This is a genomic window from Arthrobacter oryzae (assembly GCF_030812315.1).
Taxonomy (GTDB): Bacteria; Actinomycetota; Actinomycetes; order Actinomycetales; family Micrococcaceae; genus Arthrobacter; species Arthrobacter oryzae_B.
This window is the reverse complement of sequence record NZ_JAUSSM010000001.1, coordinates 1-56,810: the sequence shown is the minus strand read 5'-3', so window position 1 is coordinate 56,810 and position 56,810 is coordinate 1. Positions and strand designations below refer to the sequence as shown.

The following is a 56,810-nucleotide window of genomic DNA, read 5'->3' as shown; positions in this document are numbered from 1 at the left end:
GCTCAACTGGGTGGGCAACACCATCAGCGGCCCGCAGGACATCCAGTCGGCGGCCACCGGCCAGACCGACTTCGGCGGCGCGTTCGCCGGAGCGGTGGTCAAACTTGTGGAAGCCGGCGCACCGGTGAAGGCCGTCATCAACTACTACGGCGAGGACGAGAAGACGTTCAACGGCTTCTACGTCAAGGAAGACAGCCCCATCCGCACCGCCCGGGACTTCATCGGCAAGAAGATCGCCGTGAACACCCTGGGCGCCCACGCGGACGCCGTCATCAACACTTACCTGCAGAAAAACGGCCTGAGCGCCGAGGAAATCAAGCAGGTCCAGCTGGTGGTGGTCCCGCCCAACGACACCGAGGAAGCCATCCGCCGCGGCCAGGTGGATGCCGGTTCGCTGGGCAGCATCCTGCAGGACAAGGCAATCGCCAACGGCGGCCTGCGCTCGGTGTTCAGCGACGCCGAACTCTTCGGCACGTTCGCCGGCGGACCGTACGTGCTGCGCACCGACTTCATCGCCAAGAACCCCAACACCACCCGGACGTTCACCACGGGCGTGGCGAAGGCCATCGAGTGGGAGCGGACCACGCCGCGCGAGGAAGTGATCGCCCGCTTCACCAAGATCCTGCAGGAACGCGGGCGCAACGAGAACCCGGCTGCCCTGCAGTACTGGAAGAGCGTGGGCGTTCCGGCCAAGGGCGAGATCAATGATGAGGACTTCACCCGCTGGGGCAAGTGGCTCAAGGACACTGGCATCGTCAAGGGCGAACTGGATCCGAAGAAGCTCTACACCAACGAGTTCAACGAGCTGGTGACCGGATGAGCGCCGCCGCCCCGGGAAAGACACTCCTCCCCCGCCGCACCGTGCTGGCCTCCGCCTTCGGGGCAGCAACGGTTATTGTCCTCACTGCCACAGGCTGCGGCGGGATTGCCGCCGGCGCGGGTACGGCCGGAAACACCGCCGGCGAGGAAGTGAAGACCGTGCGCTACCAGGGCTCGCCCAACAACGTGTCCCTGCCCGAACTCGCCCAGGATCTTGGCTTCCTCGGGGACGTCACCCTCGAATGGGTCAGCAACACCACCAGCGGCCCGCAGAGCATCCAGTCCGTGGCCACCAGCCAGACGGACATCGGCAGTGCCTTCACCGGCGCCGTGATCAAGCTGATCGAGGCGGGCGCGCCCGTTCAGGCCGTCATCAGTTCCTACGGCGAGGACGACAAGACCTTCACCGGCTACTACGTGCTGGAAGGGAGCCCCATCCGCACCGCCCGGGACCTGATCGGCAAGAAGATCGCCGTCAACACGCTGGGAGCCCACCACGAAGCTGTCATCTCGACCTTCCTGAAGAACAGCGGCCTCTCGCCGGAGGAGATCAAGCAGGTCCAGCTGGTGGTGGTGCCGCCGAACGAAACCGAACAGGCGCTGCGCAAGAAGCAGGTGGACGCCGGGACCCTTGGCGGAGTGCTCCAGGACCGCGCGCTCGCGGAAGGCGGCGTCCGGGCACTGTTCACCGACGTCGGCGTCATCGGCGGCCCGTTCGACGCCGGCCAGTACGTCATCCGCAAGGACTTCCTGGCCGCCAACCCGGAAACGAGCCGGAAGCTCGTGACCGGCATCGCCAAGGCCATCGAGTGGGAACGCAGCACGCCCCGCGAAGAGGTCATCGCGAAGTTTGAAGAGATCATCGCCAAACGAGGACGCAACGAATCCAGCGAAGCCCTCAAGTACTGGAAGAGCGTGGGAATCGCGTCGCCGGGCGGCCGGATCAAGGACACGGACTTCACCCGTTGGAGTGAATACCTCACGTCGGCCGGAATCATTGACGGAGCCCTGGACCTGCCCAAGCTCTACACGAACGAGTTCAACGGACTGGCCACCGGTACCGAAACGGCTTCCGGCACAGCCAACCCCGGCACCTCCACCAGCAACACGAAAGGACAACCATGACGCCGAAAATCAGCCTCCGGAACGTCACCAAGGAATTCGCGGTGCGCCAAGGCAAAGGCACCCGGAACCAGGCCGGCCCGTCCGTTCTGACGGCCCTGGATGACCTCAGCCTGGACGTCGCCGCCGGTGAGTTCCTCACCCTCGTGGGACCCAGCGGCTCCGGCAAGACCACGCTGCTGGACCTGCTGGCCGGCCTCTCCCGCCCCAGTTCGGGAAGCGTCCTGGTGGACGGCAAGGAAGTGACCGGTCCCGGCCAGGACCGCGCCGTCGTCTTCCAGCAGTACGCGCTCTTCCCCTGGCGGACGGCGTCGGCCAACGTCTCCGTCGGGCTGGAAAACTCCGGCCTTTCACGGAAGGAACGGGCAGCCAAGGCCAGCGAATTCCTGGACCTGGTGGGGCTGGCGGGGTTCGAGGACCGCTATCCGCACGAACTGTCCGGCGGTATGAAGCAACGCGTGGCCATCGCCAGAAGCCTCGCCTATGAGCCGGACATCCTGCTGATGGACGAACCGTTTGCCGCCCTGGACGCGCAGACCCGCGAGCAGCTCCAGGACGAGCTGCTGCGGATCTGGAAGGCCACGGGCAAGACCATCGTCTTCATTACGCACGGAATCGACGAGGCCGTGTATCTGGGCCAGCATGTGGCCGTGCTCAGCGCCCGCCCGGGCCGGCTGAAGGAAATCGTGGACATCAACATCCCGGACCGCGACGGCGAGGACGATGTGCGATCCCATCCGGCGTTCGTGGAGCACCGGCACGAGGTCTGGTCCCTCCTGCACGATGAGGTCCGGCTCGCCCAGGGCTCCGGGCACCGCAAGATCCTCCCCGATGGCACCGCCCCCGACGAACAACCCAAGGAAAGGAGCGCTGCCTGATGAGCGCTGTGTTGACCCGACCGCCAGAGGCGGCTGCCGCCGTCGAACCTTCCCCGCAGACCGGCTCCGGTCCGGAAAGCGGACAGCGTCCGACGCCGGCGGGCAGGTTCGCTGCCCTTGCCGGACTCGCCGGGCGGGCCGGCTGGAAATCCCTCGCCGTACTGCTGTTCCTTGCGCTGTGGGAACTCGGCCCGACGTACCTGGCCAGCCCGTCCACCCGGGTATTCCTGCCGCCGCTGCACGAAGTCATTGCGGCCGGCGTGAAGCTGCTGGAAACCGGGCAGCTGCAGAACCACCTGCAGGCAAGCCTCACGCGCTCCGTCTCCGGGTTCAGCATCGCCGTGGTGTCCGCCGTGGTGCTGGGACTGCTGATCGCCTGGTACGGCTGGCTGAGCTCGTTCCTGAACCCGCTGCTGGAGCTGTTCCGCAATACGGCCACGCTGGCCCTGCTGCCGGTCTTCACGCTGCTCCTGGGCATCGGCGAGGAATCGAAGATTACCATCGTGGCCTACGCGGCGTTTTTCCCGGTGCTGCTGAACACCATCGCCGGTGTCCGGACTGTGGATCCGCTGCTGATCCGCGCCGCACGGTCGCTGGGGCTGAACAGTTTCCGGCTCTTCCAGAAGGTCATCCTGCCCTCGGCTGTCCCGACGATTTTCACGGGCATCCGGATGGCCGGCACCTCCTCCATCCTGGTGCTGATCGCCGCCGAAATGGTGGGCGCCAAAGCCGGGCTCGGTTACCTGATCGTCAATTCGCAGATGAGCTTCCTCATCCCGGACATGTACGCCGGCATCCTCACCGTTTCCGTCCTGGGGCTGGCCGTCAACGTCCTGCTCGTGGCCCTGGAGCGGCACTTCTCCCGCTGGCGCACCGCCGTCGGCGCCGGCAACTGACCCCTTCACCAGCACCACAACCTATCCGCACCATCAACCAGTAAGGAAAAAGCAATGACCACGATCACCGAGACCAAGCTTGAATTCGCCAAACTGGGATCCCGCATCGGGGCTGAAATCCGCGGCCTGGACCTCAGCGGGGACCTCTCCGCGGACACCGTGGCCCGGATCCGTGAGGCCCTGAACGAGCACAAGGCCCTGGTGTTCCGCGAGGCGAACATCCGCACGGACGAGGAGCAGGTGAAGTTCGCCAGCCACTTCGGTCCGCTCACGAAGGCGCACCCCACCGTGGCCTCCGTTGAGGGCGAAGAGAACGTCCTGCCGGTGGACAGCGAGAACGGCTCCGCCAACAACTGGCACACGGACGTAACGTTCGTGGTGAACCCGCCGCAGGCATCCACGCTGCGCAGCATCGACCTGCCAGCCTACGGCGGGGAAACCCTGATCGCATCCTCGGCCGGCGCCTACCGGGACCTGCCCGATGAACTGCGGAACTTCGCGGACACCCTGTGGGCCATCCACACCAACGACTACGACTACTCGGTGCCCAAGAACCTGGAACACCAGAACGCGGAGGAGCGCCGCAAGGAGTTCACCCGGCTGAAGTTCGAAACGGCCCATCCGGTGGTCCGGGTGCACCCGTTGACCGGCGAGCGCGGATTGTTCATTGGGGGCTTCGCGCAGCGGCTGCGGATCGTCGGGCTGTCCAACACCGAGTCGAAGGACATCATCCGGCTGCTGCAGGCATACGTCACCCGCCCGGAGAACGTGGTGCGGGTGAACTGGGAGCCGAACCAGGTGGTCCTGTTCGACAACCGCATCACCCAGCACTATGCCCCGGACAACTACGACGGCCAGCCGCGCAAGCTCAACCGGGTGACCATTGCCGGCGACATTCCGGTGGGCGTGGACGGCAAGCAGAGCCAGGCCCTGAAGGGCGACTCCACCACGTACTCGGTGGTGGCGCCGCTGTAGGTTGCGCGTGGCAGGGATGGGCCGCTGAACCCGGCCGCCAACCCAACTAGGTCGCAGTTAATGTCGTTTTGAGCGCTCATAACGACATCTACTGCGACCTAGTTGGGTTAAGCGGGGCATCTGGGCGGGTCCCCCCGCTTAGGGGATGTTGCTCCCCCGGGCCGTGACCCAGAGCCGGTACCACTCGGCCCGGGACATGGCAGCGGCAACCCGGGCGGCTCCGGCGCAGGCCCGGATCCGGTCCGGGTTGGCCGAACCGATCACCGGAGCGATCCCTGCCGGGTGCCGCATGAGCCACCCGAGGAGGATCGCCTCCCTGGTGGTTCCCATGGCCTTCGCCATGTCGGCGACGAGCGCCGTCGTGGCTGCCTCTGCCGGCGTCGGGCTTTCCGGCGGGGGGCCGGTGTAGTGGCCCCGGGCCAGCGCCCCGTAGGCCTGCAGGGTGATCCCCTGCCGGCCACAGAACTCGAGCGTGCCGTGCGGGAAGCTGTGGTCCAGCGCCTCGGCATGGTTGACCAGCACCGTGCTTTCCAGCCAGGCCCGTTTCAGCAGGCTCATTTCCAGCTGGTTGGCTACCACGGGCGTTTCCAGGTGGTCCTGCAGCACCTCGATCTGCTGGGCGGACATGTTGGACACACCGACCTGCCGCACTTTGCCTTCCTGCATCAGCTGCCCGACGGCGGACGCCACCTCGGCGGGGTCCGCCAGCGGGTCGGGGCGGTGCAGCATGAGGACGTCCACGTACTCGGTCCTCAGCCGTTTCAGGCTGCCGTTGACCCGTTCGAGGATGCCGTCCCGGCTCAGGTCGTAGTGCGTCTCGAGCCCCTGCTCGTTGAGCCGGATGCCGCACTTGGTCTGGAGCCGGATCCGTTCACGCAGCCCCGGTGTAATCGCGAGGACCTCACCGAATACGGCCTCCGACTTGCCGCCGCGGTAAATGTCGGCGTGGTCGAACAACGTGATGCCGGAATCCAGCGCGGCGTTGATGGCGGCGTCGGCCTGGCCCACATGCTCGGATGCGTAGGGTTCAGCGGACCAGCTGCCGCCGAGCCCCATACAGCCATAGATCAGTTCCTGAGTACGGTTCAGTTCCTGTCCGGACGGGCTTGCAGCTTGTTTAGTCATGTCGTCACTCTTTCATTTGATCCCGCCAAGGCCCAGCAGCAAAAAGCCACGGTGGCGGTGCCCTGCCAGGGCACCGCCACCGGGACGGGTTTCATGGTGAGCTGGCGGATGCTGCTCGGCGCGGACCTAGCGCAGCCACACCGTGGTGTTGCCGGGCAGTTTGCCGGCTTCCAGCGGGCCGCTGCTGAGCAGGACCTCACCGGCCGGGAGCTCCACGGACTCCGCACCGAAGTTGGTCACGGACTGCCAGCCGCCGTGGCGGCTGAAGTGCAGCACCTGGGCGTTGCCCGTTTCCACCCATTCCAGCTCTTCTGCTGTCTGCAGCTCGCGGCGCAGCTTCAGGGCCTTGCGGTAGAGCTCCAGGGTGGAGCCTTCCACGCCGTCCTGGGCGTCCACGGCGTAGCGGCTGAACCATTCCGGCTGGGGCAGGTGGGCCTCGCCGGCACCGAAGCCGAATGACGTTCCTTCAGCGGCCCAGGGCAGCGGCACGCGGCAGCCGTCGCGGCCGATCTCGACGCCCTTGTTGCGGAAGAAGGACGGGTCCTGGCGTTCGGCGTCGGGAATGTCGCCGACTTCCTGCAGGCCGAGTTCCTCGCCCTGGTACAGGTAGGCCGAGCCCGGGAGGGCCAGCATCAGCAGGCTGGCCGCACGGGCGCGGCGGAGGCCCAGCTCAGTGTCGAGTTCCCCGGCCGGGGCGCCGGCCAGCAGCCAGCCCTTGCCGTCCTGGCCCTTGGCGTGGACTCCGCCGCCCTTCGGCAGGCCGTACCGGGTGGCGTGCCGGACGACGTCGTGGTTTGAGAAGACCCAGGTGGAGGATGCCCCGGTTGCCGTCGCTTCGGCGAGGTTCCGGGTGATGATCTCCTGGAACTCCTCGGCATCAAAGTCGGCCTGCAGCAGGTCGAAGTTGAAGGCCTGGCCCAGGCCCTGCGGGCTGGCGTAGCGGGCGCGGCGGGTGGCGTGCACCCAGGCTTCGGCGACGGCGGTGCGCGGCGGGTTGTACTCGTTGAACACCTCACGCCATTCGGCGTAGATCTCGTGGACTTCGTCGCGGTCCCAGAACGGGTGCGAGCCGTCGGGGAAACCGTCGGTGCCGGTATTGGCCTCGGTGAGTTCAACCTTGGAGAGCAGCGGCTCGGTAAGGTCCTTGGTCAGGGCGTGCGCCACGTCCACCCGGAAGCCGTCCACGCCGCGGTCCGACCAGAAGCGAAGGGTCTTCAGGAAGTCGTCGCGGATCTCGCGGTTGGACCAGTTCAGGTCCGGCTGCTCCTTGGCGAAGATGTGCATGTACCACTGGCCGGGGGTGCCGTCCGGTTCGGTGATGCGCTCCCAGGCGGGACCGCCGAAGACTGAGTCCCAGTCCGACGGCGGCAGCTCGCCGTTCTTGCCCAGGCCGTCACGGAAGATGTAGCGCTCGCGCGCAGCGGAGCCCTTCGGTGCGGCGAGGGCCTCCTGGAACCATTCGTGCCGGTCGGAGGAGTGGTTCGGGACGATGTCCGCAATGAGCTTGATGCCGGCTTCGTGGAGCGCGGCGGACATCTCGGCGAAGTCCTCCAGGGTGCCCAGCTTGGGATCGACGTTGCGGTAATCGTCGACGTCGTACCCGCCGTCCGCGAGCGCGGACGGGTAGAACGGGCTCAGCCAGACGGCGTCGATCCCCAGTTCCTTCAGGTACGGCACCTTGGCCGTGATGCCCTTGATGTCGCCCAGGCCGTCACCGTTCGAATCCGAGAAGCTGCGCGGATAGATCTGGTACACGGAGGCCTGGCGCCACCAGTTTGGATCGGCTGCGAGGTTTGAATCGGACAGGGTTGCCAGAGTGGCGGTGGTGGACAAAGGAGATTCCTTTTCTTGGGTTCGTTGTTTTGGTAAGGGGAAAATGGGGGGCGCCCGGATGGTCAGCGCCCGTTTCACCGGCTATTGCAGCGGTTATTTCACTGGTTACTTCACTGCACCGCGCATGACTCCGGACAGTACCCAGCGTTGCGCCAGGATGTAAACCACCAGCGTGGGTGCCATGGCCATCAGGTACGACGCGAAGGCCAGGCTGTAGTTGGTGTTGAATTCACCCTGGAAGAGCATCTGCACCACAGGGAGGGTCTGCAGGGCAGGGTCCGCGATCATCATCTGCGGCAGCAGGAAATCATTCCAGGAGCCAAGGAAGGCGAAGATCCCTACCGTGGCGTTCATCGGGGCCAGCAGCGGGAAAATGATCTTGCGGAACACCTGCCACGTGGTGGCCCCGTCCATGCGTGCCGATTCCTCCAGTTCCACGGGTATGGAGCGGACGAAGGCTATGTACAGCAGCGTGTTGAACGAGATTCCGCCGAGCACGTGCAGGAACACGACCCCGGCCGGGTTGTCCAGGCCAAGGAGCGCCGTCTGCTTGATGAGCGGCAGGATGATCACCGGGAAGGGAATGAACATCGCCGAGAGCAGGTACACGAACGAGCCCCGGAAGAACCTGTGGTTCCAGTTCCGGGCGATGGCGTAGGCCACCAGTGAACTGCAGGCCAGGGAACCGAGGACGCTCAGCACCGTAACAAAGGCGGTGGACATGAAGGCCCGCGGGAAGTTGGTGGCCACGTAGGCGGCGGCGAAGTTTTCCCAGTTCATCGGGTTCGGCCAGGCGAGGCCCGTGCCGGTTCCGATCTGGTCCGGGGACTTGAGCGCCATGGCCACGGTGAAGTAGAGCGGCAGCAGGATGGTCAGCGAAGCGGCCAGCATCAGCCCGGTGAGCCACCAGTTGACCTTGAAGCCCTCGCGGTTGGACTTGCGGTTCCTGGGAGTGCCGGACGTGATGCGGGTGGGCGCTGCGGCTCCGGTGATGGGCTCGGGATGTGTGGAAACGGTCATTAGAGTGAAACCCCCCGGCGCTGGATGAGGCGCAGCTGGATGACGGAGATCAGCAGGGTGATCAGGAAGTAGATGACGGCGTTCGCCATTTGGTAGGAGTAGTCGCCGCCCGTGAAGCCGGAGAAGATGCGCATGGCCACGGACTGCGTCGCCATGCCGGGACCCCCGCCGGTGAGGCCCACGATGATCTCGTAGGTCCCCAGGAAGCCCTTGAACCCGAGGATCACATTGATCACGAGGTAGCCAAGGATCAGCGGCAGCGTCAGGCTGAGGAACTGGCGGAAACTGCCGGCGCCGTCCAGGTCCGCTGCTTCGTAGACCTCGGAGGGCACACTCTGCAGTCCCGCCAGGTAGATGATGGTGGCGCCGGGCGCCGCCTGCCAGACAGTGACCACCACGATGGCGATCCAGGCCAGGTTCTCATTGGCAAGAATGCTGGTGGCGAGCGGGGTCATTCCGTACCGCTCCGCCAGCACCGGAAGCGTGTTGGAGAAAAGGTAGTTGAACACGAAGGAGACGATGAGCGCGGACAACACCATGGGGATGAAAAAGACGGTGCGGATGCCGGTGCGCCATTTGATCTTGGCGTTGAGGCCCAAGGCAATGGCGAGTGCCACGACGTTGACCACCACCGTGGTGGTCAGGGCGAAAACGAAGGTGAAAATGTAGGACTGCAGGACCGCCGGGTCCTTGAAGATGTTGACGTAGTTCATCAGGCCGATGAACTTCCAGTCGCCGTATCCGGCGTAATTCGTGAGGCTGAAGAAGACGCCCACGAGTGCCGGCAGCGTGATGAAGAAGGCGAACAGTCCCAGTACGGGCACCACCATCCAGTAGTACGTGGGGTCGATCTTGCTCTTGGACCGGAACGCTCCGGTGCCTGGGGAAGCTGATGTCGGGGTCTTGCCTTCTGCGGGACGGGCTGTCTGGGCCACCCGGGAAGTTATAGTCATGTGAACTCCTGGAGTCGGGGTGGGATCAGACTGCGGTGCGCTCGGCAACGCGGCGCCATTCGTCGTCGAGCGCTGAAAGGAACTGCTCGCCGTTCTTGCCGTACACGAAGGACTGGATGTAGTTGTTCAGGGGCACCGAGGGCGGGAAGTACGTCGCCGCGCCCTGGTAGTAGCGCGCTTCCTTGACCGACTCGCCCAGCCCGCTGATCTGCGGGTTGCTGACGGCCGGAGCGTCCTTGAGGGGTGAGAAGGCTGCGTTCTTTTCGTTGAACGTGTTCACCACCGACGGCTCCAGCAGATAGTTGACGAACCGCTGCGCAGCAGCCATGTTTGGAGTGTTGCGCGTGATGGAGAGCGCCATGTCCACGTTCACGCGGGCTTTGGTTTCCTCGGGGTTGTCAGTGACCGGCAGCGGGAAGCTCCCGAGCCTGATGTTCTTGTTGGCTGAAACAAGCTGGGACAGGGCCCACGGGCCCTGCAGGTACATGGCCGCCTGACCTTTGGCGAACGCCGCGTTGCCGTCCGCGTAGTTCTTGCTGGCGGCGCCGTTCTGGGAGTAGGAGGCGAGCTGCAGCATCTTGGGCAGCGCCGGGCCGAAGTTGTTGGAGAACGACTCGGCCGCGTCCCTGCTGATACGGGCGCCCTTGGCATTGATCCTGGTGAAGAAATCCGCAACGTCCAGCGAGCCGCCGGAAACGTAGTCGAACATGCCCTGGGAGAGGGTCCACGTGTCCTTGTACGTTCCGTAGATCGGTGCAATGCCTGCGGCCTTGAACGTTTCGCAGGCCCCGACGAACCCGCCCCACGTGGTGGGGACAGAGACGCCCTGGGCTTCGAAGATATCGCGGTTGTAGATGACCCCGGCCGCGGCCAGCGAGAACGGCAGCGCACTGACCTCGTTGCCGTTGTACTGGCCCCAGGAGCTGATGAGCTCCTGGATCTTAGGGTCGATGCTGGCGGCCACGGGCAGGTCCGAAAGGTCGGCGAAGATGCCTTTACGGACGAAATCGGCGGTGGCCTGCGCGAAGCCGCGGGTCACGACATCCGGCGGATCGTTCCGGACCAGCCTGGGGACGAAGTTGCCCTCGTTGAAGTCCTGGACCACACGGATGTCCGGGTTCAGCGCCTCGAAGTCCTTGATGACCTGGTTGAAGTAGGCCACCACCTCGGGCTTGTTCTGCATGAAGAGCAGGGTGGTGACGCCGTTCTGCGGGCTGGACGGCGACGCGCAGCCCGTCAGGGGAATCATGGCTGCCGCCCCGGCCAGGCCGGCGGCCCGGAGCAGGGAACGCCTGCTGAGCAGTGATGCGGGCACAGCGGCGTTCACAGGGCAGGGGCTGACGTGCGGGAGTGGAGGGGCTGTTGCCGGGGTCCGGGCGGGCAGTGCTTCAGGATGCGGTTCACAGTTGCTCCTTTGCAAAAGGGTGAGTGAAGGGCTGGAAGTAAACCCAGTGGTCGGCGGCCGTCCGGTCCACATGGGCAAGTTTATATGGAATCTAAATTTAGTTCCTCAAGTATTATGTGGTGCAAAGCACAGAGAGGTCAACACCATGTCTGAAGTGACTGCGGCAACGCCCCAACTGCTACGGCGCGTGAGCGCTGGAGCAGTGCTGGAATTCATGCGTGCCTCGCAGGCGGTGACGGTCACGGAAGTCATGGAAGCCACCGGACTCACCCGGGCCACCGCCATTTCCGTGTGCGAGGACCTCATGCAGCGCGGCTGGATCACGGAGTTGGAGAATCAGCGGGCCTTTGGCGGCTACCAGAAAGGCCGGCCGGCGCGCCGGTTCGAGCTCAACGAGCGCGCAGGTTACGTCCTGGGCATGGACGTGGGCATCTCCAAGGCGACGGTGGTGGTGTCCGATCTCCGCGGCAAAGCCCTGGGCCGGTCCAGCCAGCCGTTCGCCGGTGCGGAAATTTCCGCGGAAGAACGGATCGCCGTCATTGACCGGACCGCCATGATGGCCCTGCACGGCGTGGGGGCCTCCCCGGACTCCGTGCTCGCCGTCTGCGCCGGCATCGCGGCACCGGTGGATCGCAACGGCGACGTGCTGGTAACCCAGCACTTCTGGGGACTGTTCGACGTCGGCCTGAAGGCGGCGCTGCTGGACCGGCGGGGGTGGACGGTGCTGCTGGAAAACGACGCCAACCTCGCCGCCCTGGGCGACCGATGGCGCGGGGCGGCCGCCGGCGTGGACGACGTCGTGGTCATCCTGGCCAGTGAACGCCTGGGTTCGGGAGTGATCGACGGCGGGCGGCTGCTGCACGGCCGCGGGGGCGGTGCCGGAGAGCTTGCGTTCCTGGACATGCTTGAAGGCGTGGGCGACACGTTCGGCATCGCGTCCCTGGCAAGGGGGTGGGCCGCCGACGCCCTTGCCGGGAAGGCGAAAACCTCGCTCCGTGAGCACTCCGGCGCAGGCGTCGAAGCGGAGCATGTTTTTGCCGCCGCCGCCGCCGGCGATGCCGTTGCCCTGAAAATCCTCGACCGGCTGGCCGATAGGATGGCCAGGGTCATCGGGGCCGTGGCCACCATGATCAACCCCGAGCTGGTGGTCATCGGAGGAGCGGTGGCAAACTCGGCAGGCGTGCTCCTTGAACCGATCGCCAGGCGGCTGACAGAGTTCACGGCCACTCCCCCGACGGTGGCGGTTTCTCCCTTGGGCGACTCAATCGTGACCGTGGGTGCCGTGCGGTGCGCCCTGGACTATGTCGAGAAAAACACCCTTGACCTGGAGCTCGCGGCCCCTGCCTAGGCATCTTCGGGAGTAGCGCGAACGGACACTTGAGGCCCGAGAATCCTGGGCCTCAGGTGTCCGTTCGCGCTGATCTACTCCGGCATGATCATGGTGCGCAGGTCCAGCTGGCGGAGCACGCGGTCCGCGACTTCCGGGTCCATGTCCGGTTCGTTCCGGGCCGCCACCACTTCCTGGCGGGCGGCATCGAGCGCAATGGTCTGCACGGCGATGGCCAGCTCGCGGCCGCGCTTGCGTTTCTCCCCCACGCTTTCGTTCCGGAGGCTTCCGTCCAGGAGCTCGGCGTGCAGCCTCGTCATCTTCTCCTTGACCAGTGCCACCTTCTCCGGCGGCAGCTCCTTCATGAGGTCATGGTCCTTCAGGGCGGCGACGGCGGCCTGCTGCGCGCGCTTGGCCAGCACCCGGGCGGCGTCGCGTTCCTCCGAACCGTCACCGGTGGCCTTGAGGACCTTCATCAGCCAGGGAAGCGTCAGGCCGGGCAGCACCAGGGTGGCCATCAGCACGGCGCAGGCGATGACCAGCAGCTGGTCACGCGCCGGGAAAGGTGTGCCGTCCGCCAAGGTCAGCGGCAGGGCCAGTGCAAGGGCCAGTGTGGCGAGGCCGCGCATGCCGCACCAGGTGAGGATCAGGACCTCCTTGGCCGAGGTGGGCTGCAGCAGGTTGCTGTTCTTTCGCGCCGAGGCCGCCAAAAGGCCAAGCCATAGGAACCGGACGACGAGCACGATGACGCACACCACCACTGCGGTCCCGATCATCCCGAAGATTTCGGTGCCTTCGTCGTGGATGACGTGGCGGATTTCCAGTCCCACCAGCCCGAAGGCCAGCCCGGTCACCAGGAGCTCCACAACGTCCCAGAAGGCCGTGCGCGTGACCCTTTCGGCGGCATCCTGGGGCCGGGAGTGGCGCTGCATCTCCAGCGCGGTGACGACGACGGCGATCACGCCGGAGGCGTGCACCTCTTCGGCGAGGATGTAGGCCGCGAAGGGCACCACGAGGGTGACGGCGCTGCGCGCCACCATGGACGCCACGAGCCGCGTGATCAGCGCCGTGATCCAGCCCATCGCTACGCCGACCAGCACTGCGACCGCGGCCCCTACCAGGAACTTGAGGACGACGTCGGGCCCAATCCGGCTGCCGGACACCGCGGCGGCAACGGCGGCCTGGAAGATGACGATGGCGGCCGCGTCGTTGAAGAGGCCCTCGCTTTGCAGGACGGTGATGAGCCGGCGGGGCATGTGGACCCGGCCGGCCACGGATTCCACGGCCACCGGGTCCGGCGGGGCCACCATGGCTCCCAGGGCGATGGCGGCAGGGATCCCGATTCCCGGGATCATGAGCCATGCCGCCCCGGCCACAGCAGCCGTGGACACGATCACCAGGGCCACCGCCAGCATCATCAGGGTGCGCCAGCGGACCCTGAACACGGCCCACGAGCTGCGCTGGGCCGTCGCGAACAGGAGCGGCGGAAGGAAGATGGGCAGGATCAGCTCGGGCGAGATGTCCATTTCCGGGAACCCGGGGATGAAGGTCAGCGACGCCGCCAGGATCAGCATGAGCACCGGATAGGGCAGCCGGAGCCGGTCCCCCAGACCCACGGCCACCACAGTGGCAAGCAGGAGTCCGACAATGAGTGCCAGCTGGTCCATGTGCTCACTTTCCCCGAAGTGGAGGCGCCGGCGGGGATGCGCAGGCGCCTCCTCCACGATATCGGGTGCGGGCGGGTGTTACTCCCGCTTAGGGGCGGGCTCCAGGGCCGCGGCGACAGGCAGGGTGCCGTCCCGGAATTCGATGGTGCGGCCGGCAGTTTCCGGCAACCCGAGGACGGCAGCCGTCACGAGTGCCACGTTGGCGCGTGAAGTGGCGGTGCCTGCAGAGGTGTCGGCCGGGTCGACGTCAATCAGCCCGTTGCCCGGCCCGTCTGTCAGGGACCCGGGGCCCAGGATGGTCCAGGCCAGATCCGTTCCGCGCAGGTACTGGTCCGCGGCGGCCTTCGCCTCGGCGTAGGCGTGGAAGCTGTTGTCCGCGGGGACTCCGTGGTCCGGTCCTGCACCGAAGTAGGACACCATGACGTAGCGTCCGACGCCGGCCTCCGCCGCCGCGTCCATTGACCGGATGGCGGCATCCCGGTCCACCGCATAGGTGCGGTCGGGGTTGCCGCCGCCGGCACCGGCGGACCACACCACGGCGTCATGGCCACGGAGGACGCCGGCGAGTTCCGCCGTCGTCGACTTTTCAACGTCAAGGACCGACGGCGTGGCGCCTGTCGCCGCGACGTCCTGCGTATGGTCCGGGTTGCGGAAGAAGGACGTGACGTCCTCACCGTCCGCTGCGAGGATTCTGGACAGTTCCAAAGCCACTTTGCCGTGGCCGCCGATGATTGCGATGCGCGTCATTGACCCATTCTGTCGCAACGGCCCAGTGCCCGCACTGTCACTCGCAATAGGCTTAATCAAGCAGATCCTCCCACCCGGAGCGGGTGGGAGGATCTGGTGCCCGCAGGCCCGGGGATCGGGCTACGAGTAGGTCAGGCTGAGCAGCAGAGCCTTCAGCTGGGCGTATTGTTCGCTGGCCATCCAGGCTTTCGCGGCATCAGGGGTGGCGAAGACGGGTTGCTTTTCGAAGTCGAACACAACGTAGGCAGACATGACGCCGTTCGGTAAGGGAATCTGGTTGGTTCCGGACTGGGTCTGCCCCGGAAGGAACTCACGGGCGAGCCGGACGTCCATGAAGTAGTAGAGGGAGGAACTGTCCGCGGGCTTCGCGGGTTCCGGCATCCCGGGATAGGAGACAGGGAGGACCTGGTCTGAGGCGAAGCCAAACTCGGCGGGGATCCCCGAGGCGTCGGTGATCCCGGGCACGGGCGCATGGTCAAGGACGGTACGCTTGACGCTGCCCGCGGCCCCGTCGCCATACATCCCGCTGAGGACCCGCGCCACCTCGGAGCCGGAACCGTCAAGCACCACCGCGTACACGGAGCCGGCCTTAGCCTCCTCGGTCAGGTAAGGTCCCTGCTCCGTCCGGACACTCCAACCGTCAGGGTAGGCAAAGGAAATGTGCCCGTCGGGGAAGACGAACGTCTGGCGGGGTGCCGCCTGGGGCGGCGTCCCCGTCGGCGAAGGCTCGCCGTGAGGCGGTACGGTCGTGGTGTTCTCCGCAGGCGGCGGCACCACCGACGCGGGCGGCGTCGGCATTTCCGATGCACTCGGCGCTGGTGTTTCCGATGCAGTGACGGTGCCCGCCGGCCCGGGCGCGGAAGTCAGCGGACCAAGGTTGGTGGCTGCGAGGACACCCACGGTGACAGCTGCCGCGGCCAAGGTGACCACACCGGCCAACCGGGCCCGCCGCAGCCTGCGTTCCGCGAGGGAAGTTTCACCCGCAGGGAGGCGATCGCTGAACGCGGCCGGTTCGGACAGGATGCGGCGAAGCGCCTCTTCGCCATCGGGTGCAGACGGATCCTTGTGCAACGGATCCGCCGCGGAAATAGTGTTCTTGATCGGATCCATCTCAGGCACCCATCCTCTGTGTCATCTTTTCGGCGCCCGCAGGCATCTGTTTCCGGAACGCGGCCCGCGCCCGGTGCAGCCGGACTTTGGCCGCCGACTCGCTGCACTCCAACACGCCGGCTATTTCCGGCGTGTCCAGCCCGTCCCAGTAGGCCAACTGGAGAATGTCCCGGTCTTTCTCCCGCAACGCGGCCATGGCATCATGCACGGCGACGATTTCGGATCCATGCCCGCCGGCCAGCACAGCGGCGGCGCGCAGTTTCTCCTGCAGCGCCTGCTGACGGTCACGGCTCCGGTACGCATTCCCAATCAGGTTCCGGGCCACGGTGAGGAGCCATGCGATATCCGTCCGTGGTTCATCTGCCCACTTCTGCCACGCCACCCGGAAGACGTCCGCAGCGATTTCCTCGGCCACTTCCGGGGATTCCACCCTTCGGCGGACGAACCTGAAAACGCCTGCGTAGCTGTCTTTGTGTATGGCGATGAACGCCAATTCACGCTCGGAAAGCACGGTTCCCCCTGATGTAGTGTCCTGAGCCGCCTGTCATCTGTATTGTTTCCGGCACGCACCCAAGGGTTACAGAATTTTCTCGGCTAATGCCTGCCGGTCCGATCCTAGGAAGACCGACCGTGGCCAACCGCACGCTCGACGAAGTACTGCTGCGCAAGGGTCCAGAGGTTGGTGGTGGTCCAGTAGATGAGGACGCCGATGGGGAACACGATTCCGCCGGCGCCGAAGATGACCGGCAGGACGTAGAGGATCGCTTTCTGTTGGCGCATGAATGGAGTAGCCATGGCCTCGTCGGACATGGTCCGAGCCATGATCAGCTTCTGGGTGATGAACTGCGCTGCCGTCATCGCGAGGATCATCACGATCGAGAGGATCCAGACCGCCACCACGTTGCCGCCCGGGGGCGTGCCGTGGAGCACGGACGCGGAGAGCGGGGCGGCGAAGATGCTGGACTGATCGAACTGCACCACCTGCTCATGGCTCATGGCACCGATGCCTTCGTCCTGGCGGGCCGCGGTGCTGATACCCGAGAGCACCTGGAACAGGGCAAGGAAGAACGGCACCTGGATGAGCATGGGCAGGCAGGCCGAGAACGGGTTGGTGCCGTGCTTCTTGTACATGGCCATCTGTTCCTGCGCCATGGCCTGGCGGGAGAGCTGGTCGGTCTTGCCGCGGTATTTTTCCTGGAGCTTTTTCAGGTCCGGCTGGAGCAGCCGCATGCGGCGCTGGGCGTCAAGCTGCTTCAGGAACACTGGGATCAGGGCGGCACGGATGACCAGCACCAGTCCAACGATGGAAAGCGTCCATGTCCAGCCGTCGGCCGCCGGCAGCCCACTGGCGCTCAACCCCTCATGGAAGCCCACCATGATGATGGAAACCAGCCACTGGAACGGAAGCATGATTGTTTCAAAGTCCACCGAGATCCCCATCCGCTTGGTGCTGCAAAGCTACGGCGAAACAGGCCGGTTGTCACGGTCCGGGCTGCGGGGACACCCCAACGGCTGCAAAACAAAAGAACCCCCGGAATCTTTAGGATTCCGGGGGTTCTGCCTGGTAGCGGTGGGGAGGCTCGATCTCCCGACCTCACGATTATGAGTCGTGCGCTCTAACCAACTGAGCTACACCGCCACGAATGAGAAAAACCTGCATCAAGCCGGTCAAAACCGCCTTGACACAGGCCCTCATTCAGAGCCCCCCACCGGAATCGATCCGGTGACCTCGTTCTTACCAAGAACGCGCTCTACCACTGAGCTAGGGGGGCAACGAGTAAATACTCTACCGGAAGATTCCGCTCCCAACAAATCGGCGGCAGAGCCGGCCCGCGAAGCGGGAAAATCCGCCGAAAAGCCCGGAAATCCGGGCCTGAGGCAGCCGCCCGGGGTCCCCGCGGCGGTCTCCGGAGCGCCGATGTGACGAAGCGAACACCGAGGCCGGATTAAGACAAGAACGGGCCGGCTGATTGCCGGCCCGTTCTTAGTGCATGGTGTTGCTAGTCGTTACCACTTGCCCTTGCGGTTGAAGTCCCGCTGTCCGCCTTCGTTGCCGTGGCGGGGCTTGCGTGAGCCGTCACCGTGGCCGCCGAAGCGGGAGTCACTGGCCTGGCCGCGGGTGGCGCCGCTGTCGGCACCAACACTGCGCTCCGAACGGTCGCTGTACGAACGGCCGCCGCGGTCAGCAGAGGAACGCTCGCCGTCACTCTTGCGGAATTCCTTCTTGAACCCGCCGTTGCCCTTGAAGTTGCCGCCACGGTCGCCGCCGGAGTAACCGCCGCGGTCGCCGCCACGGTTGCCCTGGTAGCCGCCACGCTCGCCGCCGCCACCGGACGGCTTGCGGCCGTTATCCAGCTCGAGGTGGATCAGCTCGCCGCCGATCCGGGTGCGGGACAGGGCGCGCAGCTGCTCGGGGCTGAGGTCCGCCGGAAGCTCCACGAGGGAGTGATCCGAGCGGATGTCGATGCCGCCGATCTGGGCCGAGGAAATGCCGCCCTCGTTGGCAATGGCGCCAACGATGGAACCCGGCATGACGCGCTGGCGGCGTCCGACGGCGATCCGGTAGGTGGCGTTGCCCTCGGTGAGCGTGCGGGTCGGGCCGCGTGATCCGAAGCCGTCCTTGGCGCGTTCGCGCTTCTGGAACTCGGGGGCAGCAGGCAGTTCCTTGACCAGGAGCGGCTGTCCGCCCTGCGCCATAACGGCCAGTGCGGCAGCGATCTCTGCAGCCGGAACGTTGTGCTCTTCCTCGTAGGACGCGATCAGGTCGCGGAACGCTGCTACGTCTTCGGACTCGAGGGTCTCCGTGATGCGCTCGGCGAACTTGCCCAGGCGCAGCGTGTTGACGGTCTCGGCCGTGGGCAGGTGCATCTGCTCCACCGGCTGGCGGGTTGCCTTTTCGATGGAACGCAGCAGGTACTTTTCCCGCGGGGTCATGAACAGCACGGCGTCGCCGCTGCGGCCTGCACGGCCGGTGCGGCCGATGCGGTGGACGTAGGACTCGGTGTCGTGCGGGATGTCGTAGTTGATCACGTGGCTGATGCGCTCAACGTCAAGGCCGCGGGCCGCGACGTCGGTGGCCACCAGGATGTCGATGCGGCCTTCCTTCAGCGCGTCGACAGTCCGCTCGCGCTGCTGCTGCGGGATGTCGCCGTTGATGGCGGCAGCCTGGAAGCCGCGTGACCTCAGCTTGTCAGCCAGGTCCTCGGTGGCCATCTTGGTGCGCACGAAGGCGATGACGCCGTCGAATTCTTCAACCTCGAGGATGCGGGTCAGGGCGTCGAGCTTGTGCGGGCCCATGACCTGCAGGTACCGCTGACGGGTGTTGGCGCCGGTGGTGGTCTTGGACTTCACCGAGATCTCGGCCGGGTTGTTCAGGTACTGCTTGGACATGCGGCGGATCTGGCTCGGCATGGTGGCCGAGAACAGTGCCACCTGGCGGTCCGACGGGGTCTGCTGGAAGATCTGCTCCACGTCCTCGGCGAAGCCCATGCGCAGCATTTCGTCGGCCTCGTCCAGCACCAGGTACTGGAGTTCGGACAGGTCCAGGGAACCCTTGGAGATGTGGTCGATCACACGGCCGGGAGTACCGACAACGACCTGGGCACCTCGGCGCAGGCCGGCGAGCTGGGGGCCGTAGGCGGAGCCGCCGTAAACGGGGAGGACCGTGAAGTCATCGATGTGCTTGGCGTACGAGGTGAAGGCCTCGGCAACCTGGAGCGCGAGCTCGCGGGTCGGGGCCAGGACCAGTGCCTGGGTCTTGCGGGACGGGCCGTTGAGGTCGTGGAGCTCGGCCAGGCGGGACAGTGCCGGTACTGCGAATGCTGCAGTCTTACCGGTGCCGGTCTGGGCGAGGCCCACGACGTCGCGGCCTTCAAGCAGCAGCGGGATGGTTGCTGCCTGGATGGGGGAAGGCTTCTCGTAGCCGACATCCTGCAAGGCTGCAAGGACGCGGGGATCGATGCCGAGGTCCACGAAGCGGATGCCTTCGGCTTCAGTGTCAGCTTCGCCGCTGGCCGGGTCAGCCTTGGGGGCTTCTTCAACCTTGGGGGCTTCTTCAGCCTTGGGAGCTTCTTCAGCCTTGGGAGCCTCTTCAGCCTTGGGAGCCTCTTCAGCCTTCGGGGCTTCTTCGGCGGCAGGCGCTTCAGCGGCTGCGGAGGCTTCGGTGAAAACGGGGGCAGCGCCGGCTACAGGAGTAGCGTTTTCGGCGGCGGTCTCGACGGTTACGGCTTCGGCGGTGGCGTCGTTGTGATTTTCGGGCATAGGGGAGTTTTCCTCATCCATAGGGGGCCAGGCGGCACAACCCGAGGTGAGCGGAGCCGCAGTACATGTGCCGTTTGGACGCCGGGCAGACATTGACCGGCCGGTCACGTAGAAGTCCGGCGCTTTCGCAATCCCGTGGCAGGACTTCCCGCTGCATCTCTTGGCTGCTATCCCAGCAGTCTGTACAGCGTTTTCTTTAGCCGGCTCTCCCTATGAAAATGCCCGCATCGCTTGTGCGGGCCCCAACACTTGCCAGTCCTGCCTCAAAAATTGGGCAGGAATAAGGGATTTCCGGAGTGGGGGATATTTCAAGTGTAAGGCATGGTTCCGCGTTGCACTAACCCGCCGGCCGCCCGGGGGCGGTGACGTTGCGCACATGTGCTGAACACGGGGATGCACAAGGTGGCATCCTCGGGGGCACAAGGGTGTCACGGCCCGTCCCAAACCGGTGGAACTAGACGCCGAGGCGCCGCTGGATTTTCTCGAATTCGTCGTGGAACTCCGGCTGCAGGCGGATCTCGCCGTCCGCGTCTGCATCCCGCAGCGCTTCCATATCTTCGACGGTGCCTTCGCTGAACCACTTGCCGACGGTCACGCCGTGGGTGGGAACGAACAGCCGGTGGATATGGTCGCCGGCACGGATGGTCCCGGTCCTGATGACGCGAAGGTACGTGCCCACCCGGCCTGCTTCGGTGAAACGCTTGACCCACTGGGACTCGTCCATGCGGCGCTGGAACGTGGCACAGGGAACACGGGGGGACGTGACCTCGACTTCGACATCAAGGCCGATCTTCCACCGTTCGCCGATCACCGCGGTGGTGGTGCCGATGCCGGCGACGCGCAGGTTCTCGCCGAAAATCCCGGGCGGCAGTTCGCGCTGCAGTTCACCCACCCAGTAGTCGGCGTCGTCCTGTGAATAGGCGTACAGCGCCTGGTCCACCCCGCCGTGGTGGATGCGGCTGGCCTGGATGTCCCCGTGGAGTCCGAGCTTGTGAACCTTGACCGGGCCGTCGACGGCACGTTTGTCGATGGCCGTGACGCCCACGCTTCCCTCATCGCTAAGAAGCTGGTGTACCCGGCAGACGGCAAGCACAGATGCGGTGTCCATGGCACCAGTGTAGGCGGGCAGGGCAATGACCGCTTCACGGATCGAAGCGATAGCCCATGCCTGCCTCCGTGTGCAGGTGGCGCGGGTTGGCCGGGTCCTGCTCCAGTTTGCGCCGTAGCTGGGCCAGGTAGACGCGAAGGTACTGGGTCTCCTTCGCGTACGCCTGCCCCCAGACCTGGGTGAGGAGCTGCTGCTGGCTGACCAGCTTTCCCGCATTGCGGACCAGCAGTTCGAGGATGTTCCATTCCGTGGGGGTGAGGCGGATTTCCTTTCCGTCCCGGACCACCTTGCGGGCGGCGAGGTCCACCACGAAGTCCGCGGTTTCCACCGTGGGCGCATCGCGCTGCGCGGGCGAGCGCCGGGACGCCGCCCGCAGCCTCGCCAGGAGTTCGTCGAGTCCGAACGGCTTGGTCACGTAGTCGTCCGCCCCGGCGTCGAGGGCGTCCACCTTGTCCTCCGAGGCGTGGCGGGCGGACAGCACGATAATGGGCACGGAGCTCCAGCCCCGGATCCCCCGGATCACGTCAACTCCGTCCATATCCGGCAGCCCGAGGTCCAGCACCACGATGTCCACGGGATGCTGGGCGGCCAGCTTCAGTCCGTCCGCTCCGAAGCCTGCAGTGATTGCCTGGTAGCCGTGCGCGCGGAGGTTGATCTGCATGGCACGGGCCAGCTGTGCCTCATCTTCGATGATCAGCACCAGTGTCACGGCAGCGGACCCTCCCACAGCGGCAAGGTGACCACCATGGTCAGCCCGCCGCCCGGCGTCGGCTCCGCTGCCAGGGTTCCTCCCATGGCTTCGGTGAAGCCGTTGGCCACAGCAAGGCCAAGCCCGATCCCTACGTTGCGGCCCGCGTCCGTGCGCTGGGAATCGTTGAGCCGCTGGAACGGCCGGAACATGTCCAGCACAGCCGCCGGGGCCACACCCGCCCCCTGGTCCACCACGCGGAATTCGCTCGCGGGCCGGCCCGCGAGCGCGATCCCCTCCCCCGCGCGCGCCGTCAGCACCACATCGGCATCCGGCGCGTATTTGAGTGCGTTCTCCACCAGGTTGGCCACCACGCGCTCCAGCATCCCGGCGTCGGCCTCCACCCGGGGAAGGTTGGGCGGCAGTTCCACCCGGATCCGCCCCGCGGGCAATCCCCTTAGCGCCTCCGGCAGCACGTCCGCCCACCCCAGTCCGCCCAGGAGCGGGTTGACGGAGTCAGCCGTGATCCGGGACATGTCCAGGAGGTTGCCGATCAGGTGGTCCAGGCGGTCGGCTGAATCCTCGATGGTGGCGAGCAGTTCCCGTTCATCCTCCGGGGAAAACCGCACATCCTCCTGGCGGAGGCTGCTGACCGCCAGCTTGATCCCGGCCAGCGGTGTACGCAGGTCGTGGCTGACGGCCCTCAGGATGGACGTGCGCATCTTGTTGCCCTCGGAGAGACGCTGGTTGTCCTGCATGCTCGCCACCAGTTGCCGGCGTTCCAGGATGGCCACCAGGAATGCGCCGAAGGCGGCCAGCATCCGCTGATGCTGGCCGGAAAAGGGCTGGCCGGCCGGCGGCCCGCCGTTGATCAGCAGCGTGTAGCGGGAATCGACGACGGCGGTGTGGTCGGCGGCCGCATGGGTCACCGGCGGGCTGGTCCCGGCACTGGCAACCACGGCCCACTCCGTATTGCTGCCCTGCCCGCGCCCCGGGCGGCTGCCCGTGGAGGACCCCGTTCCGGGCGGGCCGGCCGCGGCGGCCGGGCCGCTTCCGGCCAGCAGGGTGACGGCGTCCACGGCCAGCCGGCCGCGGACCTTCTCAAGGAACGTCTCCAGGCTGCCGTCGGAACTGAGGATCCGCAGGGAAAGCTCGCTCAGTGCGGTGGCTTCGGCCCCGGACCTCGCGGCTTCCTCAGCCCGGCGGGTCGCCAGGCCGACCGCGAGGGCAACGCTGCAGGCGACCGCCAGGAACACCAGAAGAGTGAACAACGTGGAGGGATCGGCGATGGACAGCGAGCCCACGGGATCCGCGGAGAAATAATTGAGGAGCGTTGTGCCCAGGACAGCTGCCACGACAGCGGGCCACAGTCCCCCGATGGCAGCCACTGCCACGGCCACGGCCAGATGCAGCAGCATGATGATGCTGAAATTCCGGTACCCCGCCAGCGTTACGAGGACTTCCACGGCAGGGGGCAGGAGCACGGCGAGGACCATGCCGAAGACGAAGCGGCTCCGCCCAATACCCTGAAGCGCCGAGTGTGCCGTCCCGTAACCGGCGGGGCCGGAGCGCGGGGCGCTGGAACGGGCGGGTTCAACTGCAGCCATGGCTCCATCTTGGCATGGGCAGTTCTCCCCCGTTTTCCGTTACCAGGACCTCCCTTCAGGCACTAGGCTGACTTCAGGATTTACACAACTGTGCCTTGCCATGCCCGTTGCACGCGCATGGCCATGCACATGGCCACGCGGCATTGGGGCGCGTGGCAGGTCACAGATTCAGCATGGACAACCAAGGGGGACCCATGGAGCCGCAGGACCCGAATAAGGATCCTTCAAAGGATCCAAAGAAGGATCCGAAGAACACCCGTTCCGGACCGCAGGGACCGGACGGCGGGTCAGCGGCGCCCGGCGGGCCGGGTACGTCCGGGCCGGATGCGTCCGAGCCCGGCTGGATGACCTCCCCCGAAGATTTCACGCCGCAGCCGCACGATCCTGCCAGCGGCCAACTGCCGCCGTGGCAGGTCCCGAAACCGGAGCTCCGTCCGGACTTGCTTGGCGGTTCAGCAGCGCCAGGCGCACAACCCGAAGCTGGAAGAAAAGCCGGACGGCGCCAGAAGGGCGCGGCAGCTGGACCCGGTCAAGGACCGGGCCCGGTCCCAGCGCCTGGAACCGGTCCGGGTCCGGTGATCGACCCCTTCGAACGCGAACGCGAACGGGAGGCAGCGGCACGCAAGAAGCGCTCGCAGCGCCGTACCGTCGTCGTCGGACTCGGCGTTACTGCCCTGCTGGCGGGCACCATCACCGCCATCGTGGCCAGCAACGAAGCGGAGGCCGACTACGCGCAGGTCTGCTTCAACGACGAAACCGGCGAGCGCGTGGAAGACACCCAGTGCGACAACAGCAGCAGTGCCGGGCGGAGCTCAGCCATCTATGCCTGGTACTTCTACTCGCGCGGCGCCAGCGTCCCGGCCGTCGGGCAGAACCGCTCGCAATACACCGGCTTCACCAAGACCGTCCCGCAGGGGGCCAAAACGTCCAAAGGCTACAGCACCAAGGGCGGAACGGTCAGCAGGGGCGGCTTCGGCAGCAGCTCCAAGGGTGGAAGCACAGGTGGCTAGGGCGTGAGGCGACTGCAGGCAACCCCCAGGCCCGACTGGAAGCAGAAGATCGAGGAACAGGGGCTGGTCTTTTCCACCACCACCATGCCGGACGGCAAGAAGATCGAGTACTGGAACGAATCGGCGTACTACGAATTCACCATGGATGAGGTGGAAACCCTCGAGAAGACCGCCGAGGACATGCATTTGATGTGCCTTGAAGCGGCCAAATACCTCGCTACCGGGGCCATGGGCAACATCGGAATCGGGCCGCAGGCGCTTGAACTCGCCGCGGAATCGCTGCAGGCCGGCGACATGGACATCTACGGCCGCTTCGACTTCGTGTACGACGGCCGGGGCGGCCCCGCGAAGATGCTCGAGTACAACGCGGACACCCCCACCGGCCTGATCGAGGCGTCCGTGGCACAGTGGTTCTGGCTGCAGGATGTGTTCCCGGAGAAGGACCAGTGGAACGGCATCCACGAAGCCCTCATCCGGCAGTGGAAGAAGCTGCAGTACCGCACCGGCATGAGCACCCTGCACATTGCGCACTCGGAAGCGGAGCAGTCCGGCGAGGACTGGATGACCGCCGCCTACATGCGCGACGTCGCAGGCCAGGGCGGCTGGACCACCATCGGCATCAATATGTCGGACATCGGCTGGGACCCCAACCTGAACCGCTTTGTGGACCTGGACAACTTCATGATCAGCACCATCTTCAAGCTGTATCCGTGGGAACTGATGATGAAGGAGCCGTTCGGCCAGCGCCTGCTGCAGCGTGCCCACAACCCGCGCTGGGTGGAGCCGGCTTGGAAGATGCTCCTGTCCAACAAGGCGCTGCTGGCGGCACTGTGGCACCTCTACCCGGACCACCCGAACCTGCTCCCGGCGTATCTCCACGAGCCCGGCCCCCTGAAGGAATGGGTGGCCAAGCCGCTGCACGGCCGTGAAGGGGACAACATCAAGATCCATGCCGCCGGCATCAATATGGAGCAGCCGGGCGGCTACGGGCGCGAAGGCTGGTGCTACCAGCAATTCCATTCCCTGCCCGATTTCGACGGCAACCATCCCGTCCTGGGCCTGTGGGTGGTGGACGGCGAGTCCGTTGGCTGCGGCATCCGCGAGTCCGACGGCCCCATCACCGATTACTTCTGCCGGTTCGTCCCCAACACCATCGACTCTCCGGCGCCTCCTTCAGTCCAGGCCGCCTCGGCCTCCTCCAGCAAAGCAGGGATCGCACTATGACCACAGGGACGCCGACGGCGGAAGTTCCATCCAAGGGGCTGCACGCCGGCATCCTGGACCTCGGCGACTCCGTCATGCTGGGGCTGGCCTCCACCGCACCCGTCTATTCGCTGGCGGCCACGCTGGGCCTGATTGTCGCGGTCAACGGCAACTACACGCCGCTGATCCTGCTTCTTGGTTTCGTGCCGGTGCTCTTCATCGCCTACGCCTTCCGGGAACTGAACAGCGCGATGCCGGACTGCGGTACCACCTTCATCTGGGCCCGCCGGGCGTTCGGTCCCTGGGCCGGCTGGCTGGGCGGCTGGGGCGTTGCCCTGGCCGGCATTGTGGTCCTCGCCAACCTGGCGCAGGTGGCCGGGCAATACCTGTGGCTGCTGATCGGTGACGGTTCACTGGCCGAAAACGACCTGGTGGTGACGGCCACGGGCGTGGTGTTCATCGTCTTTATGACCCTGGTGAACTACCGCGGCATCCGGCTGGGCGAGCACGTCCAGCGCGTCCTGACGTACGTGCAGTATGTCTCGCTGGGCATATTCGCCCTTGCCATCATCTTCCGGATCGCGGGCGGCGCCCCCGAGGGGCAGGCCTTCGACATCGAGTGGTTCAACCCGGCCGGGGCCTTCGCTGATCCGGGCGCGGTGGTGCACGGGGCGCTGCTCGCACTCTTCATCTACTGGGGCTGGGACACCTGCCTGGCCGTGAATGAGGAAACCGAGAACCCTGCCAAGACCCCCGGCCGCGGCGCCGTCATCTCCGCCTTCGTGCTGGTGGCCATTTACGTCTCCGTGGCCCTGCTGGTGATGATGTATGCCACCGTGGGCACGGACGGGATCGGGCTGGGCAACGCCGAGAACCAGGATGACGTCTTCCTGGCCATGAAGGACGTGGTGCTGGGGCCTTGGGGCTGGCTGATCGTCGTGGCAGTGCTGGCTTCGGTGCTGTCCTCGACCCAGACCACCATCCTTCCCACCGCCCGCGGCACGCTGTCCATGGGCGTGCACGGTGCACTGCCGGCCAAGTTCGGCGAGGTCCACGAGCGCAACCAGACGCCGGGGTTCTCCACGCAGGTGATGGGAGCCGCCGCCGTCGTGTACTACGTGGCCATGAGCTTCCTGAGCCAGAACCTGCTCTCCGACTCCATCAGCGCGATCAGCCTGTTCATCGCGTTCTACTACGCGCTGACCGGTTTCGCGTGCTTCTGGTTCTTCCGCGGCACCCTGCGCGATTCCGCCCGCAACCTCTGGTTCCGGGGCATACTGCCGCTGCTCGGCGCGCTGATGCTGACCGCAGCGTTCTTCATTTCCGCCGTGCAGATGTGGGACCCGGCCTATGGCGACACGGAAATCTTTGGTGTGGGCGGCGCGTTCGTCAGCGGCGTGGTCCTGCTGGCGCTGGGCGTGGTGCTGGCCGCGGTGTGCCGTTTCGCCCCCGCCACGCGGGGCTACTTCCTGGCACAGCGGCCGGTGCCGAGCAACCGGTAGGGGCAACCCGTAGGATGCTCCAATGAGCAACGCTGCTGACGTTCCCGCCGTTTCGGACCCCTCCGACGTCTTGGCACTGGATGCCCTGCTGACCCCTGCGGAGCTTGCGGTCCGGGAACGGATCCGCGACTTCACGGAGCAACGGATCAAGCCGGACATCGCCCGCTGGTATGACGACGCCGTGTTTCCGCTCGACCTGGCCCCCGAACTCGGCGAACTGGGCGTCCTCGGAATGCATCTGGAGGGCTACGGCTGCCCGGGCCGCTCCGCCGTCGAATACGGCCTTGCCGCGATGGAACTGGAGGCCGGGGACTCCGGAATCCGCACCTTCGTATCGGTCCAGGGATCCCTGGCCATGACCGCTATCCACCGGTGGGGGTCCGAGGACCAGAAGCAGGAGTGGCTCCCCCGGATGGCCGCCGGAGAGGTGATCGGCTGCTTCGCCCTAACCGAACCCACCGCGGGATCCGACCCGTCCTCGATGACGACTGTGGCCCGCCGCGACGGGTCCGGGGACGACGCCGCCTGGGTGCTGGACGGCGCCAAGCGCTGGATCGGACTCGCGTCCGTTGCGGGGGTCATGGTGGTGTGGGCCATGACCGACGACGGCGTGCGCGGCTTCCTGGTGCCGGCTGGCACGCCCGGGGTCACGGCGACGCCGATCGGCCGCAAGCTTTCGATGCGCGCCTCGATCCAGTGCGATGTGGCGTTCGACGGCGTGAGGCTGGGACCCGAGGCGCTGCTGCCGGGTGCCCGTGGACTGCGCGGCCCCTTCACCTGCCTCAACGAGGCGCGGTACGGGATTGTCTGGGGTGCCATGGGTGCCGCCCGCGATTCCTATGAAGTCGCCCTGAAGTACGCACAGGAGCGGCTCCAGTTCGGCAGGCCGCTGGCCGGATACCAGCTCACCCAGGAGAAGCTGGTGAACATGCTCCTGGAGGTCCAGAAGGGCACCATGCTCGCCCTTCACCTGGGCCGGCTCAAGGACGCAGGTACCCTGCAGCCCGAGCAGATCTCCCTCGGCAAGCTGAACAACGTCCGTGAGGCCCTGGCCATCGCGCGGGAGGCCCGATCCATCCTGGGCGGCAACGGCATCACCCTGGATTACTCGCCGCTGCGGCACGCCGCCAACCTCGAGTCGGTACGCACGTACGAGGGCACCGACGAGGTCCACACCCTGATCCTGGGCCAGCACATCACCGGCATCGGCGCGTTCCGGTAACCCCTCCCAACTAGCTCGCAGTTAACGTCGTCAAAAGCGCTTTTGACGACGTTAACTGCGAGCTAGTTGGGCTGGGACCCGGGTGCGGGGAGCTAGGCCGAGAAGCCGCCGTCGGCCTTGATCAGTTGACCGGACACCCAGCGGCCCTCGGGCGAGAGCAGGAACGCCACCGTCCCCGCCACGTCCGCGGGGGTTCCGAGCCGTCCGCCGGGCTGGCGGCGGGCGAGTTCCAGACGCAGTTCCTCGTCCATCCAGCCGGTATCCACGGGTCCGGGATTGAGCACATTCGCCGTGATGCCGAGCGGGCCCAGCTCCCTTGCCGCGGCAATGACCGTCCGGTCCAGCGCTCCCTTGGACGCACCGTACGGCAGGTTGAACGCTGTATGGTCGCTGGTCAGCGCAACGATCGCGCCGCCGTCGTGCGCCGTCTGCCTGGCAAAGGCCGCGATGAGCTGCCAGCTGGCCCGGGTGTTCACGGCGAAATGCCGCTCCCAGCTCGCCAGCGTGGTGTCCAGGACACCGGAGTCCACGGACTCCGCGTGGCTGAGCACCAGGCCCTGCAGCGCCCCGACCTGTTCTGCCACGTCGGCCATGAGCCGGTCCACGGCCAGCGGGTCCTCCAGATTCGCCGGCAGGGCAACGACGCGGGCGCCGGTTGCTTCCAGCTCGGCCAGGAGGCGTTCGACGTCGTCCGGCTGGACTCCCCAGGGCATCCGGGAGTCGTAGTCCTGCCAGTACGTCAGCACCAGGTCCCAGCCGTCCGCTGCCAGGCGGCGGGTAACGCCGGCACCGATTCCCGCCAGGCGGCCGACGCCGGTCACCAGTGCCGTCCGGCTCATCCGGGCACCTCAGCCAGCGAGTTCCGCCGGAGCACCACGAGCCAGCAGGCCAGGATGGCCACCGCGCAGAACACTCCGGCGCTTGAGGCCATGAGCCAGGGCTCGGGCGTCTGGAAGTCCAGGTTCTCCGCTCCCAGGGCCTCGCCGATGCTCTTGGGGGAAAAGAAGAACACGAAGATCGAGGCCCCCAGGACTCCGCCCATGAGCCAGCGAGTCACCAGCTGGCGGTGCGGCGTCTCGCGCAGGGTCCAGGCGAACGCGGGGAGCACCGCCGCCATCCAGACCCAGTGGTGGGACCAGGAAACAGGGCTGATGAGGAGCATGGTGAGCGCAGTTGCCGATATGGCCACGACCCTGGCGCCCTGGTCGCTGGCGGCTTTGATGACCATGGCCCCCACGCCCACCACTAGCATGCTGAGCAGGATCCAGGGCACTGTGACGCCGGCCTCGGGAACACCGAAATGCAGCAGCGCACCCTTGATCGAAAGGTTGTCCACATAGCCCGCCCCGCCGATCCGGGACGTGTCCGGGAGGATCTCCAGCCAGAACTGGAACGATTCCACCGGCCGCATCAGCAACCCCAGCAGCACGGTGAAAGCGAACCCGCCGGCCATGTTGAACAGCCCGCGCCAGTCTTTCCGCACCAGGAAGTACAGTCCGAAGACCAGCGGCGTCAGTTTGATGCCGGCGGCCATGCCCACCAGGAACCCGCGGCCGGGGAAACCCTGGTTCCAGCGCTGGTTCCTGGCGAGGAGGTCGGCCGCCATGACTCCCATCAGCAGGATGTTGATCTGGCCGAACGCGAGGGTTTCGCGCCACGGCCCCAGGTTGATGACGGCCAGCAGCAAGATGACGGCGCCCCACCGGTTCCGCGTTACTTTGAACCCGGAGGTTGCCTTGAACCCGGAGGTTGCCTTGAACCCGGGGGCTCCGAAGGTGCTGCGCCAGTCCTGCTTGGCGTTCCAGTACCGCACGCCGCGCACGGCGACCCACACGGCCACGGCCGCCCCGGCAGCATTGAAGAGCATCAGGGCCGACTTTTCCGGCAGCCGTGCCAGCAGGCTGAACAGCAGGGCGGCGAACGGCGGGTAGGTGAACGGCAGTTCCGGTCCGCCGGCCCAGCCCACGGTCCGGCTGTAGAGGTTCGACGGCGCCTGGCCGGCTTCGTTGAGGATCTTGCCGCCGTGCCAGTACACGCTGAAGTCGAGCCCATGCTCGCCCCACGCATCGAGCCTTGAGGTGATGAACATGGCGGCAGCCAGCACGGCCAGCAGCGTCACCAGCTCGCCGGAGATGCCCAGGGCCGGCCGGCTCCGGTACCAGGCTGCAGCGGTCCCGGCGCGTGGCCGGGGTGTCCTGTCGGCGTCGTGCCGCGTCGCGGCGTCGATCTCCTTTTCGGCGTCGAGCAGTGCCATCCCGTATCCCCAAACGTTGTTCCTGCAGAGCGGCGCCACTGAAGGCGCGTTGCGCGCTATCGCGATGTTGTGCCGGCGGATTCGCGCCGGATTCGGCGCCTCGTCCTCACATCCTACTGAAGCAGGGGCCCTGTCCCCTGCTGCGCGGCTCCGGCGTGGCACCGGTTTGGCGCGGAAAACCACGCGGCTCCACTGCCTGGAAGACAGCGCGCCGGGCGTTAGTGCGGAGCGGTGCTCAGCGGTCGGCGGGGCTGGCTGCCACGAGGACGGGCTCCCGCGCCCCGGCATCCCTGCGGATGGTGGCGCTGATGACGGCGGCGATGGTGCACATGGCGGCTGCACCGAACCACGCATAGGTGTACTGGCCCGTGGCGTCACGGATGGCGCCGGCGGCCAGGGCCGCGGCGGCGGCACCGAGCTGGTGGGCGGCGAAGACCCAGCCGAACACCACACTGCCGTCTGCCCCGAAGACCTGGCGGCAGATAGCGGCGGTCGGCGGAACAGTGGCCACCCAGTCGAGTCCGTAGATCACGACGAAAACAATCATGCTGGGCTGGACCGTGGCGCTCAGCAGCAGCGGCAGGACCAGCAGCCCGATGCCGCGGAACTGGTAGTACACCGCCAACAGGATCCGCGGGTTGAAGCGGTCCGTCAGCCAGCCGGACGCGATGGTGCCCACGATGTCGAAGATCCCGACGACGGCGAGCAGGCCCGCCGCGGTGGTCTCTGCCATGCCGTGGTCGTGGGCGGAGGGGATGAAGTGGGTGCCGATAAGGCCGTTGGTGGTGGCGCCGCAGATGGCGAAGCCGGCCACCAGGGCCCAGAAGGTCCGGACCTTGCTGGCGCGTTTGAGGACCTGGAGCGCACGGACCGCGGCGTTGCCGCTGGGCGCCGGGGAAGGGGCCGCTTCCGCGGCGGCGGCGGAAGCAGGGCCGGACGCGGTGCCTGAGCCGGCGACGGCGGACGTGTCGGAGTCGGCGGACGGGTCCGCCGCCGGGTCGGCCTCGGCGCCGTAGGGCAGCACTCCGGCGTCGGCCGGTGAGTTCTTGAGGAATTTGAGCACCAGCGGCACCACGGCCAGGGCGCCGGCGGCGATGAGCAGGGATGCCTGCCGCCAGCCGGGGTCCTGGGCCAGCATGGCGATAAAGGGCAGGAAGACCAGCTGCCCGGCGGCGCTCCCGGCAGTCAGGATGCCGATCACCAGGCCGCGGCTCTTAGTAAACCAGGTGTTGGCGATGGTGGCGGCGAAGACCAGCGCCATGGACCCTGTGCCCAGTCCGATGAGCAGGCCCCAGGTCAGCAGGATCTGCCACGACTGGTTCACCAGCACGGTCAGTGCGCTGCCCGCGCCGATCAGGACCAGCGCCACGGACGTCACTGCGCGGATGCCGAACCGTTCCATGAGCGCTGCCGCAAACGGTGCGGTCAGGCCGAAGAGCACCAGGTTGATGCTGACGGCCGCGGACAGCACGGTGGTGGACCAGCCGAATTCGTCCTGCAGCGGCACCATCAGGACGCCGGGGGCGGCCCGGAAGCCGGCCGCGCCCACGAGGGCCAGGAACGCGACGGCGGCCACGATCCACGCGGGATGGATACGCTTCTTGGGCGTGGGCAGCAGGGTGGTTTCGGAAGCGCTCATGCCGCGGGTCCGTTCTGTGAGGTGGAGGTGGCCAGCCGGACGGGGTCCGCCGTGCGGGTGAGGCTGTGCCAGCTGGTGTTTTCCGCGGTCAGCCGCTCACCGCAGGCGGTGCAGCTGTCCGCGGAGGACGTCCGCTGGCCGCAGGTGGAGTGGATGACGAACATGTGCGCCTGCGCGGACGGTGCCGGGAGGTGCTTTTCTGCCCAGATTACGACGGCGTTGAGCACCGGCAGCGCATCCTCGCCTTTCTCGGTGAGCACATACTCCTGGCGGGTGCGGCCGCCGTCGTCGTACGGTTTCCGGGCAAGGAGGCCGTCGTCCACGAGGCCGGCGAGGCGTTTGGTGAGCACGGAGTCGGCCACCATCAGCCGTTTCTTCATGGCGTCGAAGCGGCCATTGCCGAAGAAGACTTCGCGGAGCACCAGCATGCTCCATGGGTCGCCTAGGATGTCCAGGCCGCGGGCCATGGCGCAGGTGCGTTGGGACCAGTCAGAGCGGAGTGCCATGCAGGAAACCCTAGCTGACTCTCTTCAAGAAAGCTAGGATCGTCCGCGTGAAAACCTCAGCGGAGGGTGGCCCTCGTCGGACGGTAGGCCAGGGCCCAGTAGGCCAGCATGGCAACGCCGCATACAACGCCCAGGCTGGATACCGTGAGCTGCCACTGAGTCTGCGGGTCCTTGCCCCACTCGTTCGCGCCTGCCATGACGGCGAGGTATTTGGGTGTCAGGTAGAAGGCCACCGCAGAGGCGGCCACGATGATCCAGCCCGCCAGCCGCATCCTTCCGTCCCTCGACGGGATGCGGTGCAGGGCAAAGGCCATGGAGGGCAGCGCCACGGCCATCCACACCCAGTGGTGGGACCAGGAGACCGGACTGATGAGCAGCATGAGGACGGCGGTGGCCGATACCGCCACGAAGTTCTCATCCGCATCAACAGCCCATTTGATGACCAGTGCGGCGACGGCCACGAGGGCCAGTGAAAGCACCAGCCACACCGCGTTGGTGACTCCGGAGTCCGGCAGGCCCAGGTGGAGCAGCAGGCCCTTGACGGACAGGTTGTCCACGTAGCCGGGACCGCCGATCCGTCCCGTGTCCGGCAGGATCTTGGTCCAAAAGGTCAGCGAAGCGTGCGGCAGGACGGCCCAGGACATCGCAATGGAACCGAAGAAGCCCGCAGCCATCCAGCCGAGCGCCTTGAAGTCCCGGCGCACCAGGAAATACAGGCCGAACGCGAGCGGCGTCAGTTTGATCCCGGCCGCCAGACCGATCAGCAGCCCCGCGGGCCAGCGGAGCTCGCCCGCCCGGGATTTTCCGTACAGGGCGAAGTCCGCGAGGATCAGGCCCATCAGGATGATGTTGATCTGGCCGAAGTCGAACGTGTCCCGCCAGGGGCCCAGCAGCAGGATCGCCGCCGTCCCCGCGAGCGCCACAGCACGGAACCGCCAGTCGGCGAAGGCGTCCTTCCAGCGGCGCAGCCCGAAGTAGTGCCGCGCCAGCCATGCCGACACAACAGCGGCGCCGGCCAGCGCCGTCGTGATGAAAATAAGGCTGCTGGCACCGATGCTGAGCGTCGCCAGCAGCGCGAACAGCAGCGCCGCAAACGGCGGGTACGTGAACGGAAGCCCGTCCCGCGGAGCGTAGAGCTCGTTGACGCCGCTCTCGCCGGTCTCCAGCACCCGGCTGCCGCCGTAGTAGTACACCTCGAAGTCGTTCATCAGCGGGATGTACGCCGAGTACAGAACCACAAGGGCGGCGACGACGGCGGCAGCGCCTGTCGCCGTCGCGAGCCAGCTGCGCGTGGTGGGCGAAACCGCCCGAAGCGAGGTGGTCACCGGCTGCTAGCTGCCCGTCCCGATGAAGGTGAAGGCGTGCTCCAGGTCCGCGATCAGGTCCTCGACGTCCTCGATGCCGCAGGAGAGCCGGATCAGGTTGACCGGAACGGCCAGCTCGGTTCCCTTGACGGAGGCGTGCGTCATTTCCGAGGGGTAGTTCATGAGCGACTCGATGCCGCCCAGTGATTCCGCCAAGGTGAACACGGACGTGTTCTCCGCGACGGTGCGGGCTGCGGCTTCGCCGCCCTTGAACTGGACGGAGACCATGCCGCCGAACTTCTTCATCTGCTTGCTGGCCAGCTCATGGCCGGGGTGCGACGGGAGGCCCGGGTACAGGACGGCCTCCACCTCGGGGCGCTCGAGCAGCCACTCGGCCACGGCCTGGGCGTTGTCGCTGTGCCGGTCCATCCGGACGCCGAGGGTCTTGAGCCCCCGGGTGGTGAGGAAGGCATCCATCGGACCGGACACGGCGCCGACGGCGAACTGGACGAAGCCGATCTTCTCGGCGAGCCCTGCGTCGTTGACCACGATCGCCCCGCCCACGACGTCGGAGTGGCCGCCGATGTACTTGGTGGTGGAGTGCACCACGATGTCGGCGCCGAAGGCCAGCGGGGTCTGCAGGTAGGGCGAAGCGAACGTGTTGTCCACCACCAGGAGGGCGCCGGCGTCGTGCGCCAGTTTGGCGAGGGCTGCGATGTCCGTGATCTTCATCAGCGGGTTGGAGGGAGTCTCCACCCACACGAGGCGGGTTGTGCCGCCGTTCGTTCCGCCGGCGGCGATGGCCGCGGCGACGGCGTCCAGGTCTGCCATGTCCACGGGAGTGTTGCCGATGCCCCAGTCCCCCAGGACCCTGCTGATCAGCCGGTACGTTCCGCCGTAGGCGTCGTTGCCCAGCACGATGTGGTCACCGGGGCGGGTGAGTGCGCGGATAAGGGAGTCTTCCGCGGCCAGGCCCGAGCTGAAGGAGTAGGCGTGCGAGCCGCCCTCGAGCGCCGCCAGCTGCTCCTGCAGGGCGTCGCGGGTGGGGTTGGTGCCGCGGCCGTACTCGTAGCCGTCGCGCAGCCCGCCGATGCCGTCCTGGGCGTACGTGGAGGAGAAGTGCACGGGCGGCACCACGGCGCCGGTTCGCGGCTCGAAGGCCTGGCCGGCGTGGACGGCGCGGGTGTTGAAACCTTGGTTTTCAGAGACAGACATGAAGTTCCTTTCGGCTGCCGGTCGGGCTTGCAAACAGGACTAGTGGCTGAGGTAGGCGAGGAGGTCGTGGCGGGTCAGGATGCCCACCGGTGCACCGACGAACGTGACCATGACCGTGTCGACGTCGGAGAGCAGTTCGCGGGCGGCGGAGATGGTCTCCAGCGAGCCGATCACGGGCAGCCGCTCCCCCATGTGTTCGGAGATCTTGTCCGTCAGCTTCGCCTCGCCGCGGAACAGCTTGGAGGTGAGGCTCCGTTCGTCCACGGCGCCGAGCACTTCGCCCATGACCACCGGCGGTTCCTGGGACAGGACCGGGATGTGGGAGACGCCGAACTCGGTCATGATGTTGATGACGTCGCGGACGGTTTCGTTCGGGTGGATGTGCACCAGCTCCGGGAGTTCCCCGGTCTTGGACTTGAGCACCTCGCCAACGGAGGATTCCTCGCCGCCGGACAGAAAGCCGTAGGACCGCATCCACTGGTCGTTGAAGATCTTGGCCAGGTAGCCGCGCCCGGAATCGGGCAGGATCACCACCACCACGGCGCTTTCGGGCAGGTCCTTGGCGACGCGCAGGGCAGCAACCACGGCCATGCCGGATGAGCCGCCCACCAGCAGGCCCTCCTCGCGGGCCAGCCGGCGGGTCATCTCGAAGGACTCGGCGTCGCTGACGGCAATCACCTGGTCCGGAACGGTTTTGTCGTAGTTGGCCGGCCACATGTCCTCGCCGACGCCCTCCACGAAGTACGGCCGGCCGGTTCCGCCGGAGTAGACGGAGCCTTCGGGGTCGGCGCCGATGATCCGGACGCGTCCGCCGTCGGCCTCGGGCCGGTTGGCGGAAACTTCCTTGAGGTACCTGCCCGTTCCGGTGATGGTGCCGCCGGTGCCTGCCCCGATCACGCAGTGCGTTATCCGGCCGTCGGTGTCCTGCCAGATCTCGGGTCCGGTGGTTTCGTAGTGGCTTCCCGGGGCGGCGGGGTTGGAGAACTGGTCCGGCTTGTATGCGCCAGGGATTTCGGTGACGAGGCGGTCCGAAACGCTGTAATAGCTCTGCGGGCTGTCGGGGGCGACGGCGGTGGGAGTCACCACCACTTCGGCACCATATGCCTGCAGGACGGCGCGCTTGTCCTCGCCCACCTTGTCCGGGACCACGAAGGTGCAGCGGTAGCCCTTCTGCTGGGCGACGAGTGCCAGGCCCACACCGGTGTTCCCTGAGGTGGGTTCAACTATGGTTCCGCCCGGGAGGAGTTTGCCGTCCCGTTCCGCCTCTTCGATCATCTTCGCCGCGATGCGGTCCTTGATGGATCCGCCCGGGTTCAGGTATTCCACCTTCGCCAGGATGGTGGCTTTGACACCATCAGTTACGTGGTTGAGTCTTACGAGCGGCGTCTTGCCGATGAGGTCCAGGACGGACTGGGCGTACTTCATAGGTACAAAGTTACCGTCTCGGGCGTGCACCCCTTGCTTCGGCGGCCCGCCTGGCCGGTGGGCGCGGCGCGTGCCCCGCCCGGACGGGCCCCATGGTCCGCCCGACGGCACTGGGTTAGTGCGGCGCCTACGCGCCGATGTCGTTTGCCGCGGATTCGGGGCTGACGCCCCCTTCCCGTGCGTCGGCGGTCTGCCACAGCCCCAGGACGTTGCCCTCGGGATCCTTGAAGTAGGCGTAGTAGCCCATTCCGGGGATGGCATCCTTGGGTTTGACCACGGCTCCGCCGAGCGATTCGATCCGCGCCAGCGAGGCGTCGATGTCCTCGACATCAACGGTGATGATAGGGGTCTTCAGTTCCCCTTCCCTGGCAAAGAGTCCGCCGTTGATCGCCCCGGGATCCTTGGGCATTCCGGTTGTTTCATCAGTCGGGGTGGTGAGGACCACGTTGTAGTCCATCTCGGGCATCGGGTTGATGGTCCAGTCGAAGGCCGCTTTGTAGAACTCGGTGGCACGTCCCTGATCGTCCGCGGGGATTTCAAAATGCACGATTCCAGCCATAGTGCGCTCCTGACAACATGGGGGTGGAAGGCACGGATTTACCGCGCCACACCCAAATTCTAGTCCCGCGGGCCGGACGCAATCAGGGCCCTTTGGCCTTGCTGCCGGGCTTGCATGGCGGGCCGAACGGAAGACTTCCGAGCATGCCGTTGGGGGCGGTGTCAGCCCTGCGTGGGACGATAGATTCATGACCATCACCGACGTCCCCGCAGGCTTGGCTGCCGCGGCGGACGCCTCGCTGCGGTGGCATCCGGGCGGTCCGTTCAATCTCCTGCAGACCCTCGGCACGCTGATGCGCGGCAACGGAGATCCGGCGTTCGCCTCCCGGCCCGATGGTCTCTGGATGTCGTTTACGACGCCGGATGGCCCGGCGACCCTGCGCCTCACCGTTTCCGGGGACCCGCGCGAACCGTCCGTGGACGTGCAGGCCTGGGGGGCCGGGGCCGAGGACGCCATCTCCACCTCCCCGCGCTTGCTGGGCAGCGACGACGACTGGTCCGGCTTTGACCACCCCGGGTTCCACGCCACGCTCCCGCGGATGGTGGTTGAAGCCCGACGCCGGAACCTCGCCCTGCGGCTCCCGGCCACCGGGCGGATGGTCGACTCCCTGGTGCCCACCATCCTCGAGCAGAAGGTCACCGTCATCGAAGCCCGGCGGGGCTACCGCTACCTGATGTACCGATTCGGAACGTCGGCCCCCGCTGCCGGAGCCGCCGCGCCCGCGGGCCTGCTGGTTCAGCCCACTCCCGAGCAATGGCTGCGGATCCCGTCCTGGGAGTGGCACAAGGCCGGCGTGGGACCGCAGCGGTCGGCAACTGTCATGCGGGCCGTGCGTTCCGCCGTCGCCCTTGAACGCCTGGCTGGGTTCACCGCCGCGGAGGCATCCGCCAAGATGCAGACAATCCCGGGCATCGGCACCTGGACCACGGCGGAGGTGGTCCAGCGCACGCACGGTTGCCCGGACTCCATCGCGGTGGGCGACTACCATCTCGCCGCGTACGTGGGCGCTGCGCTGACCGGCCGACGGACGGACGACGCCGGGATGCTGAAGCTGCTGGCCCCCTGGGCGGGGCACCGGCAGCGTGTGGTGCGGATGATCGGCCTCAGCGGTTTCCGGAAACCCACGTTCGGCCCGCGAATGACAATCCAGGACCACCGCCGGCACTAAGGGGTCTGCCCGGGCGCTTCTCCCTGTCCGGCGGGCAGCCACTCTCCATCGCGGACCGAAGCTGTCCCTGATCCTGTGGACGCCCTCGCCGGCTGGGTATAGCGTGGCGGCATGGCGTCCGGCAGCCAGAACGCCAGTGACCCGCATCCTGGAGCGCACAGTGATCCACACCCGGAAACTCACCAAGAACTTCACGGTCAAAAAGGAAACGATCGAGGCCGTCAAGGGCGTCGACATCGACGTCGCCCCGGGCGAACTCGTGGCGTTCCTCGGCCCGAACGGCGCCGGCAAGTCCACAACGCTGCGGATGCTGACCACCCTGCTCCGGCCCACGTCCGGCACCGCCACGGTTGCCGGCGTGGACGTATCCGCGGACCCGGCGGGTGTGCGGGCACGGATCGGCTACATCGGCCAGGGCAACGGCGGCGGCCACAGCTTCCGGGTGATCGACGAAATGATGATGCAGGGCCGTTTCTACGGAATGAACACCACGGACGCGGCTGCCCGCGCCCAGGAGCTCCTGCAGTCCCTGGACCTGACCGATCTCGCCAAACGCACGGTGATCAAACTCTCCGGAGGGCAGCGGCGCAGGATGGACGTGGCCCTGGGCCTCATGCACTCACCGCGGCTGCTCTTCCTCGACGAGCCCTCCACCGGCATGGATCCGCAGAACAGGGCCAACCTCTGGGAACACATCATGCGGATGCGTGCAGAGCACGGGACCACCATCGTCCTCACCACGCATTACATGGACGAGGCGGATTCCATGTCCGAACGGGTGATTGTCATCGACCACGGCCGGATCATCGCCGACGACACCGCGGCCCGCCTCAAGGCCAACCTGGCCGGCGACCTTCTGGCCGTTGAAGTTGCCACGGAGTCGGCGCCGAGCGTGCGCGGGCTGCTGGGCCGTGCAGCGGCGGGCGGCGAAGTGCAGGAAAACACCCACGACGGCGTGGTCAGCTTCCGCCTCCGGCTCCCGGAAGGCGCACGGCTGGCGCCCGCGCTGCTCAAGGAAATGAACGACGCCGGCGCTCCCGCCCAGTCCCTGGAACTGAAACCGCCCACCCTGGACGATGTGTTCCTCGAGCTGACCGGCCGCAACCTCAGGGAAGGAGCTGACCGCTGATGAGCGTGCAGGATGTCCGGGACGTCGTGAAGAGGCCCGGCCTGGTGCAGGTCCTCCACGACACAAAGTATGTGTTCTGGCGGGAAATGCTGCTGCCCCTGCGGGACCCGTTTTCGCTGATTTTTTCCCTCCTCCAGCCGCTCGTGTTCCTGGGCCTTTTCGGTCCCCTGCTCGGGTCGACGGTGGGCGCCCCGGCCTTCGGCGGACAGTCCACGCTGCAGTGGTTCCTGCCCGGAGTGGTGGTGATGATCGCCCTGTTCGGCACGTCCATGACCGGCTCCAACCTGCAGTACGAGCTGATGACCGGCTCCTACGAGCGGATCCTGGCCTCGCCGCTGTCCCGCTCCTCGCTGATGATCGGGCGGGCGTTGAAGGAGTGGGCGCCGCTGGTGGTGCAAGGGTTGCTCATCAGCCTGGTCTGCATACCGTTCGGCTTTGTCTTCTACCCTCTTCACGTGCTGTTCGGGCTGGTCATCCTGGGCATCTTCGGCATCGGGCTCGGCGCGCTCTCCTACGCCCTCGCCCTCGTGTCGCAGAACAAGGAGTGGATCTTTTGGGGAGTGCAGCAGACCCTGCTCTTCCCGCTCATGATCCTGTCCGGCATCATGCTGCCCATTGAAGCCGGTCCGGACTGGATGAAGACCGCAAGCTGGTTCAATCCGCTGACTTACCTGGTCAACGCCGAACGGGAACTGTTCGCGGGCAATATCGGAGGCCACACGCTCCTGGGTCTCCTGGCCGCCTCGGTGACAGCCGCCGTCGGGCTCGTGGTCGGAGTCCGGGCGATCAACCGGAACATCAGCTAGGACGCAGACGGGCGGCGTAGGCTGCGGCTTCGGCACGGTTGCGGACGCCCAGCTTCTCCAGCACGCTGCTCACATGGTGGGCCACTGTCTTGCTGCTAATGAACAGCTGCCCGGCAATCTCATGATTTGAATAGCCCTGAACCAGTAGCCCCAGGATTTCCTGCTCACGCCGGGTCAGGACGCCGCCGCCACGAGGAACGGACCTGCCTCCGGCACCCCACGAACGCAACAGGGCCGCGGCCACATCGGCATCATGGGACGCCCCCAGCTTGTCGAGCACTGACAGGGCAGCCCGGGCTTCAGAGATGGCAAGCGAGGGCTCGACCTGGGCCAAAACACGCGCCAGCTCCAGCCGCGTGCGTGCGGCTTCCAACGGGAGCTCCAACTGCCCGAACCACTTGAGTGCCTCTTCAAAGTAGACCGTGGCCGAATCGTGTCGATCCTCTGCGGCCGCAACCCGCCCTTTGGCCAACGCGGCGTGGGCGGACAACAGGTGCACTCCTCCGGCGCCGGCGTCCAGCTCGGCAAGGTGCTCGGCTGCCGCTGCGGCAGCGGCGCGATTACCGGCTGCCAGCTGTGCTTCGACCAGCAGGCTGCGGGCACCCGCTGTCTCCAGCGACGTTCGCTGCCCGCCGGCATGCAGCGCCGGAACCACCTCGTCGGTGCTGCCGTTTTCTGAACGAAGCCACCGTTCCGCGAGGGCCACCGCTGCCACCGGTTCACTGCCTCCGAGGGCCAGGCCTGCCGCCACCAGGCTGGTTTCAACCGGGGCGCCGATGCCCTCAATCAAGGCCCGGGCCTCGTCGAAGTGACCTTGGCGCAGGCGTAGCTCGGCGAGGCTCGCGATGGCCCTGTGGAACATGCCCGGGAAGACGTCCCTCGTACTCGCCGCCGCACGCCGGAGCTCTTCCTCGGCTTCGGCCCAGTGGCCCGTCAGCAGGAGAACGCGCCCGTGGACCATGCGGCATTGGGCGTAGAGGTAGGGACAGCCGTAGGCCTTCATGTAGTCGTCTGCAGCCTGCGACCATTGGGCGGCCCGGGCGAGGTCGCTGAGGAGGTCGCAGACCGTCAGCATCGAACAGCTCGCCATGACCACGGTGTAGAAGGTCGTCCCATCGCCACCAAGGGCGCTGGCCATCGCCTCGTCCACGCAGCGAAGCCCGGCCTGGATCTCTCCGTCCTTGACCAGGACCACGCCGCGCTCCGCAAGCGCACAGACCGCCAGGTCGGGGTCATCCAACTCATGCGACGTGGCCAGCGCACGCTCGATCCGGTCGCGGCAGTGATGGGCGTCGGTAGCCAGCAGCGCCGCGCAGTAATCAATCCAGGCCCCGGACAGCCCGTCGTCGGGCCCTGCCATGCTCTCCGCACGGGCAAGCCAGCCTCGCGCTGCTGCCTCGTTGCCAAGGGACATCCCGTAGACAAGGCACAGCCAGACAGCTGAATCGATCGCGTCCGGAACATCACCGGCACGCCGGCTGGCAGCGTACGCGCGCTCACGGCAGCGGACGCTCTCACCGAGATCGCCGAGAAAAAAGAGGGCGTCGCCCAAGCCTGCAAGCGCGCCCGGCGACCCCGCGCCCACAAGTGCTTCCTCAAACGCGGCCCGGGCCTCCGCCCACCGCCCCGCTTCCAGTGCCTCGTAGCCCCTCGCTGTCGCTTCCTCCAGCGTCACGCTTCAATTACAGCACCTCGCGCTGTTGTTCCCTAGGCCCTGAAACCGTTGCCGGGACGGCATCGGATCCGCCTTGCGGTCACTGGCGTGGGCCACAAAATGGGTCAGATGACCGATCCCCCTGGCGGTCAATCCGAGGAGTCTGAAGTTGTCCCGGAAAACGGACACAGGACCAATTAAGGAGCACAACGATGAGCACAACAATGAGCGCAAGCGCACTTGCCAGCGCATTTTCCAAGGCAGTGGAGGCCGTTAACGCCCATGATGCGAAGGCCTTTGCCGCAACCTATGCCGCGGATGCAGTGGTCCACGACCCGCTCTATCCCCAGCCACTGAAGGGGCGGGACGCGATTGAGCAGGACATGGTGGAACTCCTGCGGGCGTTCCCGGACGCCCGCTTCACCGTGGGGCCACTGCTCCAGGACGGTGAGACGGTCGCGGGCGAGTTCACTTTGCAGGGGACGCACCTGGGCCCGCTGGCTGCCCCCGACGGCGAGATTGCGGCTACCGGAAATGCCATCGAAAATGCCGGGGCTGTCTTCTCGAAGTTCAATGCGGACGGAGAAGTCATCGAGGAACGCCGCTACTACGATCCCTCGGATCTAATTGCGCAGATCCAGCCGGCCGGCTGAGCGCGAAACCAGGGCCATATCTGTCCGTTCGCGCTCATCCTGGCTTCGTGCAGCGCGAACGGACACTTGGGGCCCCGGCCGTCAGAGCCGCGCGTCGCTGATCCGCGGGTCAGAGCCCTAGCCGGGCCACCGCTTCCTCTCGCATTTCCACCTTGCGGATTTTCCCGGAAACGGTCATCGGGAAACTTTCCCGGACGTCCACGTAGCGCGGAATCTTGTAGTGCGCAAGCTTCCCCCGGCAGAACTCGGCGACCGCGGCCGCGTCCAGCGGTTCAGCGCCGGGTTTGAGGATGATGCAGGCCATCAGCTCCTCGCCGTACTTGGCGTCCGGGACGCCGATCACCTGCACGTCCCGGATCGCAGGATGGGTGTAGAGGAACTCCTCAATCTCGCGCGGGTAAACGTTCTCCCCGCCTCGGATCACCATGTCCTTGATCCTGCCCTCGATCACCACATAGCCGTCCGCGTCCATGCGGGCAAGGTCCCCGGTGTGCATCCAGCCGTCCGAATCGATCGCTTCGGCTGTCTTGTCCGGCTGGTTCCAGTACCCCTTCATCACGGCATAGCCGCGCGTGCACAGCTCGCCGATATCGCCCCGTTCCAGCACGCCGCCTGTCACAGGATCCACCACCTGGCTCTCCAGCTGCGGCATGGTCCGGCCCACGGTCTCGGTGCGCTGCTGCATGGTGTCGCCCGCGCGGGTCATGGTGGACACCGGGGACGTTTCCGTCATGCCGTAGCAAATGGCCACATCCTTCATATTCATCTCCGAGATGACCCGGTTCATCACCTCGATGGGACACAGCGAGCCGGCCATGACGCCGGTGCGAAGCGTGGAAAGGTCGTACGAAGCGAAATCCGGCAGGGCCAGCTCGGCGATGAACATCGTGGGCACGCCATACAGCGACGTCCCGCCAAAATCCTGGACCGCTTCCAGGGCCGCCGCGGGGGTGAACGACCGTCCCGGAATGATCGTGGCAGCGCCGTGGCTCAGGGCGTTCAGGTTGCCGATCACCATCCCGAAGCAGTGATAGAACGGCACCGGGATGACCACGCGGTCGTGTTCCGTATACCCCAGCAGCTCGCCGATGGAATAGCCGTTGTTCAGGATGTTGCGATGGGTGAGCGTGGCGCCTTTGGGGAAGCCTGTGGTGCCCGAGGTGTACTGCAGGTTGATCGGGTCCTGCGGGTCCAGCCCCGCCAGGCGGGCCTTCAAAGCGGAATGCCCGACGTCGTCCGCCCGCTTGAGCAGCTCGGCGTATGTGAGTTCGGCGTCCCTTTCCGGATCGCCTGCCTGCAGCTGAGGCTGCCCGCCGTCCGGGAGGAAGACCAGTTCCTTGAGCTCGGGGCAGTCCGCGAGGGCCTGCCGGGCCATCCCGGTGTAGTCGCTGCTCCGGTCCGACGGCGCCGTGACGAGCATGCGCATGCCGTTCTGCCTGACAACGAACTCCAGCTCATGGCTCCGGTACGCCGGATTCACGTTGACGAGGATGGCGCCGATCTTGGCCGTGGCGTACTGCAGGATGGTCCACTCCGCGCAGTTAGGACTCCAAATGCCGATCCGCTCCCCGGTGGCGACGCCGAGGGCGAGCAGCGCGCGGGCCAGCCTGTCGACGTCGTCGTTCAGTTTTGTGTAGCTCCACCGGCGGGCATCCGCGCCGGGAACCGGAGCCGCCTCGATCAGGGCGTCGTGGAACGGAAACCGGGCCACGATCCGCTCGAAATTCCGGCCGATGGTCTCTTCGAGCAGCGGAACGTCAGTGTCCCCGGCTGTATAAGCGCGCATGCTGGCACGCTACCAACAGACCCAGCGCAAGAGAAGCGTAAAACTAGGAAGCCCTACAAAACATGTCGGGCCGGAGGACGGCCGCCCGGTATTGTGAAACGCATGAGTGCACCCATTGACCTGCAGGCAACGTTCATCCCCAACGACGGCGAATTCTTCCGCGTGAAGCTCGCCCTCGAAATCGCGATCGACGAGGTGGTCAACGAACCCGGCTGCATCCGATACGAACTGACGGAGGCCACCGAGGAAAAGCTGGTGCTGACCGAACAGTGGGCTTCCGAAGAGGACCTTGACAAGCATTCCAAGGGCACCGCCGTCCAGGACCTCAACGAATCGCTGAGCGCCCTGCTGGCCGAACCCGTCCAGCTCGAACGGCTGTAGTCCCGCCGCCCTAACGGGCAATCAAGGCCGACAAAACCAACGCGGGGTCACTCCGCCCGTACGAACCATGGTTCGTGGGCGGAAGTGCCCCCGCGTTGGTGTTTAAGCGCTTGCCAATGCCAGCCTTATGCCGCTGGACACCCCGCAGAAGCTTTAGGCCTCCGGAATCTGGGAGCCGTCCTGCTTGCCGGCCGCAGCCGCTGACTCAGCCTGCGAACGGGCCACATGCGCGTGGACTTCCTCCATGTCCAGCGCCTTGACCGCGTCAATAACCTGTTCCAGCTGCTGGGCGTTCAGCGCGCCGGGCTGGGAGAACACCAGCACCTTCTCGCGGAAGGCCATCAGCGTGGGGATGGACGTAATGCCGGCCTCCGCGGCCAGCTGCTGTTCGGCTTCGGTGTCCACCTTGGTGAAGACGACGTCCGGGTGCTTCTCGGAAACGGCGGAATACGTGGGTCCAAACTGCTTGCAGGGACCACACCATTCGGCCCAGAAATCAACGAGGACGATGTCGTTGTTCTCGACGGTTGATGCGAACTGTTCACCTGTAATGTCTACGGTAGCCATGGGTCAACGGTACGCGAGCCGCCCGGGGATGTCCCATGCGTTTCGCTCTTGGCACACCTCCAGAGCACGCCCATCCTCGTTAGGGTCATAGGCGTGGCCCCTGACCCCGTTCCCCGTCGTCAACTGATCTTGATCGTCGAGGCAACGCTGGGCACTCCATTGCCGTCCACTGCGAAGAGCAGGTAACTGCCGGGCACCAGCACGCCGCGGTCCGCCGGCAACGTCAGTGTTGCCGTGTTGCCCGACACCGCAGTTGCAGTCAGCGGGATTCGCCGCTGATCGGTGTTTACGGTGTGGGTCACCGTGGACATCCGCATCAGGGAGAACTTGGTGATTTGCGCTCCGGTGGTCACCGAAATCGTGCTGCCGGCCGCGGCGGTGGCAGGTGCTGTCACAATCGTCGGCCGGGTACGCGCACTGCCATCTGCGTTCAGCAGGTACGGCGGCGTAAAGATCTCTCCATCCAGATGATTGGTCGAGCAATTTCCGCATAGCCCGCCACCTCCGACGAAGACCCGTCCATCAGGAAGGAGTAAGGCGACACTGTGATAGGTCCGCGGGACAGCCATGGGGGCCAGCATGGTCCACTGCCCGGTCGCCGGGTTCCAAAGTTCCGGTGCCATCCTGGCGCCGTTGTCGCTGAAGGGAACGGGCGTGGCCTGACCACCGACAACCAACACCTGGCCATCGGGCAGCGCGACCCCATTAGCGAACGAGCGGGTGACCCCCATGTCTGCGGTCCTGGCCACAGTGGCGCCGTTATTGATGTCGATTGTGTACGCCCGCGCCGTAGCATTCGTGTTCTCGTACGCGGTCGCCCCACCCATCGTCAGAATCTTTCCAACGTCGTACATCACGGCGTCACCATTCATCGCGTCTGGGCTATCGGCTCGGAGACCGGCCGAGGTGATGCTTCCAGTTCCGGTGGTGGAGATCCAGTTCATCTGGCGGCTCGGCCCGGCATGGAACACACGCCCACCGGGAGCGGCAAACAACCAGGCGTGATTGTCGGAACGGTAGACGCCACCGGGATCGTTGGTCAGGATGTTGTCAACCGGCACATTCGGCAGCGTTCGCCAGCCGCCGGCGCTGGACCATACCTCGCCGTGCTTGTTTCCGGTACCGCCCGCCCACGATCCGCCGATGCTGAACACTTCGCCGTTGGACGTGGTCACGTTGGATTGATATGCGCGCGCAATCTTCATGTCCGGCCCCGGGATCCAGGTGTTCGTCTCAGGGTTGTAGAGGGTAGTTTTCGCGCTGTTACTGCCGCCACTGACCATGATCTGCCCGTCCGGGAGCAGCGAGGTTCCGGGACAGAACATGTCGTGACCGGTGTTGGCCACCTGGGTCTGGCTCACCGCGCCGGTGGTGAGGTTCAGGATGGATGTCTGCGTGACGCCGCGGCTCCCACCAAAACTGGTGGGAGAGTACGCGGACCAGGTCAGCAGCCGGTTGCCGGGCAATAGCGCCGCCGCGGCCGGGACGATTGGAAAGTTAATGGTTGGCCCCCAGGACCCCACCGTCCCGCCCGCCGACGGGCCGAGCAGATTGATCTCCGCGGCACTGCTCCACGGCCCACGGTTGCCTGCTTCGGTGGTTGCGGTCAGCCGGACGTACCGGGCGCTAACCGCCGTGAAGGCCACCGTCTTCTCCGCACTGGTATCCGGCCAGGTTCCACTGGTGACTACACTCCAGGTGGTTCCGTCGGAGCTGACTGCGATGGAGTAGGCACCGACCCGCCCGTTCGAACTGCCGGAACGTGGGAGATAACGGAACCCCGAGACCTGGTTTGCGGTGCGCATGTCTATGGTGAGGCTGTGCGGCAGTGGTGCCGCCGGCGCCGGAGACCACCTGCTGTGCCAGATTGTGGCCGCACTGCCATCGAGAACGTTGGCGGCGCGGCCGTTCTCGCCGTTGACCTCTTCATCGCTGGCGCTGGCCACCCAACCGCTGCGGGGCAGAACCTGGGTTGGAGTCGGTGGAGGCGTGGTTTGCTCGGCTAGCAGGTTTATCTCGGCCGCACTGCTCCACGGACCACGGTTGCCGGCTTCGGTGATGGCTCGCAGCCGGACATAGCGCGCAGAGACAGCCGCGAACGTCACGCTTTTCTCCGCACTGCTGTCCGCCCAGGTCCCGCTAGCCACCGGGGTGCCCCAAGTGGTGCCGTCAGTGCTCACCAGGATCTCGAAGCTGCCAATCCGCCCGTTCGCGCCGCTCGACCGCGGGAGATAGCGGTACCCCGAGATGCTTTGGGTCACCTTGGTGTCGATCGTGATGGTGTGCGGTAACGGGACGGCGGGCGCGGTCCATTTGCTGTGCCAGTGAGTGGCTGCGTTCCCGTCGAGCACATTGCTGGCACGGCCGTTCTCGCCGGAGGTCTCCTCATCGCTGGCCGACGCAGTCCACCCCATCCGTGGCAACGGTGCCACCGCCATCGCCATCGCGGCGGCCGGCAGCATCGTGATATGCCCGTGGTGCGATCCGGTCGCTTTCGAGGGGTGGTGCCGAGTCACCGTCACGTACCCCGTGATCAGCAGTAATCCGACCAAAACTACGGAGGTGTGGCGAATCGCTTGCCGTTTCGACTGGGACATGAGACACCTAACGTCGTCAATAGCGCAACCAGCGGCGAAGTAGCTGGTAGCCCTAGGACGAGGCTACGAATCGGAGAGGGTAGCCGCACGAGTGGGCGCTACGCGGATCCGCTGGCAAGCCGGTTAGGTATTTGGCGCCCTACTCGATAAGTCGGTTGTACTGTTGGGCCAGGCCCGGCTGAGGACCGCCGGACGCCTCAGTGCCAGAGGTGCGGCGCGGGGCGGCGGGACCCCGGAAGCGCATTGGTTTCGCGCCACTCGTGGATCCATTCCGGCAGTTCCATATCAGCCGGGGGCTCACCGAATTCAGCGAAGATCTCCTCCTGGCTGACGGGCTTCCCCTTACTGACAAGACGCGTGGCGATGTGTGCCCGGGCATAGATTTCCCCGTCCACCACCATTCTCTGCTCGAAATAAATGGCCTTGGTGTCGAGCCCGATGATCCGGGATTCGATGGTGTACTGCTGCCACAACTGGAGGGACTTGCGGAAGGCAATGGTCTCCCCCGCGGCCACGGGCGACCAGCCCCGCCTACGCATCTTGTGCCAGGTCCCGCTCCGTGCCATCAGATCAAAGCGGCCCAGATCCATCAGCGAGAAGTACATCCCGTTGTTGACGTGCATGGCGATGTCAATGTCCGTAGGCAGGACCCGAAGCGGCAGGGAGGACGTGTCCCAGATACTTAGGCGCGGCCGGCGCGAGGAAGTGAACAAGAGCAGGAGGGTCCGTACGAGCAGGTGCATTCCCATATATTACCCGCGAGTAACATCGAGGCCAAGGGCCCGTAGGATTTCCCCATGACGCAGCAACGCTACAGGGACATAGCCGAGTGGCCGCTGATGGGGACAGCACTTGTGTTCCTGGCAGCCTATGCCTGGCAGGTGATCGGCAACATCGAGGGGCGGCAAGCCGATGTGTTGGAAAGCATCATGTGGCTTACCTGGGCGATCTTCGCCGCTGACTACACCGCCAACCTGTGGCTCGCGGACAACAGGAAGCACTGGTTCATCCTCAACCTGCACGAGCTGCTGATCGTTGCCCTCCCGTTCTTCCGCCCGTTGCGGCTGCTCCGGTTGGTCACACTGCTCTCAGTATTGCACCGCACCGTGGGTGAAACACTCCGCGGCCGTGTAGTCACCTATGTGGCCGGCTCCGCGGTCCTGTTGGTGTTCGTTGGCGCACTGGCCGTCCTCGACGTCGAACAAAACGCTCCCGACGCCAAAATCCTCACTTTCGGCGACGCCGCCTGGTGGGCAATCACCACCATCACGACGGTGGGGTACGGCGATCTCTTTCCCGTCACCCCGATTGGCCGGATGGTTGCCGCCGCCCTGATGATGAGCGGAATCGCAGTGCTGGGCGTGGTCACGGCTTCCATCGCATCATGGCTGGTGCAAAGGGTCGAAGAGAACACCGAAGCGACCGTGGAAGCGGCTGAAGTTCCGGCCCGTGCGGAGGTCCGTGAACTGCTGGTGGAGGTGGCCGCCCTGCGTAAGGAACTGGCGGAACTTCGCCGCGCGCAGTAGAACGGATCGGCACGGCCATTCCGTGGCGGGCCGCATGGAAGGGCACTAGGGCCAGTGCCTATCGGCCCGAGTACTCCGGACGACAAAGGGAGTACTCCCCACTCGTGCCAACCGATCGCATGCTGAATACACTGAATCTCGCTGGGGCGACACGTTACTGAGCGTGTCTCATTCGAATAGTCGGTTATGCCCCTCGCGCTGAGCCACCGGGATTCTGCCGCTGGCCCCCCTCCGTGACCGGCATGGCTGTCCGGGATGCGCAGTCGACCCGTCGGCGGCGCGTGGAACCTAAGGGTCACCGATGAATCAGCCTCCACCTGCCCGTCACGGCACTCGCAAACTCAAGGTACGGGTTGCCGCCCTCGCGCTCTTGTCGCTCGCGACATTGTCCGCCTCCGTAGCCCTCGAGCCCCTCCAGGGGACAACTTTGACCGGAACGCCGCCCTTGACTGCCGCTCCCGAAACCACGCGTTTTGTATTGGAACCGCATCAAACGGCTGAACCGCTTACGAGTCAGGGAACGGATACGGCCACTGCTCCGGCGACGGCCGGTTCGGGCACCGGGGACGCTGTCCATTCCGTACCGGCTCCCATTCCCCCACGACCGTCGCTTGGCGCAGCCGAAAGCCCGGCACCTGCTGCAGCGCCGGATCCCGCACCTCCACCGGCGGCACCTGCCCCGGCACCTCCGCCACCGGACCCGGAACCAGCCCCAGCCCCAGAGGCGTCCAACACGTACACGGTGGTTGCAGGAGATACTGTGGGGGCGATCGCTGCCCGCTTTGGCGTCGACATGAACGCCATGCTGGCGGCCAACGGACTGGGCTTGTACTCGCCGATCGTGCCGGGCCAGGTCCTGAAGCTGACAGGCCCCGCCGTGGCCGCCCCGGCGCCAGCCCCAGCCCCGGCTCCAGCCCCGGCTCCTGCACCGGCACCTGCTCCAGCTCCCGCCCCTGCCCCTGCGGTTCGGACCATCTACGTCGCGGGCGCGGGTGGCCAGGCCATGGTGGACGCCTGCATCGGCCCCATTCACTTCACCCCGACGGATGCCTATGCCCTCTTCATCACGGAGCACGACTTCTGCGGCGGGTGGGCACGGTTCTCGGGGATCGGCGTCGGCGAAACCGTCAGTATTCCCGGCTACGGAACGTACACGGTCAGCGGGCGGGGGCAGGTGCCAAACCCCGGCACCACCAACCACGTCTCAGCGGTTTTCGGCGGCTTTCCGCGGGTTATCCTGCAGACCTGCATCCCGGGGACCAACCAGATGCTAGTGATCGGTCTCAACTGACTTTCCTAAGCTTGTCCGCGGTTCCGAGCCTTCAGGGCCAGGCGCCGCGGACAAGCTAGGGCCAGAAGGCGAAAAACGCAGGGGAAACAGAAAAGTCTCCGGAACCTGGTGGTTCCGGAGACTTTTCCTTGGGTGGCAGATGAGGGATTCGAACCCCCGTAGGCGTTGCCAGCTGATTTACAGTCAGCCCCCTTTGGCCGCTCGGGTAATCTGCCGAACTTCAAAAGAAGATCACTCGCGGTTTCCATGTTCAGAACGGCTGTTTCCATCCGTTCCGCTTCCAGCAACCGCGGGCAAGACAACTTTACAGAACTTCTGCCGAAGAATCGAATCGAGCCTCCAAAGGCCCCGAACACCCCGGAATTCCGCGGAAAATCAGGCTTCCCCGAGAATGCGTCCGGCCAGTTTCGCCTCGAACTTTGCCGCCTGTTCCTCCGTGATCTGGTTCAGCTGCACCGCCCGCATCAGGTCCGAGTGAACACCGTCCAGGCGGGACGAGGCGTCGGCCACGGGGCTAAGGATGATCGAGGCGGCTACCGCGGCGGCTGCCACGGACGTCGCCGCAGTGGCGATGGTCGTGGCTGCGGCGGCAGTCGAACGGGTGACGTAGCGGACGGCCTTCTGGTGCATGTGCTTTCCTTCCGGGGCAACTCTTCCAACAGTTCCAACTCTGGAGGCCCAGCCTTCGTTCCCGCCCTGTGTCCGCTATGAGAAAACTGTGAATCACACCGAAGGTTGTCAGGGACCGGCCTTCACGGGGACGCCATCCGTACTAGGCTGGAATGCAGACAGAACCGCCCTCAGAGGGGCTTCAGGCAATCAGCAGGAGGACAGTTATGGCAGGCGAATCCACATTCGACGTCGTCAGCAAGGTAGACAAGCAGGAAGTTGCCAATGCGCTGCACCAGGCGCAGAAGGAACTGGCCCAGCGGTATGACTTCAAGGGCGTTGGCGCGGAGGTCGACTTCAGCGGTGAAAAGATCCTCATGAAGGCGAACTCGGAAGAGCGCGTGCTCGCCGTCCTGGACGTGCTGCAGTCCAAGCTCATCCGCCGCGGGATTTCCCTGAAGTCGCTGGACTCTGGGGAACCCTACGCATCCGGCAAAGAATACCGGCTGGAGGCCTCCATCAAGGAAGGCATCGCCCAGGACCTCGCCAAGAAGATCAACAAACTGATCCGCGACGAGGCGCCCAAGTCCGTCAAGTCCCAGATCCAGGGCGACGAGCTCCGCGTGACCTCCAAGTCCCGCGACGATCTCCAGGCCACCATGGCCCTGCTGAAGGACTTTGACGAGGCGGACCTGCAGTTCGTCAACTTCCGCAGCTAACCCCCGCCGTCGTTTTCGACGCGCAAAAATCCTGGCGCTACGCAAAAGGGCCGGCGACCCCCGTATACGGGCGTCGCCGGCCTTTTTGCGCGTCGAGAGCGCTTTTGCGCGTCGAGGGCGCCTTTGAGTGTCGAGGGTTTTTCGCGCGTCGCCGTGGGGAAGTACGACGGCGGCGCTCAGCTGAGCGGGCGGCCCGCCATCAGTTCCAGCCGGGCGATGCGGTCCTGCATGGGCGGGTGTGTTGAGAACATCTTGCTCAGGCCGCCGCCTCGGAACGGGTTGGCGATCATCAGGTGCGAGGCGTTCACCAGCTTCTGGTCCGGCGGGAGCGGCACCATCTGTACGCCCTGATGGATCTTACGCAGGGCTGAGGCGAGCGCCAGCGGATCGCCGGTGAGCTCGGAACCGTCCTCGTCGGCGTCGTACTCCCTGGTCCGGGAGATGGCCGACTGGATCACCATCGCCGCGAGCGGGGCCAGCAGGGCCATGGCGAGCATCGCGAGGGGGTTCGAATTACGCCGGTCCCCGCCGAAGAACAGCAGCATCTGCCCCACCGAGGTGATCACGCCAGCCACAGCCGCGGCGACGGACGAGGTGAGGATATCCCGGTTGTACACGTGCATGAGCTCGTGGCCCAGCACTCCGCGCAGCTCGCGGACGGACAGCAGTTGCAGGATGCCTTCGGTGCAGCAGACGGCCGCGTTCTGCGGGTTCCTGCCGGTCGCAAAGGCATTCGGCGCGGGAGTGGGCGAGACATAGATCCGGGGCATGGGCTGGTTGGCCCGGACCGAGAGCTCCCGGACAATCTGGTAAAGCTGCGGAGCCTGCTCCTCGGTGACGGGGTAGGCCTGCATGGACCGGAGCGCGATCTTGTCGCTGTTCCAGTACCCGTAGGCAGTGGTGCCCACGCCGACCAGTGCCATGATCCAGATAGGAGTAGCGCTGCGCATGCTGCTCCCGATCACGGCACCGAGTCCCAGGAGCACCGCCCAGAGCACCCCGAACAGCGCCGCGGTTTTCAGTCCGTTGTGATGATTGTGCACTGTGCCTCCTCACGAAGTTCCTGCCCTCTTGAGTTGCTGCGGGGGCGGCGGCTACGGAACCGGATTCCGCGCGTCGTACTTCAGAAAACCCGACTGCCAGCGGGCCAGCGTCCATGCCACAGCGATGCACAACAGGCCGCCCAGCAGCAACACCCAACCTTCACTCAAAAGTTTAGTGCCGCCACCGGCCAGCATGTCCCCTATCCTCGGCCCGCCCGCAACCACCACCACAAACACGCCCTGGAGCCGCCCGCGAAGGTGGTCGGGCGTGGCCGCCTGAAGGATGGTGGTGCGGAAGACGGCGCTCACCGAATCGGAGATGCCGGCCAGGGCACAGCACAGCGCGGCGGGCAGCAGCCACAGTGTTACTCCGTCCTCCCCGGAGCGCCCGGCGAGGACCACCACCAGCCCGAAACCGGCAATGGACGCACCCCAGCCCATAACGGACCACACCACCGCACTGCCTTGCCCGCGGATGCCGCCCAGCGGCCCGGAGAACAGGCCCGCCAGGAAGGCGCCGACCGCAGTGGACGCCAGCAGCACGCCCACGGTGGCCTCGCCGCCGCCGATCATCACCGCACCGATTGCCGGCATCAGTGCCCGCGGCTGCGCGAAGATCATCGCCACGAGGTCGATCACGAACGTCATGCGGAGATTCGGGCGCGTGCCCAGGAACCGGAATCCCTCCACCACGGAGCGCAGCCCGGCGCGGTGCGCTTCCTTTCCCGGCGGCATCGGCGGAAGCTTCAGCAGGGCCCAGAAGGCAAACACGAAGCTCGCCACGTCCAGCGTGTAGGTCCACCCGAAGCCCACCCACGCCACCAGCACGCCGGCAAGGAGCGGACCGGCAGTCATGGCCAGGCCGAAGCTGATCATGCTCAGGGCGTTCGCGGCCGGGAGCAGTTCCTTGCGGACCAGCATGGGGATGATGGCGCTCCGGGCGGGCTGGTTAATGGCCTGCGCGCCGCTCTGAACGGCCACCAGCAGGTACAGCAGCCACACGTTCCCCACCTCCAGCCAGGCCTGCAGCGCCAGCCCGGCAGTGGTCAGCCACAGCACGCTGGTGGCCAGGAGTGCCACCCGGCGGCGATCATGGGCATCGGCGATGGAACCGCCCAGCAGTCCGCCCAGCACCAGCGGAACCAGCGCGAAAATACTCAGCAGCCCCACATAGAGGCTGTCCTGCGTCAGCCGGTATACCTCCAGGCTGACGGCCACCAGGGTGAGCTGGCTCCCGAGGTTGGATACGGCTGATCCCAGCCAGAGCCGGCGGAAATCCGGACTCTCGCGCAACGGAGTGATGTCAGCCAGCAATTTACCCACCGGGCAACTCTAGCCGCGGCCACAGACGGAACAGGGTCAGCCTGTCGCCTGCATTCCGTCTTGACCCCGGCTAGTGCTCCTGACCTTGATAGTCTCGGGCGGGGAAACACAATGGCGGAAGGGGAGCGCATGGAGTTGTCCAGACGGCTGCTTTTCGGTTCGGCAGTATGGGAAGTCGCCCGGCCGCGCACACCGCTGACGTCCGGCCACCTGATGATCCGGCTCAGCAATCCGGCGACGGCCCTGGACCACCGTTCGGCCGCCGACTGGCTGCTGTGCCACAACGCTGCCCGCTCGGCGCTAGCCGACGTCATCGGGGCGGGCACCTGCACCCTGCTTTTTGCGCACCGCTGGCATGCGCTCGGCGCCTCGATCGGCGAACCTGCCGCGGAGTCGTCCACCCCCACTTTCCACCTTTTCGGCCGCTGGGACGGCGAACCGGTCACCCCGGCCGAACAGCTCGCCCTGCCCGCGCAGCGCCGCAGTCCGGTGCCGGATCAGGATCTGGACAAGTACGACGTCGGGCTGCGCACCGCGTTGCTGGCGGCGGCAACTGCCGCCCGCCGCAGCGCGCCGGACGGACCGGACAGCACCCGCCCCGGGCGCACTGAACCGGAAGCAGTGGTGCCGCTGCCCGCGATCCGCACCTGGACGCCGTCGAACCCTGCCGGAACGCACCACACGGTCCTGGCTCCGGAGCGAAGCATCGGGTCCATCCAGGACGTGACCCCGCCGGAACTGCTTGCCCTTGCCGCGGAATTGGAGGCCTTGGCGCTGCGGCAGTCCGTCACTGGCCTCAGCTGCATGGTGCCGGACGCAGCCGTTACGGGCGGCCGGGTGGAACTGCACGCGCTGGGCCGCTCAGCCGGCGAAGCCGTCAACCCCTTTGAAAATGTGCTGCGTTCTCGGGAGATTAGCCTAGCCTTATTGTGATTCAGTCATAATAAGTGCTTCAATGGGGCTATGACAGTTCACGAGGCCGGCCAGGACGCATGGGCAGCTGCCTTGCGCGCCCACGGCCGCCGGGTGACCAAACAGCGGCTGGCGGTTCTGACCGCCGTCGAACACCACCCGCACTCGCCGGCCGAAAGCATCCTTGCCGCCGCGCGTGAGGAACTCCCCGAACTGACCGCGCAGTCCGTCTACGTGGTCCTTGGCGACCTCACGGACCTCCACATGCTGCGTCGGTTCGAACCGCCCCATTCCCCCGCGCTGTACGAGACGCGGGTGGGCGATAACCACCACCACGCCGTCTGCATCAGCTGCGGACGGGTGGAGGACGTGGACTGCGCCGTTGGCCACGCGCCCTGCCTCACACCGCACTGGGACCCTGACGCCAAGCCGATGACCATCCAGATCGCTGACGTTATGTACCAGGGCATCTGCCAGGACTGCCAGCGCACCCAAAAGCTACCCGCCGAACGAAACTAAGCAAGAAACCCAACCAAAGGAGAAAGATGACTCTGAACATCTCTGCGCCCGCTGTGTCCACCACGCAGTCCGGTGCTCCCGTCACTTCCGACGCTCACTCGAAGGCTGTCGGCGCTGACGGCGCCATCATCCTGACCGACCATTACCTGATCGAAAAGCTCGCCCAGTTCAACCGTGAGCGTGTGCCGGAGCGCGTTGTGCACGCCAAGGGCGGCGGAGCGTTCGGCAAGTTCACCACCAGCGAGGACATCTCCAAGTACACCAAGGCCGCATTCCTGCAGCCGGGCGTTGAGACCGAAATGCTGATCCGCTTCTCCTCGGTCGCCGGCGAGAACGGCTCCCCGGACACCTGGCGCGACCCCCGCGGCTTCGCCGTGAAGTTCTACACCTCCGAGGGCAACTACGACCTCGTCGGCAACAACACCCCGGTGTTCTTCATCCGCGACGGCATCAAGTTCCCGGACTTCATCCACTCCCAGAAGCGCCTCCCGGGCACCCACCTGCGCGACGCCGACATGCAGTGGGACTTCTGGACCCTGTCCCCCGAGTCCGCACACCAGGTCACCTGGCTCATGGGCGACCGCGGCCTGCCGGCTTCCTGGCGCGAAATGCAGGGCTACGGCTCGCACACCTACCAGTGGATCAACGCCGAAGGCGAGCGTTTCTGGGTCAAGTACCACTTCAAGTCCAACCAGGGCGTCAAGACCATCACCGGCGACCAGGCTGAAGAGCTGGCCGGCTCCGACGC

Annotated in this window: 50 protein-coding genes, 3 tRNA genes and 1 pseudogene (1 of these 54 running past the window's edge); 21 read left to right on the top strand and 33 right to left on the bottom strand. The window is 66.1% G+C overall.

What is annotated here, in order from left to right; all coding sequences use genetic code 11:
* The 5 genes in view from J2S97_RS00270 to J2S97_RS00250 are tightly spaced (at most 54 nt apart) and all read left to right on the top strand, a layout consistent with a single transcriptional unit that may run on beyond the window.
* Positions 1-820: the 3' portion of an ABC transporter substrate-binding protein gene (locus J2S97_RS00270; protein ID WP_307045479.1), read on the top strand. It extends 224 nt beyond the left edge of the window; the window shows 820 of its 1,044 coding nt (coding positions 225-1,044); its start codon lies off the left edge, out of view; it ends in the stop codon at positions 818-820.
* On the top strand, positions 817-1,944 hold the full coding sequence (locus J2S97_RS00265; protein ID WP_307045477.1) for an ABC transporter substrate-binding protein: 1,128 nt from the start codon (positions 817-819) through the stop codon (positions 1,942-1,944). Before J2S97_RS00270 ends, J2S97_RS00265 begins: the two co-directional genes overlap by 4 nt.
* Entirely contained in the window at positions 1,941-2,819 is an 879-nt protein-coding gene (locus J2S97_RS00260) for an ABC transporter ATP-binding protein (RefSeq protein ID WP_307045475.1), read from the top strand. The genes J2S97_RS00265 and J2S97_RS00260 overlap by 4 nt, the downstream gene beginning before the upstream one ends.
* On the top strand, positions 2,819-3,715 hold the full coding sequence (locus J2S97_RS00255; RefSeq protein WP_307045474.1) for an ABC transporter permease: 897 nt from the start codon (positions 2,819-2,821) through the stop codon (positions 3,713-3,715). Before J2S97_RS00260 ends, J2S97_RS00255 begins: the two co-directional genes overlap by 1 nt.
* 54 nt (positions 3,716-3,769) lie before the next feature.
* Positions 3,770-4,690 carry a TauD/TfdA dioxygenase family protein gene (locus tag J2S97_RS00250; protein WP_307045472.1) on the top strand — a complete coding sequence of 307 codons (921 nt, stop codon included), beginning with the start codon at positions 3,770-3,772 and terminating at the stop codon, positions 4,688-4,690.
* Positions 4,691-4,828: 138 nt separating this feature from the next.
* On the opposite strand, the gene J2S97_RS00245 is transcribed toward J2S97_RS00250, so the two are convergent.
* The 5 genes from J2S97_RS00245 to J2S97_RS00225 form a co-directional block, all read right to left on the bottom strand.
* A complete protein-coding gene (locus J2S97_RS00245; RefSeq protein ID WP_307045470.1) occupies positions 4,829-5,815 on the bottom strand; it encodes an aldo/keto reductase in 987 nt (328 codons plus the stop codon).
* A 126-nt stretch (positions 5,816-5,941) separates the two neighbouring features.
* Complete coding sequence (locus J2S97_RS00240; protein WP_307045468.1) at positions 5,942-7,648, bottom strand: glycoside hydrolase family 13 protein; 1,707 nt, start codon at positions 7,646-7,648, stop codon at positions 5,942-5,944.
* 105 nt (positions 7,649-7,753) lie between these two features.
* Complete coding sequence (locus tag J2S97_RS00235; RefSeq protein WP_307045466.1) at positions 7,754-8,668, bottom strand: carbohydrate ABC transporter permease; 915 nt, start codon at positions 8,666-8,668, stop codon at positions 7,754-7,756.
* A complete protein-coding gene (locus tag J2S97_RS00230) occupies positions 8,668-9,621 on the bottom strand; it encodes a carbohydrate ABC transporter permease (RefSeq protein ID WP_307045464.1) in 954 nt (317 codons plus the stop codon). The genes J2S97_RS00235 and J2S97_RS00230 overlap by 1 nt, the downstream gene beginning before the upstream one ends.
* Positions 9,622-9,646: 25 nt before the next feature.
* Complete coding sequence (locus tag J2S97_RS00225; RefSeq protein ID WP_307045462.1) at positions 9,647-10,948, bottom strand: ABC transporter substrate-binding protein; 1,302 nt, start codon at positions 10,946-10,948, stop codon at positions 9,647-9,649.
* Positions 10,949-11,171: 223 nt separating this feature from the next.
* Between J2S97_RS00225 and J2S97_RS00220 the strand changes: the two genes are divergently transcribed.
* Positions 11,172-12,374, top strand: a complete 1,203-nt coding sequence (locus J2S97_RS00220) for an ROK family protein (protein WP_307045460.1) — start codon at positions 11,172-11,174, stop codon at positions 12,372-12,374.
* Positions 12,375-12,448: 74 nt separating this feature from the next.
* On the opposite strand, the gene J2S97_RS00215 is transcribed toward J2S97_RS00220, so the two are convergent.
* The 11 genes and pseudogenes from J2S97_RS00215 to J2S97_RS00165 all read right to left on the bottom strand — a co-directional run bounded on the left by J2S97_RS00215 (position 12,449) and on the right by J2S97_RS00165 (position 23,540).
* Positions 12,449-14,020, bottom strand: coding sequence for a Na+/H+ antiporter (locus J2S97_RS00215; protein WP_307045458.1), 1,572 nt, complete (start codon positions 14,018-14,020; stop codon positions 12,449-12,451).
* Positions 14,021-14,098: 78 nt separating this feature from the next.
* A complete protein-coding gene (locus J2S97_RS00210; RefSeq protein ID WP_307045457.1) occupies positions 14,099-14,767 on the bottom strand; it encodes an SDR family oxidoreductase in 669 nt (222 codons plus the stop codon).
* Between the two features lie 120 nt (positions 14,768-14,887).
* Complete coding sequence (locus J2S97_RS00205) at positions 14,888-15,877, bottom strand: hypothetical protein (RefSeq protein WP_307045455.1); 990 nt, start codon at positions 15,875-15,877, stop codon at positions 14,888-14,890.
* Between the two features lies 1 nt (position 15,878).
* The gene (locus J2S97_RS00200) at positions 15,879-16,388 is read right to left on the bottom strand and encodes an RNA polymerase sigma factor (RefSeq protein WP_307045453.1); all 510 of its coding nucleotides are present in this window, start codon (positions 16,386-16,388) and stop codon (positions 15,879-15,881) included.
* Positions 16,389-16,519: 131 nt separating this feature from the next.
* A pseudogene (yidC, locus tag J2S97_RS00195) lies at positions 16,520-17,317 on the bottom strand (membrane protein insertase YidC); the annotation flags it as partial.
* Between the two features lie 122 nt (positions 17,318-17,439).
* Positions 17,440-17,516, bottom strand: a tRNA-Met gene (locus tag J2S97_RS00190).
* A 61-nt stretch (positions 17,517-17,577) separates the two neighbouring features.
* Positions 17,578-17,649: transfer RNA gene (locus J2S97_RS00185), tRNA-Thr, on the bottom strand.
* 235 nt (positions 17,650-17,884) lie between these two features.
* Positions 17,885-20,137: a DEAD/DEAH box helicase gene (locus J2S97_RS00180; RefSeq protein ID WP_307045451.1), complete on the bottom strand. Its 2,253-nt coding sequence runs from the start codon at positions 20,135-20,137 to the stop codon at positions 17,885-17,887.
* 454 nt (positions 20,138-20,591) lie between these two features.
* Positions 20,592-21,245 carry an MOSC domain-containing protein gene (locus J2S97_RS00175; protein WP_307045449.1) on the bottom strand — a complete coding sequence of 218 codons (654 nt, stop codon included), beginning with the start codon at positions 21,243-21,245 and terminating at the stop codon, positions 20,592-20,594.
* Between the two features lie 34 nt (positions 21,246-21,279).
* Positions 21,280-21,954 carry a response regulator gene (locus tag J2S97_RS00170; RefSeq protein WP_307046515.1) on the bottom strand — a complete coding sequence of 225 codons (675 nt, stop codon included), beginning with the start codon at positions 21,952-21,954 and terminating at the stop codon, positions 21,280-21,282.
* On the bottom strand, positions 21,951-23,540 hold the full coding sequence (locus J2S97_RS00165; protein ID WP_307045447.1) for a sensor histidine kinase: 1,590 nt from the start codon (positions 23,538-23,540) through the stop codon (positions 21,951-21,953). Before J2S97_RS00165 ends, J2S97_RS00170 begins: the two co-directional genes overlap by 4 nt.
* A gap of 194 nt (positions 23,541-23,734) precedes the next feature.
* Here J2S97_RS00165 and J2S97_RS00160 point away from each other — a divergent pair, with 194 nt between their 5' ends.
* The 4 genes from J2S97_RS00160 to J2S97_RS00145 are packed head-to-tail and all read left to right on the top strand — an operon-like array spanning position 23,735 to position 28,477.
* Positions 23,735-24,550 carry a Tat pathway signal protein gene (locus J2S97_RS00160; RefSeq protein WP_373460471.1) on the top strand — a complete coding sequence of 272 codons (816 nt, stop codon included), beginning with the start codon at positions 23,735-23,737 and terminating at the stop codon, positions 24,548-24,550.
* A gap of 3 nt (positions 24,551-24,553) precedes the next feature.
* Positions 24,554-25,774: a glutathionylspermidine synthase family protein gene (locus J2S97_RS00155; RefSeq protein ID WP_307045445.1), complete on the top strand. Its 1,221-nt coding sequence runs from the start codon at positions 24,554-24,556 to the stop codon at positions 25,772-25,774.
* Positions 25,771-27,255 (top strand): APC family permease, encoded by a 1,485-nt coding sequence (locus J2S97_RS00150; protein ID WP_307045443.1) that lies wholly within the window; start codon positions 25,771-25,773, stop codon positions 27,253-27,255. The genes J2S97_RS00155 and J2S97_RS00150 overlap by 4 nt, the downstream gene beginning before the upstream one ends.
* Before the next feature lie 22 nt (positions 27,256-27,277).
* Positions 27,278-28,477, top strand: coding sequence for an acyl-CoA dehydrogenase family protein (locus tag J2S97_RS00145; protein ID WP_307045441.1), 1,200 nt, complete (start codon positions 27,278-27,280; stop codon positions 28,475-28,477).
* Positions 28,478-28,569: 92 nt separating this feature from the next.
* On the opposite strand, the gene J2S97_RS00140 is transcribed toward J2S97_RS00145, so the two are convergent.
* From J2S97_RS00140 to J2S97_RS00105, 8 genes are all read right to left on the bottom strand, one after another.
* Positions 28,570-29,316: an SDR family oxidoreductase gene (locus J2S97_RS00140; RefSeq protein WP_307045439.1), complete on the bottom strand. Its 747-nt coding sequence runs from the start codon at positions 29,314-29,316 to the stop codon at positions 28,570-28,572.
* Complete coding sequence (locus J2S97_RS00135; protein WP_307045437.1) at positions 29,313-30,731, bottom strand: glycosyltransferase 87 family protein; 1,419 nt, start codon at positions 30,729-30,731, stop codon at positions 29,313-29,315. The genes J2S97_RS00140 and J2S97_RS00135 overlap by 4 nt, the downstream gene beginning before the upstream one ends.
* 235 nt (positions 30,732-30,966) lie before the next feature.
* On the bottom strand, positions 30,967-32,370 hold the full coding sequence (locus J2S97_RS00130; RefSeq protein WP_307045434.1) for an MFS transporter: 1,404 nt from the start codon (positions 32,368-32,370) through the stop codon (positions 30,967-30,969).
* Positions 32,367-32,876, bottom strand: a complete 510-nt coding sequence (locus tag J2S97_RS00125) for a winged helix-turn-helix transcriptional regulator (RefSeq protein WP_307045432.1) — start codon at positions 32,874-32,876, stop codon at positions 32,367-32,369. The genes J2S97_RS00130 and J2S97_RS00125 overlap by 4 nt, the downstream gene beginning before the upstream one ends.
* A gap of 56 nt (positions 32,877-32,932) precedes the next feature.
* Positions 32,933-34,201 (bottom strand): glycosyltransferase 87 family protein, encoded by a 1,269-nt coding sequence (locus J2S97_RS00120; protein WP_307045430.1) that lies wholly within the window; start codon positions 34,199-34,201, stop codon positions 32,933-32,935.
* 6 nt (positions 34,202-34,207) lie between these two features.
* Entirely contained in the window at positions 34,208-35,395 is a 1,188-nt protein-coding gene (locus J2S97_RS00115) for a cystathionine gamma-synthase (protein WP_307045428.1), read from the bottom strand.
* A gap of 39 nt (positions 35,396-35,434) precedes the next feature.
* Positions 35,435-36,820 carry a cystathionine beta-synthase gene (locus J2S97_RS00110; protein WP_307045426.1) on the bottom strand — a complete coding sequence of 462 codons (1,386 nt, stop codon included), beginning with the start codon at positions 36,818-36,820 and terminating at the stop codon, positions 35,435-35,437.
* A gap of 127 nt (positions 36,821-36,947) precedes the next feature.
* The gene (locus tag J2S97_RS00105) at positions 36,948-37,379 is read right to left on the bottom strand and encodes a VOC family protein (RefSeq protein ID WP_307045424.1); all 432 of its coding nucleotides are present in this window, start codon (positions 37,377-37,379) and stop codon (positions 36,948-36,950) included.
* A 187-nt stretch (positions 37,380-37,566) separates the two neighbouring features.
* Between J2S97_RS00105 and J2S97_RS00100 the strand changes: the two genes are divergently transcribed.
* From J2S97_RS00100 to J2S97_RS00090, 3 genes are all read left to right on the top strand, one after another.
* Positions 37,567-38,547, top strand: coding sequence for a DNA-3-methyladenine glycosylase family protein (locus J2S97_RS00100; protein ID WP_307045423.1), 981 nt, complete (start codon positions 37,567-37,569; stop codon positions 38,545-38,547).
* Between the two features lie 160 nt (positions 38,548-38,707).
* Complete coding sequence (locus tag J2S97_RS00095; protein ID WP_307046512.1) at positions 38,708-39,676, top strand: ATP-binding cassette domain-containing protein; 969 nt, start codon at positions 38,708-38,710, stop codon at positions 39,674-39,676.
* Complete coding sequence (locus J2S97_RS00090; protein ID WP_307045421.1) at positions 39,676-40,482, top strand: ABC transporter permease; 807 nt, start codon at positions 39,676-39,678, stop codon at positions 40,480-40,482. Before J2S97_RS00095 ends, J2S97_RS00090 begins: the two co-directional genes overlap by 1 nt.
* Here J2S97_RS00090 and J2S97_RS00085 read toward each other — a convergent pair.
* Positions 40,475-42,157 (bottom strand): LuxR family transcriptional regulator, encoded by a 1,683-nt coding sequence (locus J2S97_RS00085; protein WP_307045419.1) that lies wholly within the window; start codon positions 42,155-42,157, stop codon positions 40,475-40,477. The genes J2S97_RS00090 and J2S97_RS00085 overlap by 8 nt on opposite strands.
* Positions 42,158-42,348: 191 nt before the next feature.
* Here J2S97_RS00085 and J2S97_RS00080 point away from each other — a divergent pair, with 191 nt between their 5' ends.
* Positions 42,349-42,789, top strand: coding sequence for an ester cyclase (locus tag J2S97_RS00080; protein WP_307045417.1), 441 nt, complete (start codon positions 42,349-42,351; stop codon positions 42,787-42,789).
* A 109-nt stretch (positions 42,790-42,898) separates the two neighbouring features.
* Here the strand turns inward: J2S97_RS00080 and J2S97_RS00075 are convergent, their stop codons facing one another.
* Complete coding sequence (locus J2S97_RS00075) at positions 42,899-44,575, bottom strand: AMP-binding protein (RefSeq protein WP_307045415.1); 1,677 nt, start codon at positions 44,573-44,575, stop codon at positions 42,899-42,901.
* Between the two features lie 102 nt (positions 44,576-44,677).
* On the opposite strand from J2S97_RS00075, the gene J2S97_RS00070 reads away from it, so the two are divergent.
* Positions 44,678-44,956, top strand: a complete 279-nt coding sequence (locus J2S97_RS00070) for a putative quinol monooxygenase (RefSeq protein WP_307045413.1) — start codon at positions 44,678-44,680, stop codon at positions 44,954-44,956.
* Between the two features lie 153 nt (positions 44,957-45,109).
* Here J2S97_RS00070 and trxA read toward each other — a convergent pair whose 3' ends face one another.
* The 3 genes from trxA to J2S97_RS00055 all read right to left on the bottom strand — a co-directional run bounded on the left by trxA (position 45,110) and on the right by J2S97_RS00055 (position 48,863).
* The gene (gene trxA / locus J2S97_RS00065) at positions 45,110-45,523 is read right to left on the bottom strand and encodes a thioredoxin (RefSeq protein WP_307045411.1); all 414 of its coding nucleotides are present in this window, start codon (positions 45,521-45,523) and stop codon (positions 45,110-45,112) included.
* 119 nt (positions 45,524-45,642) lie between these two features.
* Complete coding sequence (locus J2S97_RS00060) at positions 45,643-48,120, bottom strand: discoidin domain-containing protein (protein ID WP_307045409.1); 2,478 nt, start codon at positions 48,118-48,120, stop codon at positions 45,643-45,645.
* A 197-nt stretch (positions 48,121-48,317) separates the two neighbouring features.
* Complete coding sequence (locus tag J2S97_RS00055; RefSeq protein ID WP_307045407.1) at positions 48,318-48,863, bottom strand: acyl-CoA thioesterase; 546 nt, start codon at positions 48,861-48,863, stop codon at positions 48,318-48,320.
* Positions 48,864-48,917: 54 nt separating this feature from the next.
* On the opposite strand from J2S97_RS00055, the gene J2S97_RS00050 reads away from it, so the two are divergent.
* Both J2S97_RS00050 and J2S97_RS00045 read left to right on the top strand, forming a co-directional pair.
* A complete protein-coding gene (locus J2S97_RS00050) occupies positions 48,918-49,646 on the top strand; it encodes a potassium channel family protein (protein ID WP_307045405.1) in 729 nt (242 codons plus the stop codon).
* A gap of 301 nt (positions 49,647-49,947) precedes the next feature.
* Positions 49,948-50,937: a LysM peptidoglycan-binding domain-containing protein gene (locus J2S97_RS00045; RefSeq protein ID WP_307045403.1), complete on the top strand. Its 990-nt coding sequence runs from the start codon at positions 49,948-49,950 to the stop codon at positions 50,935-50,937.
* Positions 50,938-51,070: 133 nt separating this feature from the next.
* Here J2S97_RS00045 and J2S97_RS00040 read toward each other — a convergent pair.
* Both J2S97_RS00040 and J2S97_RS00035 read right to left on the bottom strand, forming a co-directional pair.
* A tRNA-Tyr gene (locus J2S97_RS00040) sits at positions 51,071-51,152 on the bottom strand.
* Between the two features lie 160 nt (positions 51,153-51,312).
* The gene (locus J2S97_RS00035) at positions 51,313-51,567 is read right to left on the bottom strand and encodes a hypothetical protein (RefSeq protein ID WP_307045401.1); all 255 of its coding nucleotides are present in this window, start codon (positions 51,565-51,567) and stop codon (positions 51,313-51,315) included.
* A gap of 206 nt (positions 51,568-51,773) precedes the next feature.
* Here J2S97_RS00035 and J2S97_RS00030 point away from each other — a divergent pair, with 206 nt between their 5' ends.
* On the top strand, positions 51,774-52,265 hold the full coding sequence (locus J2S97_RS00030) for a YajQ family cyclic di-GMP-binding protein (protein ID WP_307045399.1): 492 nt from the start codon (positions 51,774-51,776) through the stop codon (positions 52,263-52,265).
* Positions 52,266-52,441: 176 nt separating this feature from the next.
* Here the strand turns inward: J2S97_RS00030 and htpX are convergent, their stop codons facing one another.
* On the bottom strand, positions 52,442-53,308 hold the full coding sequence (gene htpX / locus J2S97_RS00025) for a zinc metalloprotease HtpX (protein ID WP_307045396.1): 867 nt from the start codon (positions 53,306-53,308) through the stop codon (positions 52,442-52,444).
* A 51-nt stretch (positions 53,309-53,359) separates the two neighbouring features.
* Positions 53,360-54,631: an MFS transporter gene (locus J2S97_RS00020; RefSeq protein WP_307045394.1), complete on the bottom strand. Its 1,272-nt coding sequence runs from the start codon at positions 54,629-54,631 to the stop codon at positions 53,360-53,362.
* Positions 54,632-54,760: 129 nt separating this feature from the next.
* On the opposite strand from J2S97_RS00020, the gene J2S97_RS00015 reads away from it, so the two are divergent.
* From J2S97_RS00015 to J2S97_RS00005, 3 genes are all read left to right on the top strand, one after another.
* Positions 54,761-55,564, top strand: a complete 804-nt coding sequence (locus tag J2S97_RS00015) for a hypothetical protein (RefSeq protein WP_307045392.1) — start codon at positions 54,761-54,763, stop codon at positions 55,562-55,564.
* Between the two features lie 30 nt (positions 55,565-55,594).
* On the top strand, positions 55,595-56,062 hold the full coding sequence (locus J2S97_RS00010; RefSeq protein WP_307045390.1) for a Fur family transcriptional regulator: 468 nt from the start codon (positions 55,595-55,597) through the stop codon (positions 56,060-56,062).
* A gap of 26 nt (positions 56,063-56,088) precedes the next feature.
* Positions 56,089-56,810: catalase (locus J2S97_RS00005; RefSeq protein ID WP_307045388.1), on the top strand; the 722-nt coding region annotated here is incomplete at its 3' end.

What these genes read in the sequence shown, in the direction of transcription:
- J2S97_RS00265 (WP_307045477.1), top strand. Translation starts at nt 817, where the DNA reads ATGAGCGCCGCCGCCCCGGGAAAGACACTCCTCCCCCGCCGCACCGTG.
- J2S97_RS00260 (WP_307045475.1), top strand. Translation starts at nt 1,941, where the DNA reads ATGACGCCGAAAATCAGCCTCCGGAACGTCACCAAGGAATTCGCGGTG.
- J2S97_RS00255 (WP_307045474.1), top strand. Translation starts at nt 2,819, where the DNA reads ATGAGCGCTGTGTTGACCCGACCGCCAGAGGCGGCTGCCGCCGTCGAA.
- J2S97_RS00250 (WP_307045472.1), top strand. Translation starts at nt 3,770, where the DNA reads ATGACCACGATCACCGAGACCAAGCTTGAATTCGCCAAACTGGGATCC.
- J2S97_RS00245 (WP_307045470.1), bottom strand. Translation starts at nt 5,815, where the DNA reads ATGACTAAACAAGCTGCAAGCCCGTCCGGACAGGAACTGAACCGTACT.
- J2S97_RS00235 (WP_307045466.1), bottom strand. Translation starts at nt 8,668, where the DNA reads ATGACCGTTTCCACACATCCCGAGCCCATCACCGGAGCCGCAGCGCCC.
- J2S97_RS00230 (WP_307045464.1), bottom strand. Translation starts at nt 9,621, where the DNA reads ATGACTATAACTTCCCGGGTGGCCCAGACAGCCCGTCCCGCAGAAGGC.
- J2S97_RS00220 (WP_307045460.1), top strand. Translation starts at nt 11,172, where the DNA reads ATGTCTGAAGTGACTGCGGCAACGCCCCAACTGCTACGGCGCGTGAGC.
- J2S97_RS00215 (WP_307045458.1), bottom strand. Translation starts at nt 14,020, where the DNA reads ATGGACCAGCTGGCACTCATTGTCGGACTCCTGCTTGCCACTGTGGTG.
- J2S97_RS00210 (WP_307045457.1), bottom strand. Translation starts at nt 14,767, where the DNA reads ATGACGCGCATCGCAATCATCGGCGGCCACGGCAAAGTGGCTTTGGAA.
- J2S97_RS00205 (WP_307045455.1), bottom strand. Translation starts at nt 15,877, where the DNA reads ATGGATCCGATCAAGAACACTATTTCCGCGGCGGATCCGTTGCACAAG.
- J2S97_RS00180 (WP_307045451.1), bottom strand. Translation starts at nt 20,137, where the DNA reads ATGCCCGAAAATCACAACGACGCCACCGCCGAAGCCGTAACCGTCGAG.
- J2S97_RS00175 (WP_307045449.1), bottom strand. Translation starts at nt 21,245, where the DNA reads ATGGACACCGCATCTGTGCTTGCCGTCTGCCGGGTACACCAGCTTCTT.
- J2S97_RS00165 (WP_307045447.1), bottom strand. Translation starts at nt 23,540, where the DNA reads ATGGCTGCAGTTGAACCCGCCCGTTCCAGCGCCCCGCGCTCCGGCCCC.
- J2S97_RS00160 (WP_373460471.1), top strand. Translation starts at nt 23,735, where the DNA reads ATGGAGCCGCAGGACCCGAATAAGGATCCTTCAAAGGATCCAAAGAAG.
- J2S97_RS00150 (WP_307045443.1), top strand. Translation starts at nt 25,771, where the DNA reads ATGACCACAGGGACGCCGACGGCGGAAGTTCCATCCAAGGGGCTGCAC.
- J2S97_RS00145 (WP_307045441.1), top strand. Translation starts at nt 27,278, where the DNA reads ATGAGCAACGCTGCTGACGTTCCCGCCGTTTCGGACCCCTCCGACGTC.
- J2S97_RS00140 (WP_307045439.1), bottom strand. Translation starts at nt 29,316, where the DNA reads ATGAGCCGGACGGCACTGGTGACCGGCGTCGGCCGCCTGGCGGGAATC.
- J2S97_RS00135 (WP_307045437.1), bottom strand. Translation starts at nt 30,731, where the DNA reads ATGGCACTGCTCGACGCCGAAAAGGAGATCGACGCCGCGACGCGGCAC.
- J2S97_RS00130 (WP_307045434.1), bottom strand. Translation starts at nt 32,370, where the DNA reads ATGAGCGCTTCCGAAACCACCCTGCTGCCCACGCCCAAGAAGCGTATC.
- J2S97_RS00125 (WP_307045432.1), bottom strand. Translation starts at nt 32,876, where the DNA reads ATGGCACTCCGCTCTGACTGGTCCCAACGCACCTGCGCCATGGCCCGC.
- J2S97_RS00115 (WP_307045428.1), bottom strand. Translation starts at nt 35,395, where the DNA reads ATGTCTGTCTCTGAAAACCAAGGTTTCAACACCCGCGCCGTCCACGCC.
- J2S97_RS00110 (WP_307045426.1), bottom strand. Translation starts at nt 36,820, where the DNA reads ATGAAGTACGCCCAGTCCGTCCTGGACCTCATCGGCAAGACGCCGCTC.
- J2S97_RS00105 (WP_307045424.1), bottom strand. Translation starts at nt 37,379, where the DNA reads ATGGCTGGAATCGTGCATTTTGAAATCCCCGCGGACGATCAGGGACGT.
- J2S97_RS00100 (WP_307045423.1), top strand. Translation starts at nt 37,567, where the DNA reads ATGACCATCACCGACGTCCCCGCAGGCTTGGCTGCCGCGGCGGACGCC.
- J2S97_RS00090 (WP_307045421.1), top strand. Translation starts at nt 39,676, where the DNA reads ATGAGCGTGCAGGATGTCCGGGACGTCGTGAAGAGGCCCGGCCTGGTG.
- J2S97_RS00080 (WP_307045417.1), top strand. Translation starts at nt 42,349, where the DNA reads ATGAGCACAACAATGAGCGCAAGCGCACTTGCCAGCGCATTTTCCAAG.
- J2S97_RS00075 (WP_307045415.1), bottom strand. Translation starts at nt 44,575, where the DNA reads ATGCGCGCTTATACAGCCGGGGACACTGACGTTCCGCTGCTCGAAGAG.
- J2S97_RS00070 (WP_307045413.1), top strand. Translation starts at nt 44,678, where the DNA reads ATGAGTGCACCCATTGACCTGCAGGCAACGTTCATCCCCAACGACGGC.
- trxA (WP_307045411.1), bottom strand. Translation starts at nt 45,523, where the DNA reads ATGGCTACCGTAGACATTACAGGTGAACAGTTCGCATCAACCGTCGAG.
- J2S97_RS00060 (WP_307045409.1), bottom strand. Translation starts at nt 48,120, where the DNA reads ATGTCCCAGTCGAAACGGCAAGCGATTCGCCACACCTCCGTAGTTTTG.
- J2S97_RS00055 (WP_307045407.1), bottom strand. Translation starts at nt 48,863, where the DNA reads ATGCACCTGCTCGTACGGACCCTCCTGCTCTTGTTCACTTCCTCGCGC.
- J2S97_RS00050 (WP_307045405.1), top strand. Translation starts at nt 48,918, where the DNA reads ATGACGCAGCAACGCTACAGGGACATAGCCGAGTGGCCGCTGATGGGG.
- J2S97_RS00045 (WP_307045403.1), top strand. Translation starts at nt 49,948, where the DNA reads ATGAATCAGCCTCCACCTGCCCGTCACGGCACTCGCAAACTCAAGGTA.
- J2S97_RS00035 (WP_307045401.1), bottom strand. Translation starts at nt 51,567, where the DNA reads ATGCACCAGAAGGCCGTCCGCTACGTCACCCGTTCGACTGCCGCCGCA.
- J2S97_RS00030 (WP_307045399.1), top strand. Translation starts at nt 51,774, where the DNA reads ATGGCAGGCGAATCCACATTCGACGTCGTCAGCAAGGTAGACAAGCAG.
- J2S97_RS00015 (WP_307045392.1), top strand. Translation starts at nt 54,761, where the DNA reads ATGGAGTTGTCCAGACGGCTGCTTTTCGGTTCGGCAGTATGGGAAGTC.
- J2S97_RS00010 (WP_307045390.1), top strand. Translation starts at nt 55,595, where the DNA reads ATGACAGTTCACGAGGCCGGCCAGGACGCATGGGCAGCTGCCTTGCGC.